Raw genomic sequence first — 56,613 nt, forward strand, 5'->3', positions numbered from 1 at the left:
ATGCTGAGTGTCGCATTTCTAAATGGCTGAAGACGTCGCGCCTCTAATCAGCTTTGACATGTGCAATCTAAGATTGTTCACACTTTCGAGGATGAATCTCGATAGATCCGGCAAGCGACTGCTAATTAATGATAATCTCACAATTTCTTCAGAAACATACACGCTGGAGAGGATTTTGCTTTCATCCTCCTCCCTTCAGTCGCTTAACACGAGGTGGCAGAAGCCAGCGTTGCGGCCGAAAGCCGGGGCCGTCACACGCGATGACGAGGACCTAGGCGGAGGAATAACGAAAATAGTTGATTGCCGCTCTCATCTTTAGTACCGACCTATCACCCTGTTAAAGGATGTCACGTGGCTATACTCCCGATGCAAGATCCGTCTCGAACGGCTGAAACTTTTGTCGCCGAAAATATAGGTCTCTTGATAGAGCGGAACGAAATTCTCTGCGACGTCAGTCTTAAATTTCCGGCAGGAGAAGTTGTCGCGCTGGTCGGCCACAACGGTTCCGGAAAATCCAGTCTTCTCAAAATGTTAGCTCGCCAGCTTGCGCCGAGCACTGGATCGATCTCCTACGGGAACCAGGATCTGAGGGTGTATAGCGAACGCGCCTTTGCGCGTTCGGTTGCATATCTGCCCCAGGATGTCACGACCGGATCGGAAATGACGGTCCGCGAGCTTGTGGGATGTGGTCGTTATCCCTGGCACGGAGCGCTCGGCCGCTTCACTAAGAACGATGAAGAGAAAGTCGAGGACGCCCTTCGAGCCACGCATATCGAAACGTTCGCCAACCGTATCGTGGGAACGCTATCTGGCGGTGAGCGGCAACGTGCCTGGATTGCAATGCTGATCGCTCAGGATGCTCGCTGCCTGTTGCTCGACGAACCGACTGCGGCACTCGACGTTGCGCATCAGATCGAGGTGCTCTCCCTTGTGCGACGCTTGGCGCATGAAGGTGGGAGGAGTGTCGTCATCGTTCTCCACGACATCAACATGGCCGCTCGCTTCTGCGATCGGATCCATGCATTGAAACGCGGTCGCGTGGTTGCCAGCGGAACGCCGAGCGCGATCCTCGCGCCGAACACGCTGCAAGAAATCTATGGGATTGACATGGATGTGATCTCCGCGCCCAACCTGCCCTATCCGCTCGCCTATGTTTGCTGAGGCTGGGCGTTCAATGGAGGTTTCGCGGCGCTCCTTTTTGCAATTCGCGGCGGCCTCGCTCATTCCAGCTCCGCTGTTTGCCCAGTCGATGGACTTAAGGATCGTCAGCCTCGACTATGGTCTTGCGTCCACTCTTTTATCTCTCGGATTGCCTCCGGTCGGGATTTCGGACCTCGCCGATTGGGACAGATGGGTTGTCGAGCCGCCGATGCCAAAATCCGTCGTCGATATCGGCAGTGCGTTCGAGGTCAATTTTGAAATTCTCGTCACGCTGAAGCCCGACATTATCTTGACCACACCCTACCTGGATGAGCTGTTGCCCAAGCTGCAGTCGGTGGCGAAAGTCGTTCGGTTGGAAGTCTTTACGCCGGGCATTGGATCTATACTTCCCGCTGCCATCGCGGCGACGCGTAAATTGGCTGTTGAGCTTGGTCGTGAGAATGAAGCAGAGCAGTTTCTCGCGCGAGCCGACGCCTCCTTTGCGCAATGCCGCAGTCGCCTGGTGGGCAAGAACCTGCCGCCGGTCGCCCTTGTGAATTTTATGGATGCCCGCCATGCCCGCATCTATTCGAGTCCCGGACTGTTCCACAATGTGCTCGAGCGCATCGGTGTCCGGAACGCCTGGACCAGAGAGTCGAATTACTGGGGCTTTGAAACGATCGGGATTGAAGATCTCTCCAAGGTCACCGATCCGAACGCCCGTCTGATCGCCTTTGACCCCATTCCTCCGGACGTTCTTTCGAAACTCGCTCAGAGTCCGCTGTGGAACAGGCTGGCGTTTGCGCGTCCAGGCCATCTGTCGATTCTACCGCCAGCCCTGATGTTTGGCATGGTGAACGAGGCCATGCGTTTCGCAGGCCTTTTGACAGATCTTCTGGAAAAGGAAGCTTGATGGTATCCCGCCGCGACAACATCGGGCCAGCAATTGTCTTCCTCCTCCTGATGTGCGGTGGAGGCGTGGCGTCGTGGTTTCTTGCCGCTCCTGCGCTGTCAGAAATGGCCCGGCCGGATTACGATGTCACGCGAATGGTGTTCTACTATTCGACACTTCCCCGTCTTGCGACGGCGCTGATTGCCGGAGCCGCGCTTGCCTTGTCCGGTGCGCTGTTTCAGCAAGTTTTGAGAAACCCGCTCGCCGATCCTACCACCCTCGGCGTGTCGGCCGGAGCAAACCTGGCGCTGGTGGTAACATCGCTGTTTCTCCCCGACCTGCTTGGCGCCGGCCGCGATCTCGTCGCCCTGATCGGCAGTGCGGCCGCTGCTGTGATCGTCGTCAGCCTGGGGGCGCGACGCGGTTTTTCGCCTTATTCGCTTGTTCTGTCGGGGCTGGTTCTCAGTCTTTGGTGCGGCGGCCTCGCCGCCATCCTGACCTATTTGAACCAGCGCTACCTCTCGAGCCTGTTCATCTGGGGCGCCGGCTCGCTGGCACAGCAAAGCTGGGTCATTCCCTTATCGCTTCTTTGGAAGTTGGCTGTCATCGCCATCGGCTGCGCTTTCGTGATGAGACCCCTTTCGCTGCTCGATCTTGGCGAGAGCAGTTCCACGGCACTCGGCGTCAGATTGGTCCGCCTGCGTTTCATTGTCATCGCCCTTGCCGTCGCGCTTGCTGCATTTGTCACGAGCGCTGTTGGGGTCATTGGTTTCATTGGACTGGTCGCGCCGACAATTGCGCGATTGTCCGGAGCACGGCGTCCCGCGCAGCTCATCCTCTGGTCTCCGCTGATCGGCGCCGGACTGCTGCTTTTCGCCGACTCCATCCTGCAACTCGTCGCCGGCGGACTTGGTGATTTCTTGCCGACGGGGGCGGTAACAGCCATCTTCGGTTCGCCGCTGCTTCTCGCGCTCCTGCCGCGGCTGAAAATCCGTCATAGACTCCAGCAATCGCCGGCGTTCAGACGGCCACGTCGATGGGATGGAACCCGACCGGTCATCATCGCGGCCGCCGGCCTGCTCGTCCTGTTGATGCTCAGCGCTTTTCTCGGACGCGACGTCAATGGCGGCTGGGCTTTTACATCAGGCGAATTTTCGTACGATGTCCTTGCTATCAGGATACCTAAAATCCTCGCCGCCCTGACATCGGGCGCCATGCTTGCGGTCGCGGGCTCGATCCTTCAGCGGCTGACCGGAAACGAAATGGCAAGTCCCGAAGTTCTGGGAATCAGCGCCGGCGCGACCTTCGGTGTTGCAATTGCCCTGTTTGCCGTCGCTCCAGGGTTTTCCGGGCAATTTGCATTTGCCGTGGCCGGTGCGATCAGCGTTCTTTTTGTCATCTTCGTCAGCTCCCGGCGATCGGCGTTCGCGCCTGAACGAGTCCTGCTTGCGGGCATTGCCTTAAGCGCGATGGTCGATGCCGTCGTCGGCGTGTTGAGCTCGACGGGAGATCCGAGAGCAGTTCTGCTGATGCGATGGATGAGCGGGTCCACCTATCTTATCGAGGGTTCGACCGCCGCAATGGAGGTGGCGCTCGGCGCCGTGCTGATTGCCGTCTCCCTCGCCGCTCGCCGCTGGCTTGACATCCTTCCTCTTGGGCCGTCGCCTTCGGCGGCGGTCGGTATACCCTTGGCGAAATCGCGATTTGCGCTTTTTGGCCTCGCAGGATTGTTGACGGCTGCCGCGACGCTCACGGTTGGCCCATTGTCATTCATCGGCCTCATGGGACCTCACCTTGCGCGCGAGGCCGGATTGGCACGCGCGCTGCCGCAAATGGTTGGTGCCGCTCTGATCGGAGGGGGGCTCATGGTCGCGGCTGATTTCGTCGGCCGCACGATCGTATCGCCCTACCAGATTCCGGCCGGCCTTGTTTCCGCACTCATCGGAGCGCCGTTCTTGATGCTGATGATGCGCAAGCGCGGTGTCAGCTGAGGGTTCGCCCATGACGCAGACAATACGAAAGACGAAGCAATCCTGAACGCCCGATGTGGCCTTGCGGAAAGTGTCACCCGTCGGCCAAACCCTGGACTGCGAACGCAATCCTTACCGCGCGATTCACGGCCGCCGCAAGAACGGACATGTGGGTCTCACCGGCATAAAGCTCGAATTGGGTACGCAATCCGTCGGCAGTGCCGTTTAATCGCTCCGCCATTTCCCGCGCCAGGAGGACGGTCCGCTCCATCTTCCTCTTCTCCACACGTGCAGTGGCATCCTCGTTCCGGTACTGGAAGGGTGCCAGCGCATCGCCTTCGTATTCTCCGGCGGACAAATGCAAAAAGGGTGCATTGCCCGGTGCGTTTTGACGCTGCGCCTCATTATTGAGGATTTCACTGTTTTCCCAATAGATGGTTGGGCTGGCCGCAATCCAATTGGCAAACAGGCCCGGACGCTCGAACAGGGCATAGAGAGTAAAGAGGCCGCCGAAGGAATGTCCGAAAAGCGATCGGCGCATCGGATCCAGGATCACCATCTCTGCAATCCGCGGTATAAGCTCGTTCTCGATGAAATCCAGCAGCTTACCGGTCCCTCCGATAACGACCGGGGGACCGCCCTCGACGAACGGCGGATAGGATTTGACCGGCGGAGGCCCCAGGTCCCAGGACCGGCGAAGCGGATCATAGGGCTCGTCGGACGGGTAGCCGATCGCCGCGATCACTCCCCAACCGACATTCGTTCCCGTGGGGTAAGGTGCCTGCGTAACCAAGCTGGCGACCGCGAAGGGGAAAGTGGCGTTACCGTCAGTCATCACGAGAAGCGGCCATCCTCCCGCCGGTGGTCTCTCCGCCGGAATGGAAAGCAATATGCGATAGGGCTCGCCGCCCGCAGCAGGAGCCAGATCGAAAAAGCACGTTCCGGGCATCGAATAGACGCTGATGGGATTGGTCATGAGAAAATTTTCTGATGGTTGGGAGGATAGGGGAAGGGAAATTGATGTCGGCGGTTCACCGGCAGGTTTCGAAGCTTTCCAAGGTCGGTGCAACTATTTGCTGATATCCTGGCTTCCACGAAAGCGCATCATGGCAATCACGGTTCGAACGGTTACAGAGGCTGATCTAACCTCGTTCCGGCATGATTTGAAGACCCGGAGCTATCGACCCGCATTTCGATCCCACAGATTAATTCACACGGGCCTCAATCTGTCATGCGCGTCCATCGCGTTCCGTTCGAGCCTATCATGTGCATCCTCGAAGCAGACAGCCCGTTGGCTGAGTATCGCAAGATCACCGACGAGATCCTGAAACGCATGCTTGACGAGGATCGATATCCGCGACACGGCCAGATAAAGCAACACCGCAAAGAACTCGATCAGATGCTGAAATAGCTCCGCATCTGATCGAATGAATTGGTCAACGCCTTGAACGGATCTGAAGCTATTCAAAGCGCCTGGACGCCAAGGATCTAGGAGTAGGTCCTATAACCTCATGTCGCTTCCTCCGCGCAATGCGGCACTCTTTCTCGCGTGATTTGGAACTAACATTGCAGCTTTGGATCGCGAGTTGCGTGAATTGGCTCGCCCGGTGGGGAATGGCGTATGTAGCGGCCATGAGGTGGACGCCACATACGCCTTTGGATAGGGAACAATCAAGCCTTGATGAACGCCAACAGATCCGGATTGATCATGTCGGCATGCGTGGTCAGCATGCCGTGCGGGAGGCCCTTGTAGATTTTCAGGGTGCTGTTCTTCAGCAGTTTGGCCTGAAGTTCCGCGGCGTCCTTGTAGGGAACGATCTGATCGTCATCGCCCTGCGTGACCAGCACGGGCACGGTGATCGCCTTGAGGTCTTCTGTCTGGTCGGTCTCCGAAAAGGCCTTGATGCCGTCATAATGGGCTTTGGCGCTGCCCATCATGCCCTGGCGCCACCAATTGTCGATCACGCCCTGCGAGACTTTCGCACCTTCTCGGTTGAAGCCGTAGAATGGGCCGGAGGCAACGTCGAGGAAGAACTGGGCGCGATTGGCGGCGAGAGCGTTACGGAAGCCATCGAATACTTCGATAGGCGTGCCGTCAGGATTGCCTGCGGTCTTGACCATCAGCGGCGGAACGGCGCTTACGAGAATGGCGTTGGCGACGCGGCCTTGCGGCTGACCATATTTGACGACGTAACGAGCAACTTCGCCGCCGCCTGTCGAATGGCCGATATGGACAGCGTTGCGCAGGTTGAGGTGCTCGGCGACAGCTGAGGCATCTTCGGCGTAATGATCCATGTCGTGACCGTCGCTCACCTGTGACGATCGACCATGCCCGCGGCGATCATGGGCGACGACGCGATAGCCCTTGCTGACGAAGAACAGCATCTGGGCATCCCAATCGTCGGACGACAAAGGCCAGCCATGGTGAAACACGATCGGCTGCGCGTCCTTCGGACCCCAGTCCTTGTAGAAGATTTCAACGCCGTCCTTTGTGGTCACAAAACTATGGGTCATTGGTTCAATTCCTTGCTGATGAGGGGAGAGTTTCTTTTCAGAAGCCAAAGCCGGAATGGCCAGAGCCAGGGAAATAGTGGTGCCGGTCAGCAGAACCTGCCGGCGGGAAAGGGAAAATTCGCTGGTCATGAGATGTCTCCGAGTTTCGAGCCAACCAAACCGCTATCGGTGGGCATGTCCGTTGACGGGCCGATATGCTTACTCGGCGCCGCGGGTGCTTTCGAACAGGAACCAAGCGCGACGCTCGGCCTCATCGACCCAGTTTTCGATCAGGCTGGCAGTAGCGATATCGCCGTGCTCGTCGCAGAGGTTGTGGGTCTCCTTCATCAGCGAAACCAGCGTGAGGTTATCGTCGCGGAGTTCGGACAGCATGTCGGCCGGGGTCACGAAATCAGCATCGTTGTCGAGCAGGCGCTGAACCTTGGAAATATGACCGATCGAACGTATCGTGGTACCGCCGATCTTGCGAGCCCGCTCGGCGATATCGTCCGCCATCGCAAAAATCTGCTCGCCCTGCTCGTCGAGCATCAGGTGATAATCACGAAAATGCGGCCCGCTCATGTGCCAATGGAAATTCTTGGTCTTGATGTAGAGGGCGAAGACATCGGCCAGAAGCGCCGTCAGTGCGCCGGATATATCGGCAGTCGCGTTTGTGCCAAGCGTTGTCGGTGTTGCAAGCGGCGACTTGCGGTGTTTTTCAGCGAGCGTGCGGTCCATCATGGTCTCCATTGGGTTGAGCGGGCTGCTGGAGACTTTTTAGACCAGGCAGCGAGCCCTCAACATCCAATGCTTGGCTAGTCGAACCCACACCTACGTATAGTTTCTAAGCGCTCCGGCTGAGGTTAGATATCGAATGTCTTCGACCTCCTCCCAAGAAGACATGCTGGGCACCTAGGCCCTGACGGTTCAGGCGTCCCCTCCCCTGAACCAGCGGATGTCGCGATCCGATCGAGGCCATCCCAGCCGCTCTGGGATGGCCTTTCTTTTTTACCGACTATCAGATTGAGTTCACAGGCGAATAGCGGATTTAGAATTGCGTTTTCTCCAACGGAATGGCTTGATGACGCTATCGACATCTAGGTGGGAACCGGCATGCCTTCGCTTGTACTTGTGAACCCGAAACGACGGTTATCGGCACGCTACGAAACCGGCATTCTGTCGTTCGCATTCGCTCTTGCGGTAACCGTCTTCTATCTCGATACGTTCACCGACATTCACAGCGCACTCGCCACGCTCTATGTCATCACGCTCTTACTGTCGGCGGAGACGCTGACGGAGAAGGGAACGCTGCTGCTGACGGCAGTCTGTGTTGGTCTCTCAATACTATCTTATGCAGCTGCCCACGGCACGGACGCCGACCTCGCCGCAATTTTGCGCTTGGCGGTGGCCGTCGCTGCCATATTGATTACCTGTGCGCTGATCATACGGAACCACCGTGCTCGTCATGATTTGTTAAAATCCAATGTCGCCTTGCAGAGTAGCGAGGAACGCTACCGGACAATTTTCGAGCAGAGCCGCGTCGCCCTTTGGGAGCGTGATTATTCTGAGGTGCGCGCGTTGTTGATGAAACTGAAGGCGCAGGGTGTCGTCGATCTGCGTGCTTATGCGCGGGACAATCCGGACTTCATTGCCGATTGCATCGCGCGCATACCGACCGTCGCTGCCAATGCCGCGGCGTTGGAGCTTCTCGGCAACGTCAGTGCACAGAATGCTGGCTCGATGCGCCGCTACATCGCGCAGGACGACGCCACTTTTCTCGAGCTGATGGCGGCAATATTCGAAAACCAAAGCTATTTCGAGGGCAAGGGCACGATCATCACCAGCGATGGCACCACCAAGCTGGTGTTGCTGACGGTCGGCTTTCCAGCGGACGTGGCCAATTTCAACCGCGTCATCGTCGGCATGTTCGATATTACCGAGAGGGAACTGGCCCAGAAGGCGTTGTTCGAGGCCCAGGCCGAACTCGCACTGGCCTCACGCGCGGCCACCGTCGGCGCCCTGTCTGCATCGCTGGCGCACGAACTCAACCAGCCACTCGGCGCAATTGTCGTCAATGCACAAACCCTTCAGCGCTGGCTAGACCGTGACCCGCCGGATCTGGCGGCTGTTTCCCGCTCGGCCGAACGCATCGTGCGCGACAGCCAACGTGCCAGCGACATCATTCAGAGCACCCGGTCGATGTTGAGCGAGCGCACGCCGATCCTCGAAGCGGTCTCACTGGCCGATCTCGTCAGCGAGACACAAGCGTTGATGGAGAGCGAGCTTTCCAGGAATAGGATCACATTCGAAACGAGCGAGGCTCCTGGGATCACCAGCGTCAGTGCTGTCCGCATCGAGCTGCAGCAGGTGCTGATCAATTTGATCACCAACGCCATTCAGGCCATGGCCGCGACGCCGGAAGAGGTTCGACGGATTTCGGTATCAATCAACCCGGCGGATGGCCGGGGCGTCCGGGTCAGTTTCCGTGACAGTGGGCCTGGCCTGAACGCCGACATTCTGGAAAAGTTGTTCAAGCCGTTTTGCACCACAAAGGAAACCGGCCTCGGCATGGGACTTGCCATCTGCCGCAGCATACTCGAAGCCCGTGGTGGCACCCTGACCGCCAGTAATCACACAGAAGGCGGCGCGCTGTTCGAAATGATCGTGCCGATGGAGGCTGTCCATGAATGATGCCAGAAAACCCGCCAAAACCACGAGTAACGATACGCCTGTCGTTTACGTCGTGGATGACGATCCCTCGATCCGAGAGGCGCTTGTCGATCTGTTTTTGTCGGTCCGAACGGAAGCGCAAGTCTTCGAAAGCGCTCAGGACCTCTTGGACAACGCCGATCTCAAGCGGCCCGGCTGCATCCTCCTCGACGTAAGGCTTCCCGGCGCCAATGGCCTGGACTTCCAGATTCATCTGGAAAAACTCGGCAACCAGATGCCGATCATCTTCATGACCGGCCATGGCGACATACCGATGACCGTGCGGGCGATGAAAGCCGGCGCGGTGGATTTTCTGGCAAAACCGTTCCGGGACCAGGATATCCTCGATGCTGTGGCCGTAGCTTTCCAGAAAGACCGGGACCTGCGCCAACAATCTGCGGCCAATGGCGCCGTTTCCGAACTCGCGAAGACGTTGACACGCCGCGAACACGAGGTCATGGCTGCTGTCGTTCAGGGCCTGATGAACAAGCAGATCGCCTTCAACCTCGGCATTAGCGAAATCACGGTTAAACTCCATCGCGGCAATGTCATGCGCAAGATGGAGGCGCGCTCGGTAGCAGATCTGGTCCGCAAAGCCGAGCTGCTTGGCCTGTAGTTGAAAAACCTAGACCCTTGTATGGTACAAGGACCAGTCTCGAAGGCGCATATACCGTGCTGTTGATCTAACACGGCAAGGCCAGAGAAATTGTGCAAAACACCAGTCATAGCCATCGTCGACGATGATCGGTCGATACGCGAAGCGCTTGACGATCTCATTTTGTCCTGCGGCTATAAGAGCCGGCTGTTCACGTCCGCGGAAGAGTATCTTGCTGCGCAGGACCGCGCCGCGATTGACTGCATGCTCGTGGATGTCAAAATGCCCGGTCTCACGGGGCTCGAGCTGCAGGCTGTGCTGAACGAACAAAATACGCTGAAGCCCCCGATGATATTCATGACATCCTATAGCGACAGCAAAACGAAGGCGGCGGCGATGAGCGGGGGCGCTTTTGCCTTTCTCGGCAAGCCCGTGAATTTCAGCCAATTGGTCCAGTGTCTCGAACAGGCGCTGAAGCGCTGATCCACGCCAACGAGGAGTAATTCCATGTCGCACGGCTGCTCTCACACATCGACGATCCGCACGGTTCGGCCCAAAACGCTCGGCTGCGAGGAATGCCTTGAGACCGGACAGGTTTGGTTTCATCTCAGGTTATGCCGCGAGTGTGGCCATGTCGGGTGCTGCGACCAATCCCCCGGTCGTCACGCGACCGCACATTTCCATGCCACGCAGCATCCGATCATAGAAGGTTACGATCCGCCAGAAGGTTGGGGATGGTGTTTTGTCGACGAGACCATGGTCGAACTGCCGGACCAGACCCCGCAGCGTGGCCCCATACCTCGCTATTACTAGACCATCTCGAACCGGCAACGCCATTTTCGTCACGTTTCAAGCCAGGAGAAAAATTGATGGCGGATCTCAGCGCAAGACAGCACCAGATGTTTCCGGAGCTGAGCCCGCGTCAAGTCGAGACGGCCAAACGTTTTGCCAGTGGCGAGCCAAAGCATTTCGAAGCTGGGGAATTTATCTACAAGGTCGGCGATCACGCGGCACCTGCCTGGCTGGTGCTTGAAGGATCGATGGATGTCTTTCGCCATGAAGGCCTGTCGCATGAGGCGCCGATCACCACCCATGGTGCCGGTCAGTTGTCGGGCGAAGTCAATCAACTTTCGGGCCGTCCGACACTGGCCGGTGCACGGGCCGGCTCCGACGGTTGCACCGCGGTTGCGTTCGATGCAGCCCATCTGCGCGCCCTGGTGATCGGCTCGGCGGATGTCGGCGAGATTATCATGCGGGCTTTTATCCTGCGTCGCGTTGGTCTGATCGATTCCGGCGCCGGCTCGGTTCTGATCGGCGCCGCCGGCAATGCCGCGCTGTCACGCCTGCAAGGGTTTCTCTCACGCAACGCCTTTCCCTATATCGTGCTCGATTCTGCCAGCCAAGGCGAAGGCCGTGCTCTGATCGAACGCCTGGGCATCCTCGCATCCGAACTGCCGCTGATGGTCTGCCCCAATGGAACGGTGTTAAAAAACCCGAACGACATGGAAGCCGCCGCTTGCCTTGGCATGACGCCGGAACTCATGCCCGGAAAGCTTTATGACGTTGCCGTCGTTGGCGCCGGGCCTGCTGGCCTCGCCACCGCCGTTTATGCCGCCTCCGAAGGGCTTGAAGTCATTGTCATCGACGAACGTTCGGTAGGAGGACAGGCCGGCGCTTCCTCACGCATCGAAAACTATCTCGGCTTCCCAACCGGCATATCCGGCCAGGCTCTGGCCGGCCGCGCCTATAACCAGGCACTCAAATTCGGCGCGGAAATGGTCTTGCCAGTTGCGGTCAACAGTCTGATCTCGCCCGAGCGCGACGCCGGGGTGCTGACCCTGGAGCTCGCAGGTGGAAAGGCCGTGACGTCGCGAACGGTTGTCATTGCCTCCGGTGCGCACTACCGGCGTCCGAGAATTGCCAGCATCGAGAGCTTTGAGGGCAATGGCATCTCCTATTGGGCTTCTCCAATAGAGGCGAAACTCTGCGCCGGTGAAGAGATAGCGCTGGTTGGCGGCGGCAATTCTGCTGGTCAGGCGATCGTTTTTCTCGCACCTCAGGTCAAGACACTGCATCTCGTCGTCCGGCGCGCGCTCGAAGACACGATGTCGCAATATCTGATTGACCGCATCAAGGCTTTCCCCAATGTCGAACTGCACATGCACTGCGAAGTGGATGCGGTCGAAGGCGCTCCCGCAGGCGGCCTGAAATCTGCCACACTGCGCAATCGGCTGGATAACAGCGAAAAACTGCTGTCGATTCACCACCTTTTCCTTTTCATCGGAGCAGATCCGAATGCCGGCTGGATCAGCGACCGCATCCATACCGATGAGAAGGGCTTCATCATCACCGGACAATCCTTCGATGCGCTGTGCAGTTTCACTCGCCAGCCTCTACCGCTGGAAACCAGCCTGCCAAACGTCTTTGCCATCGGTGATGTCCGGGCCGGATCGACCAAGCGGGTTGCGGCCGCAGTCGGTGAAGGTGCTGCCGTCGTCTCCCAGATCCATGCTGCGCTCAGCCTGATGAAGACCCCGCACTGAAGCATACGGACTTCTTAAAATCAAACGACCCCCCGGCAGATGCCGGCGGGTCGAAAATGTCGTCTTACGAGGGATGTGAGAGATAGCGGGTCGGTGCTTAGATAGCCGACCCACCAAGCTGGCGACCGTAAGCAACGATTTCCCTGCCCACGACGATGCGATCAGCCTCGAACCGCTGCAGGGCGGTGGGAAGGTCGATCGCGGACGCCAGGCAATTGCTCAGCGCCATGACATCGCCGGCTGCTTTCGACACGCCCATCGCGGTGTGCGGCCGCGCGACAAAGGCAGCGTCACCAATCAGGACGATTGACCGGCCGATCATACGGGGTGCCTCGTAGTCGAAAATACCTTGTATCGACGGGCTTGGCTCCGCTTCCACCGCCAGCGCGAATTGCGGCGGAAGCATCTGCCTGGCATCGGCGCGAAAAGTTTCCAGACGGTCGTTCGACAAGCCACCGCGCGGTAGGGAAAACACATGTGCCCGCTTACCGAGATCAGTGAAAGTGCGGGCAAGTTCGCTTGGCGCCACCTTGCGGTACCAGACCCAGTTGTAGCGGCGGCTGCCGACGTTCATTTCACCTTTCGAACCTGGGACAAGATAGCCGAGAGCGTGTACGCCCGGCCGGACATGGAAGGCAAACCGGTCGAGAAGCAGCGCGGCGGCCGCTGGCACGCTCGTTTCCGGAATCAACCCACGCCAGGCGACATAGCCGGAATAGCGATTTTGATTGTCCTTGAGATTGACCGCCCCGCGCACAACGGAACCGAGGCCATCGGCGCCGATCACAAGATCGGCATTCTCCCGCGTGCCGTCACCAAAAATCAGTTCCGCATCGCTATCGCCGTCCAGTACCTCGACGACGTCCCGGCCCAACACATAGCTTCCGGAGGCGATGCGCGATGCGACGGTTTCGAACAGGTAATCCCAAGAAATTTGTGTCTGGGGCATAATGACGGTCTGGGCGATACTGCCATCCTGATTGAGATAGATGCGTTCCTTTGCCAACACGCCAACACGGGCAACATGCTCGCACCCGATCCGCCGGAGAATGTGCAGCAGATCGCTCTGACCGACCAAGCCCGCTCCCCGGCCGGCAAGACCGTTCTTCGATCGCTCGTAGATGCGAACATCATGGCCGGCCTGCTGCAACATGATGCCGGCGAAGAGACCGGCGAGCGAACCGCCGACTATTCTAATACGAAGATTGTTCATAGTCCCGACCTCAGTGTCCGACAACCGTCGGCGAATGCCGGCGGTGATGAAACAGTTTCACCGCAAGGGCTGCTATGCCAAGTGCCGCGCCAAGCAGGCAAACGAGGAGCCAGCCGCCCTCTCCCCATGCCAACGTCGCCAGGGCAGAGCCTGCCGCCCCACCGAGAAACATGCCGGTCATGAACACCGTATTGAGCCGGCTGCGTGCATCCGCATCGAGCGCATAGATGATGTGCTGGTTGGAGATCAACGCACTCTGTATGCCGAAGTCGAGCACGATAACGCCGACAACCAAGGAAGCGATCGATGCCCAGACGCCGAAGATCAGCCAGGCTACGATCGTCAGTACAGCGCCGAGCCAGACCACGAAGTGAGGTCCCCGCTTGTCGGCAACCTGGCCTGCGAGCGGCGCTGCAAAGATGCCGACTGCGCCGACAATTCCGAACAGACCTGCAACGTCCGCTCCAAGCTGGAACTCCGGCCCCGCGAGATGGAGCGCCAGGATTGTCCAGAAGGCCGTGAACGAAGCAAACAGCAATGCCTGGATTATCGTCGCGGCCCGCAATGCCGGATGGCGTTTCCAGAGCTGGCCGAGCGACCGGATGGCTTCATGATAGCGCAAAGTCGACGTCGGTCGGTGATGGGGAAGCACCGTGAACATAAGACCTGCAGCGAGCAGCGCGAGCGGTACCCCGATCCAGAACATCTCACGCCACCCTGCATGCTCGCCGACGAACCCCGACAGGGTGCGGCTGAACAATATGCCCGACAGTACGCCTGCCATGACCGTGCCGATCGTAGCGCCGCGTTTTTCCGGTGCTGCCAACGATGCGGCAAAGGGCACGATCTGCTGGGCGACAGTGGAACACACGCCGACGATGACCGAAGCTGCCACCAGCATCCAAGCGGTCGGTGCCAGTGCGGCAAGCGCGAGAGCGGCTGCCAGCACCAGGAACTGCCCGATGATCATGCGGCGCCGATTAACGAGGTCGCCGAGCGGCAATAGGAGAAAAAGGCCCAGTGCATACCCAAGTTGCGTCGCCGTCGGCACCATGCCGGTGACCGGCTCATGGCTAAAATCCGCCTCGATAAGGCCGAGCATCGGCTGATTGTAATAGATGTTCGCGACCGCAATCCCGCCCGCGACGGCCATGGCCAGCAGCGCTACTTGTCCGATCGCATCATTTCGGGTGGCGCTTGCCGCCCTGCCCTGCATCTGTTCGGTCTTTTCCATAATCCTGCTCCATCGCCAATCTTGATCAGAGCAAGCTATTTCCGATCGCATTGCACGCACATCCAATGGACGTCTACCCGGACCTATACATCCGTCTAGGTTCGCATCGATGGGTTCGATGCTAGATCTGTAGAAACACAGTGAATGGAGACTGCGATGAGCGAGAAGCGGCCGGATGGGATCGAGCGTTACACGGCGCCAGCGGGCGGTTGGGGCGCACTCAAGGCCGTTGCCAAAACCCTTGCTCATCAACAGATCATCGCAGAGGGTGCTGCTACACTGCTGAAGGCAAACCAGCCGGAGGGGTTCGATTGCCCCGGTTGCGCCTGGCCCGATCCTAAGCATACAAGTTCCTTCGAGTTCTGCGAAAATGGCGCCAAAGCGATCACCTGGGAATCGACGGCCAAGCGGGTCGGTCCGGATTTCTTTGCCGCCCATACCGTCACGGACCTCTGGAGTTGGTCCGACCACAGCCTTGAAGACCAAGGCCGGCTGACCCATCCCCTGATCTATGACAAGGCCAGCGATCGTTATATACCGATCGAATGGGAAGCTGCATTCGCCCGCATCGCCGCAGGACTGAACAGCTTGCCCAGCCCTGACATGGCGGAATTCTACACGTCCGGCAGGGCCTCGAACGAGGCGGCATTCCTGTTCCAGCTGTTCGTGCGTGCCTATGGCACCAACAATTTCCCCGATTGTTCCAACATGTGCCATGAGGCCACCAGCGTCGGCCTGCCCCTGTCGATCGGGGTTGGCAAGGGCACGGTGACGCTGGAGGATTTTGATCATGCCGACGCGATCTTCTCGTTCGGACACAATCCCGGTACCAACCATCCGCGCATGATGACCACGCTTCACGACGCGTCACGCCGGGGGGTGCCCATTGTGGTCTTCAATCCGCTCAAGGAGCGCGCACTGGAGCGATTCGCCGCACCGCAGGATCCCATCGAGATGACGACGATGTCGTCGACCAAGATTGCCTCCGCCTATCACCAGGTTCGCACCGGCGGCGATCTCGCCGCGCTCAAAGGCCTGATGAAGCGCATCTTCGAACGCGACGCGGCCGATATCGCCGCAGGGGGTCCGGGCGTGCTCGACCGCGAATTCATCGAGACCCAGACCATTGGCCTGGATGAACTGAAGGCCGATATCGAGCGGACGGAATGGTCTGAAATCGTCGAAAAATCGGGCCTGTCGCTGGAAGCGCTGGATAGCGCCGTCGATGTCTATCTCAAGGCGAAGAACGTCATCCTCTGCTATGGAATGGGGATTACCCAGCATGCCAATGGTACCGCAAATGTTCAGCAACTCGCCAATTTCCTGATGCTGCGCGGCAATATCGGCCGGCCCGGCGCCGGCATATGCCCGTTGCGCGGCCACTCCAATGTCCAGGGCGACCGAACGGTTGGCATTACGGAAATTCCAAATGCCGGCCTCCTCGACGGCCTGGAAAAGGCCTTCGGTTTTCGACCACCTTCGGAAAGGGGCCATAATGCCGTGGAGGCGATCGAAGCGATTAGCGACGGCAGGTCGAAAGCCCTCGTCTGCCTCGGTGGCAATCTCGCCGTCGCCATGTCGGATCCGCAAACGACCTTCGCGGGCATGCGAAAGCTCGATCTGGCCGTCCATCTTGCGACCAAGCTCAATCGTTCGCATCTGCTGTTGGCGAAAACGTCGATCATTCTGCCGGTTCTAGGCCGCACCGATTTGGACATCCAGGCGACAGGCCGCCAATCCGTCACGGTGGAGGATTCCATGTCGATGGTGCATGCGTCGCGCGGTTTCCTCAAACCACCGAGCGACCAGCTGCGCTCGGAACCCTGGATCGTTGCCGGTATGGCCAAAGCAACGCTTGGCGACCGTTACAGCATCGATTGGGACGGGATGGCCGGCAACTATGAACGGATCCGTGACAAGATCGAGATCGTCTTTCCCGATTTCCACGATTTCAACAGACGCGTGAAGACGCCCGGGGGCTTCCGCCTCACGGTCGCGGCGTCGAACCGGGTGTGGAATACGCCGTCCGGCAAGGCCGAATTTCTCGTGGCGCCCGACCTGGACGAGGACGCCCGCTTGCGCGACCCCGATGCCCTCGTTTTGACCACCTTGCGCAGCCACGACCAGTACAACACCACGATATACGGCCTCGACGACCGGTACCGGGGCGTTTTCGGCCGCCGCGATGTCGTCTTCATAAGCCGAAGGGATCTTGAGACGCGCGGTCTGGCAGACGGCGACCTGATCGACGTCGAAGCCATCACAGCCGGTGGTGCCAGAACCGTCAGCGGATTTACCGCCGTTGCCTATGACATCCCCTTTGGCTCGGTGGCCGGATACTATCCCGAGATGAATCAGGTCATTGCGCTAGCTGACTATGACAAGAAATCCGGAACGCCAGCTTATAAGGGCGTTCCAGTGAGGATACGCCGATCCGTGTAACCGATCTCGATCCCATGATCAGGACTCGTGCTATTCTCCGATGGACCGACCGGAGAGCTTTTGGTGGGCGATCAACGCCCGCTTCGGCGTCAGCGGGCTGAAGATGGGGCATCGCGGACGGTGACCGCCTGGATCCGACCTTTCACAGGTCAAGCTCCAGGCCATCCAAGGACTGACATTTCCAGGCATGGCTGATTGTTCAGGTAGTGACCTAGTACTAGCGCTATCCGCGCAGTACCGCGACCTTGTAGAGATGTTCCGCGAGCGCGGCTTCTAAGTCCACCACGGCACCATCAACCGCTGGATTCTTGTCTATGCGCCAATGATCGAGAAGCGACTTCGCAAGGTCCCCGGCCACACCGCGGTTTGGTTCGAATCGATGAGACCTATTTGATCTGGCGAAACGGGCGCGCGTTGCAGTATATTCTAATCCGCTGATCGAAATGAGAAGCAAAGCCAGCAAGGCCGGAGGGAGGCTGCTGTGCAAAGATTTATTCTCAGGCATAACATCGAGCGGTTCCGCGCGCTGCTGATGGAGGAGCGGAACGAGCACGACATGCTCTTCATCATGGCTGCCGAGATGATGATTGGGACGATGTTCATTTCCTGCCCGCCGCAACTCGAAGACTATCTTTGCTAAACTACGCAAAGAGCCAGTCCCCCGCCTCGCCAGAGTTCTTCCTGTGCTTGGCAGCCGGCTCCTGGCCACCGTCCACCGGCTTTAAAAAACGCGCTCGCTGCGGTGTCCGGGCTGCCAAACCACGCCGACATTGCGCTTAGGATCATCTTTTCCGCCTCAATCGGGAAGGCTGCCGCGAATATCAATGTTCGCATTGACTGCCGTCAAAGCAAAAATTCAATTCTTGGTCATGCTTGATGGGCCGTGGGTGCGTTCCGGATCGCGCAATATCCGGACCAGACGATGCCGCAATCAAACGTATGGCGTCTGGCTTGCCCCTAAAGAACTCAGGAAGGAGAGTGAAGATGCAATCATATCCTAAATTCGCGGCGTGTTGGGGCTGTGTCGCCGCTTTCGTCTTTGCGTTCACAGTGGGCAGCGCGGCGGCTGATCGTGTAAACGGCCAGCGGATTGCCGTACGCTGGTGCGCCGAATGTCACATCGTCGAATCCGAGCAAAAGCAAGGCTCTGACCGGGTTCCGACGTTTGCTCAGATTGGCGGGTCGAAACGTTTTGACGAGAAATCACTAGCAGCCTTTCTGATGGCCCCGCATCATTCGCGTATGCCCAACCTTTCACTCACCCGTTCCGAGGTCACCGACCTCCTCGCGTACATCAAAAGCCATGGGCGCTAAAGCGATGCATCGTGATGCCGTGGAATCCCGAGCTCGTCGAGTGTCTGTTTGAGTGACTGGGAGCGGCGGCGTATGCACAGTGGGAGGGAAACATACCTGGTGCACATTTGCGGAGAAGGATTTTGCGGCATTGCAATAGTTGATAACGCACTGCAATATAACTGTTACAAATCTGTGCAGTTGGGGTGCCGTGCGATGAGGATTTGCATCTACAAGTCGGAAAGAGCACCTGAGCTTACCCTCTTGCTGCGAGAGGGCTTGCCTATACCGCTCGATACCAAGGTAGACAAATGGATCAAAATCAAGGTCGTCACCGACAGGGAAATGAGAGCCGACCTTTTGAATCAAATTGGTGGCGCGGGGTACGCGTTAGTTCGGCTTGCCGCGATTAGGCAACATTAGGCAATAGCACTGCCTTATTGCCGCGTTATCACGACACTACCGTCGCATCGCGAGGATTTGTCTGCTGGAAACACGCACGCTGGCGCTCGTGCGCGGACCGGCCGCCACATTGCCCACCTCGGACTGAAAGTTGCCTTGCTGAATTGGTGCTCTTGAAAGGTAACGAACCAGCGACTCACGCATTTCCTGCGCGACAGCCATCCTAAGCTGCTGCGAAATCAAAGCTTTTGAGGCGTAGCTGAATTATGGAACTTTCTTATGCATTTTAATCTGCAGAAGCGAGCGCTCGCAGCGGTGTTCGTAGGCCCTGCGGCCGCTATCCCAACCACGATTTGGCTCAATTCGCCAAAACAATGCCATTGCGTTGCGCTTCCCGAACGACATTTTCCGAGAAGCCTTGTTGAAGAGCATCCTCGACGAATTCGCGCACCAAAAGACCCGCAGCTGGGTGGGAGCAACTGACAGCGATCGTTTGCCTGATAATGAGGAACGGTTCCACTAAAATACGAAAACCGTCATGCTCGCTGATAAAGCGCTCAAGTGCCTGCTTTATGCCGGCAGAAGCCTCATGATTGCCGCTCACAAAAAGATCGAGCGATTCCGCTGGCGTTGAAGCATGAACGACTTTGGCATGAGCCAGACGCCGCGCCAAATGGAGGTCATACGCAGCGTTTCGCGTGACGCAGATTTTCACGCCCTCCGCATCAATATCAGAAAGGGAGCGGTACGGACTTCCCTCCCGGACCACAAGCGTACCTTCTATCAGAGCATAGGCCGGCGAGAACAAAAGCCTGTCTTCGCGTGCCGGGTCGGCGGCGAGGAAAGCGATGTCCCACTCGTCTTGATCGACCCGCTCCAGAATCTTGGCTGCTGATGGGTATGCGACGAATTCGACGCGACAACCGAGGCGCTCCGCAAGCTCTTTGGCGAGTTGTGGGCTGACCCCTTTAACGGACCCTGTCTCTGGATCGTGCTGCACCAAAGCGATATTTGCAAGGTTTACCGCCGCCCGAAGATAGCCTTTTGGGATAAGTGCGCTGAGCGAAGCTGTGATATCGCCAGTCATGTTTCGATCTCCTGCCCGACAACGCAATGTTGCGGTCACGATTGCCTGAATTTCGCTGCCAACGCCTCGGTTCCGCGTGCGAGAAGGCCGGCGTCGATACCGACTGCGGTAAAAGTCGTTCCGAGTTCAATGCAGCGGGCAGCAAAGGCGGCGTCCGGCGTCAGGATGCCGGCCGGCTTACCGAGAGCCGAAAGGCGGCAGATCGCATCCTCCACGGCAGCGACGACTTCGGGATGACCTGGCTCTCCTGGGTGACCAAGGCTGGCGGCAAGATCCGCCGGGCCGATGAAGACACCATCGACGCCATCAACGGCGGCAATAGCCTCAAGTTCACTCAGAGCCGCCTGAGTTTCCAGTTGCACGAGAAGACAAAGTTCTTCTTCTGCCCGCTTGGCATAGCTCGCGATACGCCCAAAACGTGTCGCCCGCGTCAGCCCCGACACGCCGCGGATGCCGGTTGGCGGATAGCGCATGGCAGAAACGGCGGCTTCCGCTTCCTCCCGGTTCTGCACGTAGGGAATGAGCAGCGTCTGCGCGCCGATATCGAGGTACCGCTTGATCAATACCGCGTCATTGCTGGCAGGCCGCACGATCGCCGAGACCTCGTAGGCCGCCACCGCCTGCAATTGCGGCAAGACTGTCAGCACATCACCCGGCGAGTGTTCGGTGTCGAACAGCAGCCAGTCGAAGCCCGAAGGCGCCACGATCTCCGCGGCATAGCTGCCCGGCAGGCTGCACCAGAGACCTATCTGCTGCTTGTTTTCGCGAAGCGCCCGCTTGAAGCGATTTTCCGGAAGATTCATGTTTTCACCTATACAAAAGCGACGCCGATCGCACCGACCGGGCCATAATCGGCGTGGATGACGTCGCCAGCCGCGATGTCCACCGGGCGGGTGAAAGAGCCCGCCAGCACGATCTGCCCCTTCTCCAGTTTGCCGCCAACCGCATGGAGCTTGTTAACGAGCCAGGCGATCCCTGCAGCGGGATGTCCCATGACGGCCGCCGACACGCCAGACTCCTCAATGATCCCATTCTTGGAGAGCGTCGCCCCGATCCACCGGATATCGACGTCCATTGGACCTATCACGCGACCGCCGACGACGATGGCGGCGAAGGCCGCGTTATCCGCTATGGTATCAGTGATCGCGCGCGGAACTTCGGTCCGATAGTCGATGATTTCGAGCGCCGGCACGATGAATTCGGTGGCGCGCATAACGTCGTAGATACGAGTGCTCGGGCCTTCGAGATCCTCACCCATGATGAAGGCAAGTTCCACTTCGAGGCGCGGCTTGATGAAGAGGTCGGCCCTTATCTGGGCACCGTCGTTGAACAGAGCATCATCGAGGATGCGTCCATAGTCCGGCTCCGTCATCTTCGATGCCATCTGCATGGCCCGCGATGTCAGGCCGATCTTGTGGCCCGCGACGCGCGCGCCCTTGGCAATCCTGCCTTCCGCCCAAAGATCCTGGATGCGATAGGCATCCTCGATCTCGATATGCGGATAGGTCTTGCTGAGCTGCGGGATCGGCACCCGGTTTTCCTCGGCGGTCAGCAATGCCTGTGCCGCGGCGCGGCGCTCTTCATCCGTCAACATGGGTGTCGTTCTCCCGTTTGCTTATTTGATTGGCGCGCGCGGCAGAACCGCCTCACCGGGCTCCATCACGTATGTGTATTCCAAGGAAAACCAGGGAACGTTCACATTCGGACCGTCCGGATGCGGTTCGTCATGCTGCACGAAATCGCCGGTCAAGGCCGAGGTCACACCAAACTGCACATCCGAGTCTATATTCGGATCGCTTGGATCGAAAACCTGCGAAATCAGGGTCTTGTATCCTTGCTTGAAGATCAGCGCATGCAGATGCGCCGGGCGATAGGGATGACGCCCTTGCGATTTCAAGAGCCGGCCGACGACGCCGTCCACGGGGATGGGATAGCCCACCATCTTGACCGTGCTGAACCAGAAGCGACCATCTGCGTCCGTCGTGAATTTGCCCCGCAGGTTCATCTCGGCCTGCTCGGGATCCTGGTTTTCATAAAGGCCGACCGGCGACGCATGCCAAACATCCACTTCGGCGCCCGCAATGGGCTCGCCGTGTGTATCCATAACCCTCGCGTGAACGAAGAGCGGAGAACCCGGCGTATCCGACCGGATAATAGTGCCGCCATTTTCAACGCGCGGCGAGTTGAGGCGCCAGAAAGGGCCAAGCAGCGACTGGGACGTTTCCGTCTGACCCTGATCGCCGTTGTTGAGCAGGCAGACGAGCGTTGAAACACCCAGCGAACCCGATATCAGGACGAATTCGTTATGGCTGTCCGTCTGCAATTGGCCGATTTCGTTGAGGACCGCCGTCGCATCGCGAAACTCCGGCTCCGTCAGGCGGACTTCGCGAACAAAGGCGTGCAAATGCTTCACCAGTGCCGTCATGATTTCCCGAAGTCGGTCATCGGCGGTCTGCTCCATAACTTTCAAAACCGCAGCCGTCACATCCTCTTGCGTCCGTATCACCATCTCACACCTCCCTGCGGGCCTGTTTTGATAAATCATCGATTATTTGTCAAGCCAACCACGACATCAACTTGGGCGATTTCGGATAAATGCGCTTCTTGCGTTCAAATTCTTTCCATTTTCTGCTGATTTTATTAGATAAATCGGCACACGGCGGACACCGCAAGAGATCTGGGCAACATTTTGCCAAAACTGTTTGACATAAATAATCGTTTATTATATCGATCGCCGATGATGAAATCCGCCACCAGAAAACGTGGCGAAACCATCTGGGAGGATGTGGATTGCGATCAGGGCCTGGAAGCCTCATTTCTGAAAGCGGCGCGGAGGCGGCAACGCCTGCGCCATCCTTTCCGGATGATGGCAAGAACACGATCGCCAGCCAGTTGGTGTCACGATTGCGCGAAGCGATCATTTCCGGCCAGCTCGAGGCGGGCAGCAAGATCAATCTCGATCGGGCAAAACAGAGTTTTAACGTCAGCCTCAGTCCTTTGCGCGAGGCATTGGCACGTCTGATTTCGGACGGGCTCGTCGAGTTCGAAGACAATCGCGGCTACCGCGTGTCGCCCGTTTCGCTATCGAACCTCGAAGAGATCACCAGTTTGCGCGAGGAATTCGAAACCTATGCGTTGCGGGAATCCATGCGCGTCGGCGATGTCGATTGGGAGGGCAATGTCATGCGCGCGCTGCACCGCCTGAACCGCACGGAGCGGGATGCCTCCAAACCCGAAACGCTTGAGCAATGGGAAGCCGTTCACCGGGAGTTCCATCTCACCCTGATTTCGGGCTGTCGCAAGCCGCTGCTTCTCAGTTTCTGCAAAACCATGCTGAACCTGAACGACCGCTATCGGCGCACATTTCTCACCCGCACATCCGGCGACCGTAATGTCAGCGTCGAGCACAGCGAGATCGCCCAAGGAACAGTGGCGCGGGACATGGACTATGCCTGCGACCGGCTCCGCGAACACATTCATCGCACCGGAACAAATCTTCGAAAGCATCTCGCCGAAAAGGGGATCGCCTGAATGGAGACCCGGGAGGAAACAATACCAGCCAAGACTTCTGCATCACCGCTGGGGGTCGCGCATTTTTCAGCGATTGATGTCGAGCCGGCGAAATTCGTGTCGATGGCGGCCGTAGCCGGCTTTTCGTCGGTTGGCCTGCGCCTTCATCCGGCTTTTCCCGGCGCTCCCTACTATGAGCTGTCGGCGGGAAGCGATGTGGCGCGGGACGTTAAAGCCCGCATGGATGGCGAGGGGATCTCGCTCTATGACATCGAATTCGTCGTCATAGGGCCAGACTTTGATCCCGCCGCTCTGACGTCCATGCTTGAAGCCGCCAGCGCACTCGGCGCGCGACGTCTGAGCGTTTGCGGCGACGACCCTGATCGGGGACGCCTGATTGCCAATTTCGCAGCGCTTTGCGACCTCGCGGCCACTTTCGGCATGGGCGTCGATCTGGAGAACATGGGTTGGCGCACTGTTGCCAGCTTTGATGACAGCCTGTCGATCGTGCAGGGATCGAGCCGGGACAATGCCGGCGTGCTGGTGGATGCTCTGCACTTCTTCCGCAATGGCGGCCAGACGAAGGACGTCTCGTCTGGCCCTGAGGGCATGATCCGAAGCATTCAGCTCTGCGATGCCCGCGGACCTGCGCCGACGACGGCGGATCAAATGGTCAGCGAGGCCAGAACGGGACGCTTTGCCCCAGGATTGGGTGAGCTTCCCGTTGCGAGCCTGATAAAAGTGTTGCCGGCAGGCGCTGCCGTCTCAGTCGAGGTGCCTATCCATTCCAGCCAGACACCGGAGGAGCATTTGCGTCACCTTTACGATGCCACCCGTGCGTTGACCGGCTAAGCACAAGCAACAGCGCAAGAGCTAATACGACACGGAGACAGGCAGAGGAGCCCGTCGACGGGAGAGAGATATTGTCATGAACTACGTGCTGGATTTCAGCGTTGTCTTCGAAAAGATGCCCGATCTGCTGGTGGCGGCGCTGGCGACGATCGGCCTTGCACTGGCCGGCATGTCGCTGGCGCTGATGATCGGCGTGATCGGCGTCGCGGCCCGGACATCGAATATCCGTCCCTTGCGCGCGGCCGTCATCGTCTTCGTGGAGGTGGTCCGCAATACCCCTTTCCTGGTGCAGATCTTCTTCATCTTCTTCGCCCTGCCGATGATGGGCATTCGCCTCAACCCTACGGCCACGGCGATCATCGCGCTGGCCATCAATGGCGGTGCCTATGCGATCGAAATCATTCGTGGCGGTGTCGACAGCATTCACAAGGGTCAGGTCGAAGCCGGCCTCGCACTCGGCCTGCACAAGGCGCAGGTGTTTCGCCTGATCGTGCTGAAACCGGCGCTTCGAGCGATTTACCCCTCGTTGACCAGCCAATTCATCATGCTGACGCTGACGACATCGGTGTGCACGTCGATCGCAGCCTATGAGCTGACTTCCGTCGCACAGATCATCGAGTCCGATTCGTTCCGCAGCTTCGAGGTCTATTTCACCATCACGCTGATGTACCTCGCCATCTCCTGGATGATGATGGGACTGTTCGCGCTGATCTCCCGTCATTTCTTCAGCTATCCGGTACGGTGAGGAGCAGGACAATGGGTGTTATCGGCCAAAATGAAATGCTTTTCCTGCTGCAGGGCCTGAAGTGGACGCTGCTTCTATCTGCGATCGGCTTCATCGGCGGCGGCATATTCGGACTGATGATCGCGCTTGCCCGGACGTCCGGACGATCCGCGCTGCGCAAGACGGCGGCGGGTTATATCTCCGTCTTCCAGGGTACGCCGTTACTGATGCAGTTGTTCGTCGTCTACTACGGCATTGCGCTTCTCGGCGTCAGCATCGAGGCCTGGGTGGCCGTGGCCATCGCCTTCACGCTGCATGCCAGCGCCTTTCTCGGGGAGATCTGGCGCGGCGGCATACAGGCAATACCCAAGGGACAAAGCGAGGCCGCCAATGCGTTGGGCCTCCACTATTTTTCCCGGATGAAGGACGTGATCCTTCCGCAGGCTTTCAAGGTCTCCCTGCCGGCAACCGTCGGATTCCTTGTCCAGCTCATCAAGGGCACGTCGCTTGCCGCCATCGTCGGCTTCATCGAACTTGCCCGGGCCGGGCAGATCGTCTCGAACCAGACCTACAGGCCGCTGTTGGTCTTCGGCATCGTCGGCGCGATCTACTTCATCATTTGCTGGCCCCTGTCTCTCTACGGGGCTCGGCTCGAAAATCGGATGGCGAAGGCCGCCCGGTAAGTTGGCGATCCAACGAACGCACAAGCTCTATCAACCAAGGAGGAGAAAGTAATGATCAGCAGCTTCAAGACCGGCGTGATGCGCCGCGGAATTCTGTTCGCAGCCGCAGCCCTGATGATGGCCCCATGGTTATCGCCCATGTCTGCCCAAGCCGCTACAGTGGAGGAGGTTAAAGCCAAGGGCAAGATCGTCGTCGGGATTCAGGGCGACAACGCCCCCTGGGGCTTCGTCAATTCGAGCGGCGTTCAGGACGGTTTCGACGCCGATATCGCCAAGCTTTTCGCCAAGGAACTGGGCGTTGAGGTCGAATTCGCGCCGCTTGCGGTCGCCAACCGCATCCCGGCTCTCGTCACCGGCAAAGTCGATATTCTGTTTGCCACGATGGCGATGACTGAAGAACGCGCCAAGACGATCCAGTACAGCAAGCCGTATGCCGGCAACACAATCTCGCTTTACGGACCGAAAGACAAGAAGATGGCCGAAATCGGCGATCTTAAAGGCCTGGAAATCGGCGTTCCAAAGTCGAGCTCGCAGGATAAGGCAGTGACCACCGCTGTCGGCGATACGGCGACCGTCCGGCGTTTCGACGATGATGCCGCGTCCATCCAGGCGCTGCTGTCCGGCCAGGTGCAGGCGGTCGGCGGCAACCAGTTCTACCTCGACCGTCTGGAAGCAGCCAGTGCCGGCACATATGAGCGCAAGATCGATTTCCTGACGACATACAACGGCGTCGGAACACGACTTGGCGAGAAGGACTGGAATGAAACCGTCAACGCCTTCCTCGACAAGATCCTGGCGAACGGCGAGCACGCCAAGATCTACGCGAAATGGATGAAAGTGGAGGTTCCGAAGTTCCCCGAGTCCATTCCGAACATCCCCTTCACCATCAACTGATCCAAATTCTGCGCAGGAGATCGCCGTGCCGCACGCCGCTGACACTCAAAGCCCGCTTCTTTCTATGGAGGCCGTGGATAAATGGTACGGCGCGTTCCATGCGTTGAAGAACATCAACCTTACGGTTCGCAAAGGCGAGAAAGTCGTTCTTTGCGGACCGTCCGGATCCGGCAAGTCCACGCTTATCCGGTGCATCAATTCGCTCGAGAAAATCGAGAAAGGCACGATCATGGTCGAGGGGACAAAGCTGGATGACAGCGGCAAGTCGATCGACGCGGTTCGGCGCGAGGTCGGCATGGTGTTCCAGAGCTTTAACCTCTTTCCACATATGACCATCCTTGAAAATTGCTCGCTCGCACCGATGCGGGTTCGGGGCACCAGCAAGGTGGATGCCGAGAAAATCGCCCGCAAATATCTCGAACGCGTCCGTATTCTCGATCAAGCCGACAAGTACCCCGCCCAGCTTTCCGGCGGACAGCAGCAGCGCGTTGCGATTGCACGGGCGCTCTGCATGGAGCCGAAGGCCATGCTGTTCGACGAGCCGACGAGTGCGCTCGATCCCGAGATGGTCAAGGAAGTCCTCGACACGATGATCGGTCTGGCCAGGGACGGCATGACCATGATCTGCGTCACCCATGAAATGGGCTTTGCCCGGCAGGTGGCCGACCGCGTGATCTTCATGTCCTCCGGCGAGATCATAGAAGAGGCGCCGCCGGAAACTTTCTTCCGCAATCCGTCGCATCCGCGCACCCAGGCCTTCCTCGGCGAAATCCTGGCTCATCATTAAGGCGATCCGCATATGACTGTTTCAAACGAAACGACGAAACGCGCGGTGTTGGTGGGACTGATCGGCGCGGATATCCAGTCGAAATCCCCTGCCCTGCACGAGCGCGAAGGCGCACTTCAGGGCCTCGACTATCGCTATGAACTCCTTGACTTTGCGCAGCGCAGCCTTCCGGCCACCGCCTTGCCTGATCTCCTTGCGGAAGAGGAAGCCCGCGGCTTTGCCGGTAGCAACATTACCCACCCCTGCAAGCAGACGGTGATTCCGCATCTGACGGATCTGTCCGAGGACGCCCGCATGCTGGGCGCCGTCAACACGGTCGTGTTTAAGGATGGAAGACGGACCGGTCACAACACGGACTGGTACGGTTTCTATGAAAACTTTCGGCGCGGACTTCCTGACGTCCCGCGGCATCGGGCTGTCCTTTTGGGTGCCGGCGGCGCCGGCGTCGCGGTCGCGCATGCCGCAATGAAACTCGGCATCGAGCGTCTTGCGATTTTCGATCAGGACGTTTCCCGTGCGGACCGTCTGGCCGAAGATTTGAACAGCCGGTTTTCTGCCGAACGGGCTTTTGCGATCACTGATGTGGGCGAAGCGATGCGGAGCGCTGACGGCCTCATCCATGCGACGCCCACTGGAATGAAGAACCATCCCGGGCTGCCGATCGAAGAGAGCTGGCTGGAGCCCCATCATTGGGTCGCCGACATCGTTTACATGCCGCTCAAGACCGAGCTTCTGGCGCTTGCAGCCCGCCTTGGCTGCCGCACCCTGCCGGGTGGCGGGATGACAGTGTTTCAGGCGGCTGCGGCGTTCAAGCTCTTCAGCGGTATCGAACCGGACGCCGAACGCATGAGCAGCCATTTCACCGAACTGTGCCGAGCCTCGTGACCAGGCTGGCTAAGGAAGAACGCTATGCCCCACATCGTAATCGAATATAGCGAGGGTGCCAGCCGACGCATAGACATGCCGGCGCTGGTGAAGGCTGTCCACCGCAGCGTGCGTGACAGCGGCGCGGTCAAGCCGAATGCCGTGCGCACCTTTGCGCGTGAGGCCACGCATTCGCTGGTCGCCGACGAGCATCCTGCCAATCAGTTCGTGCAGATCATCCTGCGTATCGCACCCGGACGCTCTGCGGCCGAAAAACGGGCAATATTGCAGACGGTCTATGACGCAGCCGAAGGCGTCGCACGTCTGGCACTTGACGAGGGGCGCTGCGCCCTGCGTGCCGATCTCATCCAGTCGGATCCCGATTTTGCGATCCACGAGACAGCACTGCCGTGACCATTCCGGCAATTCGAAAGGAAGAAGAATGAGCCTGATCTACGTCCTCAATGGCCCGAACCTCAATCTGCTCGGCAAGCGCCAGCCACATATCTACGGCCACGAGACGCTCGCCGATGTCGAAGCCGATTGCCGCCGGCTCGCCTCTGAACTCGGTCACGACATCCGCTTTCACCAGAGCAACCGTGAATACGAGATCATCGACTGGATCCACGAAGCGCGCGAGGACGGCGCCGGCATCGTCATCAACCCGGCCGCCTTCACCCACACCTCCGTTGCGATTCTCGATGCGCTGAATACCTTCGAGCAGCCGGTCATCGAGGTGCATATTTCCAATGTCCACAAGCGCGAAGCCTTCCGCCATCATTCCTTTGTCTCGCACCGCGCCGATGGCGTGATCGCCGGGCTTGGAACCGAAGGCTATCAGCTTGCGATCCGCCGGGTGGCAAGCCTGATCACGTCTGCCGGGAAGAAGTGACGGCGAGGGGTTTCGACATGGACCGGAAAGTAAAGCTCGCGGTGCTCGGCGCCGGCTTGATCGGCAAGCGACATATCCAGTACGTGCTTGCCGAGCCGCGGGCGGAGCTTCTGGCCGTCGTTGATCCAATGCCGCTCGGGCAGCAGATCGCGCAGGAATACGGTGCCAAATGGTTTCCAAGCTTTGCGGCAATGATCGAGACGGATCGTCCCGACGGCATCATCGTCGCGACGCCCAACCAGATCCACGTCGCCAACGGTCTCGAAGCCGTCGCCGCCGGCGTGCCGGCGCTCATCGAAAAGCCGATTGCCGATAACATCGCGGCCGGTGAAAAATTGATCGGCGCGGCGGAGGCCGCTGGTGTTTCGCTTCTGGTTGGCCACCACCGCCGCCACAATCCGATGATCCAGAAAGCAAAAGAGATCATCGACAGCGGCGAGCTTGGCAGCATCCTTGTGGCCCATGCTATGTTCTGGCTGTTCAAGCCGAACGACTATTTCGACATCGACTGGCGCCGCCAGGCCGGGGCCGGGCCTGTCTTCCTTAACCTGATTCACGACGTCGACAACCTGCGCTACCTGTTCGGCGAGATCGTTGCCGTCCAGGCGCGTGAATCCAGTGCCGTCCGCGGCAATGCTGTCGAGGAAACCTCGGTGATCCTGATGGAGTTCGAAAGCGGCCTTCTTGCAACGGCGTCTGTTTCGGACTCGGTCGTCGCGCCCTGGAGCTGGGAGATGACGACGGGCGAAAACCCGGCTTACCCGAAAACGGAAGAGGCATGCTACCTGATCGGCGGGACTCACGGATCCCTGTCGATCCCGTCACTCGACGTGTGGAAGAACGGGACGAAACGCAGCTGGTGGGAGCCATTTGAAAAGCGCCGCGTCGCCATTCAGGAAGAAGACCCGCTGGCGCTGCAGATCCGGCAGTTCAGCAAGGTGATCCGCGGTGAAGAACCGCCGCTGGTGAGCGGGCGCGAAGGGCTGAACACACTGAAAGTCATTATGGCCATCAAGCAATCGGCGGAAAGCGGCGAACGCGTTGTCCTGGGATAGAAACAAACCAGAAGTACACCTCGCTTCATGTCGAAGGGTTTCTTCAATGCGTTCCGGTCGCGGAAAAAGAGAACATTTGACTGAGAAGTAGTCTGGGTACCACCACGGCAGCTCTTAGTTGCTCAGTTTCCTTCGGCCCACGTCCCAATCAACATTGTCATGAAGCGCTCGGCTGCCGGCGAAAGCGTCCCACCGCGACGGCGCACAATGCCGATCGTTCGCGAGATTTCAGGATTGCGAATAGGTCTCGTGACGAGGAACGGGTGCTCTTCCTGCGGTGTAGCGAGTTTCGGCAGAACCGAAATTCCAAGCCCGGCTTCCACCAAACCAAGCGATGTCGAAAGATGTGTGACTTCATAGGACCAACGCAGTTTCAGGTTCGATTTCGCCAAGGCGGCGTCAAGAAGCGTACGGTTACCGCTGGACCGGTGAACTGTGATCAGTTGATAGGGCGCCAGATCGTCCCATTCGAGTTCGCTCTTGGCTGCCAGCGGATGATCCTTGCGTGCCGCCAGCACGAATGGATCCTCGATGAGCCTCTCGAAGATGAGGTCGGGATCTGAAAAGCCCATGATATTGATGCCGAACTCTACTTCCCCACGGGCGACTGCCTGTAGACCGTCGGTAGCCGGCAGATCGAGAATGCGAAACCGGATATTCGGATACTCGGCGCTGAATTGCTTGATGACGGTCGGCAAAAAATAGAAAGCGGCCGTTGGCAGACATGCGATCGTCACAAGGCCACTACGCTGCGACCCGACATCGCGCACGGCGAACAGCGACGTGTCGAACTCCTCGAGCATGCGCCGTACCAGAGGGATCAGCTCCGCGCCAAGGGCGGTTGTCGAGACATGGCGCGTGGTGCGCTCGAGCAAAGGCGCCCCGATTGCCAGCTCCAGCTTCTGAATTCGACGGCTGAGTGCCGGCTGTGACAGATTGAGCGCTTCGGCAGAGCGGTGGAAGTTTTCCAGCTCGACGACCGATAGAAATGCGCGCAGATCCAGTATCTCACAATTAATGCTCATAACGCATCATTCCCTCTGATATTCGCATTTCACATATCAATCTTTTTGCTGCTTACTGCAACAAAGAAGCTGATTGATCAGTAAATCACATCAGCATGCGAGCACAACCATGAACGACCTGATTTCCATTCCCTGTGTTCTGATGCGAGGCGGCACGTCCAAGGGGCCGTTTTTTCTCGCATCCGATCTTCCGTCGGATGCGCGTCAACGCGATCAAATCCTGCTTTCGGTCATGGGCTCTGGTCACCCATTGCAAATCGATGGAATCGGCGGTGGCAATCCGGTCACCAGCAAGGTCGCCATCGTTGGTCCAGCAACCGTACCGGATGCCGATGTGGATTATCTGTTCGCCCAGGTTCGCATCGATCAGCAGTTCGTCGATACCTCTCCCAATTGCGGAAACATGCTGGCAGCCGTCGGGCCGTTCGCGATCGAGGCCGGACTGGTCAAATCGACTACCGGCGTAACCCGCGTGCGTATCCACAACGTCAATACCGGCAAACTGATCGAAGCCGAGGTTCCGACCCCCGATGGCCGTGTCGCCTATTTGGGAGATGCCTCGATCGACGGCGTGCCCGGCAATGCTGCGCCGATCGCACTGACCTTCATGGACGCGGCCGGGGCACGCACCGGCAAGCTTTTTCCCACTCGCAACCCGCGCGACAGCATCGACGGCATCGACGTTACCTGTATCGACTGTGCCATGCCGATGATGTTGCTGGAGGCCGCCGCCCTCGGCATGACGGGCAACGAATCTGCGGCCGAGCTCAATGCCAACGGGGCAATGCTGCACCGTCTCGAAACGCTACGGCTTGAGGCTGGCCGGCGTATGGGCATGGGTGACGTCAGCAACCAGGTCACGCCCAAACCGGTGTTGATCTCCAGGCCCAACAAGGGCGGAGATCTCGGCGTGCGCTATTTCATGCCGCACCAGTGCCACCCGTCTCTCGCAACGACCGGCGCGGTTGGGATTGCCACGGCCTGCATCAGCGACGGAACCGTCGCTGCGCAACTGATCGGCGACCGCAAGCCGCCGGTCGTCCTCGTTCTGGAACATCCAAGCGGTCGCTTGGAAGTAAAACTGGATACCCGCGACGGCAAGACAGTTGCTGGAATCCTGCGGACGGCCCGGCGCCTCTTCGAAGGCCAGGTTTTTGCAAAACCTATCGCGCAGATGGTTTGCGCGGCATAATCGAAAGTGGTTGCCGGGAGGGCGCCACGCATCAGGGAGGAATACACATGCGTAAACTTATACTCGCCCTTGCGGCAACGGTCGCTTTTGCCGGTTCGGCTTTTGCGGAACCCGTCCGCATCAGCGTCGGGTCCTACAACCTCAACAATCTGCCCTTTCCGGTCGCAGCTGGCCTGGGTCTCTACGAGAAGGAAGGTCTTGAGGTAACCGTCGAAAACTTCGCATCGGGCGGTTCCAAGACGCTACAGGCGCTCGTTGCCGGCTCCACGGATATCGCCGTCGGCTTCTACGACCACACCATCCAGATGCAGTCGCAGAACAAGGCTGTTGTCGCCTTCGTGCAACTGGCCCGCAATTCCGGGCTCGTGCTTGCCGGTGGAAAGAACGCTGCGTTCGATCCTGCCAAACCTGAAACGATCAAGGGCGCGAAAATCGGTATCACAGCGCCGGGCTCGTCTTCAGACTTCTTCGTTCGCTATTATCTGCAGCGCCACAGCCTATCAGCTGATGACGTCTCGTTGATCGGGGTCGGCTCCGGTTCAGCTGCTGTTGCGGCGCTCGAGCAAGGCAAGGTTGATCTATTGGTCAACTACGATCCGGCGGCAACCTTTATCGAAGCCAAGGGTGTCGGCAAGATTTTGATCGACGCCCGTAGCGACGAGGGTGCCACGGAGATCTACGGTGGGATCTACCCGACCTCCGTCCTTTATGCGACGCAGGCCTATCTCGATGAGAACCCGGAAACCATCCAGAAAGTCACGAACGCGACCGTCAAGGCACTGGCATGGATGAACACACATAGCGCCGAAGAGATCGTCGAGAAACTGCCGAAAGAATTCATCTCCGGCGACCGGGACACCTATGTGAAGGCCGTCCAGAATGCCAAGCCGATTTTCTCGGTGGACGGCAAGTTCAGCGAGACCGACGCGCAGACGCCGTTGGCCGTTCTCAAGAGCTTCAACGAAAAGGTTGCTGCCGCAACAATCGATCTTTCCAAAACCTACACGAACGCTTTCGTGGACAAGGTAACGGATAAGACCACCAACTGATCCTAGGAGGAGGCCATGTCTTTGGCTGTCGTAAACCCCATGCCTATCCCGACGGGGCAGCAAAACGCAAAGCCGATGTTATCGATCGACGCCGTGACAATGTCGTTTGGTTCCTATGTCGCGGTGCAGGACGTCAACCTCACGGTTGCCGATGGCGAGTTTCTCGCCATCGTCGGCCCGACCGGTTGCGGAAAGAGCACCATTTTGAACGCGATCGCAGGGCTTTTGAAACCCGCGAGCGGAACGGTGACGATCGACGGCACGCCGGTAAAGGGCGTCCAGAACGACATTGGCTATCTCTTCCAGCAGGACGCGCTGCTCCCGTGGAAGACATCCATCGAGAATGTCGAGCTCGGCCTGATGTTCAGGGGTGTTGGAGCCACTGAGCGCCGCGAGCGTTCGATGAGCTGGCTTGCCAAGGTCGGGCTGAAGGGCTTCGAACATCGCTATCCGCACCAACTCTCCGGCGGCCAGCGTAAACGTGTGCAGATGGCGCAGGCCCTAATCTCCGGCCCCAAAGTCATCCTGATGGACGAGCCCTTTTCGGCCCTCGATATTCACACACGGCACCTCATGCAAAACGAACTCCTGCGACTGTGGCAGGAAGAGCGCAGAGCTGTCGTAATGATCACGCATGACCTCGAAGAAGCAATAGCCCTCGGCGACCGGGTCGCAATTCTTGCAGCCGGCCCTCGTTCACGGGTCATCGAAAGCTTCCCGGTGGAACTCGAGCGCCCCCGCGACGTCGCGGAAATTAAACTCGATCCACGCTTTATGGATCTGTATCGAAATATCTGGGCTTCCCTGCGCGGCGAAGTGGAGAAAAGCTATGAACGTCGTGACTGAACGCATCATCCAGCTCGGGATGCTAATCTTTATCCTCGGCGGCTGGCAGCTTGGCGTGACCGCCGGCTTCATCGATGTCTTCTTCTTTCCAGCCCCGCTCGACATCTTCAACCAGATGATCAGCTGGATTGTAGACCCCAGCTTCTATCGTCATGTGTCAATCACACTGACGGAGACTGTGCTCGGCTACATCATCGGCACGGGCCTTGGCGTCGCAGCCGGCGTATGGCTCGGTCTTAGCCGCAGTGCGGCACGGATTTTGGACCCCTTCATCAAGGGCCTGAACGCGATTCCGCGCGTCGTGCTTGCCCCAATTTTCGTGCTTTGGCTTGGTCTTGGCCTATGGTCGAAGGTAGCGCTCGCAGTAACTCTTGTCTTCTTCATCACCTTCTTCAACGCCATGCAGGGCGTGCGCGAAGTCAATCCGGTCGTCCTCGCAAACGCAAGGATCCTCGGGGCCAGACGTTCCGATCTGTTGCGGCATGTCTATTTTCCGGCGGCGGCCAGCTGGATTTTGTCCTCCCTTCGCACGTCAGTCGGCTTCGCGGTGGTCGGCGCCATCATTGGCGAATATCTCGGCTCCTCTGCGGGCCTCGGTTATCTGATCGCGCAGGCGGAAGGCAACTTCGACGCGGTTGGAGTGTTTGCCGGCATCATCATCCTTGCCGTGTTCGTGCTCATCATCGACCGAATTCTCGATGTTCTGGAAGGCCGGCTGATCAAGTGGAGACCAAACGCCGCAGAAGAAAGAGCGACGTAACTAATCGGATCAGTTGCCATGTGAGTAGAAGTAGAGTTGGGGTGCCGCCATCGGCACTCCGTTCTTTTTGGCCTTGTGTTCGAAAGTGCAGCCAGCTCCCGATTGATATGCTCAATTAAAGTTGAAATCGGGGGCATTTCTAAGGGCCATTGTTTTAATACTTCGCTTGGATTGGCCGGCGCCCCGCCTCTATATCCAAAATCAATGATGGACGCCTTGAAAGGAGTCGAAACGCCGGCGCTACTATCAGATCTTTTATAGCTCTGTAACCCGTGTGCCGCTCACACCTGGGCGGGATAATTCAGGTACTCGATATCACATGCCACCAACTGTGGAGCGCTATGGCAACTATGCGCCAACTGCAGACTTGGACGTCGTCCTGTTTCGGTGTTTCCTCATATCGAAGCAGCTCTCAGGTAAACCTGCTGTTGTATTTTCCTGAAACTTAGAGGATGCTAATATCAAGGGTGGATTAGCATGATTGAGAGCCAATTCCGGCTCCAAAGCCAAATACATTGGGGGGGAACATGAAAGTCACACGTCGCACCGTGTCGATCGGCAGTCTAGGTTTGCTTGCTGCGGCCAGCTCGCTCTCACCAGCACACGCCCTTGACGATCCCCTTCTCGATCCCTTCGAGGGGAAAAGCGACTTCTGGCTGGCGGTCGATGCCTACATCTACGGCTATCCGCTGGTAACGATGGAAATGACGCGGCGGGTGATTACCAACGTTGCCAAGGTCAAGGGCACCAAGGGGCCGATGGGCCAGATCATCAAGGTCCGCGAGTACCCTGATTCGTCATTTACCGACGTTACCGCGCCCAATGCGGATACGCTCTACACGACCGCATTCATTGACGTGGGCAAGGAACCGTGGGTCTTTTCGATCCCTGAAATGAAGGACCGGTACTTCCTGTTCCCGATGCTCGACGGATGGACGACCGTCTTCGAGGTGCCGGGAAAGAGGACCACCGGTGGCGGAGCGCAGACCTACGCGATCACCGGCCCGGGATGGCAAGGCAAACTGCCTGAGGGCGTTACCGAGTACAAGTCGCCGACGAGTATCGTCTGGATTCTCGGGCGCATCTACTGCACCGGCACGCCGGAAGACTACAAGGCGGTTCATGCTGCGCAGGACCAATGCAAGCTCGTGCCGCTCAGCAGCTACGGCAAGGAGTGGACATCGCCGCCCGGCAAGGTCGACCCCGAGATCGACATGAAGACGGCGGTCCGCGAGCAGGTCAACAAAATGGACGCTGTCGAGTATTTCACGCTGCTGAGCAAACTGTTGAAGACCAATCCGCCCACGGCTGCCGATGCAGAGATGGTCGGAAAGATGGCTGAGATCGGCATTGTCCCCGGAAAGGATTTCGACAAGAGCAAACTCGATGCGAATTTCATCAAGCGTATTCCAGAGGTCGCCTTCGCACGCATCATGCTGCACTTCAAGTTGAGCGATGGCGATATTAAGGATATTAACGGCTGGGGCTACACGACTAAAACGGGCATCTATGGCAACAACTATCTGCAGCGGGCGTTGATTACCGCGATCGGGCTTGGGGCCAACCGACCCGAGGATGCCATCTATCCGACATCGACCAAATCCAAGGACGGAGTATTCTCCCGTGCCTATTCGGGGTCCGACGACTATATCCTCACGTTCCCCAAAGGACAGACGCCGCCGGTGAAGGGGTTCTGGTCGATCACGATGTACAACGAAGAGTACTTCTTCGTCGCCAATCCGATCAACCGCTACTCCATCAGCGCTCGGCAGGACCTGAAGCCAAACGCGGACGGATCGATCAACATCTATATCCAGAACAAATCCCCCGGCGTCGACAAGGAATCAAACTGGCTTCCGGCACCGAAAGGCAAGTTCATCCTGATGATGAGGCTCTACTGGCCGGACGGCAGCCCGCCGTCGATCCTGGACGGTTCCTGGGTTATCCCACAGGTGAAAAAGGTCTGAAAGTCGACACCGAAAGTGCTAAGTGCGTATGTCCTTCTTCGTGGTTGATGTGGCTCGCCCTGCACTGGTCTTCCATTTCAAGAGGATACCTCGACACTTAATTCGAGACGCGGCAGTTAGTGCGAGAATGCCGTTTGGAGTTTGGCACATTATTTGAGAGCCGCAGAGATAGTGTGTCGGCCGTCTGAGGCTAATCTCTTTCGAGAAATTGCCGCCATTTCAAAACGTTGCTGATACATTAGCGGTTGGTGGCCGATAATCGCTCCCGCGAATCTCAGATTAAATGCCATAGGCAGCGTGAAACGGCGCGTTCTCACGGCTGCCAAACGAGATGAGCCCCATTCTGCGAACGAGCATGAAGTGGCGCGAACGTTTCAGTGTGCGACGCCTGGTTCCTCGCGTGCCCTCACGATGGCGTCCGCTTCCTTGCCGTATAACTCCTCGAAGTGATCGAAGGTCTTGGAAAAATAACCGATGCCCTGCGTCGCCGAGCGCAGCGCCCGCGCCAGATCGTCAAGTGCGCCGCCCGGAATGAGTGCCCGGAAGATGTCCCATCCCTTGGCGGTTTCATCCCGGTCGAAGCCGAGAACCTGACCCTTGAGAGCGGAGACGATCTGGACGAGGCTGCCGGAATAGATCGACGGAATGTGAATTTCGCTGCGGAAGACCGGTTGCATCAAAACGGCCGACCCTTCGGAAAGCGCCTGTCGCACTCCCATTTTCGACGCAGTCCGGAAGGCGTGTTCCGAACTGTCGACGGCATGGTACTGACCATCGAACAGCGTTACGCCGACATCGATGACCTGGAAGCCGAGCGGCCCTTTCTCCATCGCTTCGCGCGCGCCTGCTTCGACGGCAGGGATGTAGTTGCGCGGAACGACGCCACCCTTGACGGTTTCGCTGAAGGTGAAGCCCCGGCCGCGCTCGTTGGGGCGAATGCTCAGCTTCACATCCGCGAATTGCCCGGCACCGCCGGTCTGTTTGCGATGCCGGTAGTGAACCTCGGACGGCTTCGCGATTGTCTCGCGGTAGATCGGGCTGGGCATTCGATCGGTTACGTCGATGTGGAAGACATCGGACAGGGTTCGGCAGAGATCGCGCAGATGTACCGGGCCCTGGGCGCGGACGAGCTGGGCGCCCGTGCCTTCCTCCTTCAAGACCGTTAGGCCGCGATCCGTCTCGGACAGTCTTGCCAGTGTTTCGGAGAGCTTGTTTTCATCGCGCTCGCTGCCTGGGACCAGGATCCTTTCAAGCATCGGCGTGGGTGGCTCCGTCCATTCAGGCGGGGCGACCACCGCGTCTGATGTCAACAGCGAGGGGACGGGCAAGTGGTCGGACTTGACTGTTGCGAAGACATCCCCCGGTGCAGGCACAACCGCCGAATTGGACCGCCCGTTTGCGAGATGCTGTACGGCGCCGAGACTGGAGCCGCCCAGTGATGCGCCCTGCCGCAGTCCCTCGCCAAGCGCGCGCACGAGCACTGTCTTACCGACATTCTGGCGATGATAGGCATGGAAGCTCACGGCGGTCAGCTTGTTTTCATCGACATTGCCCGCACGAGCCAGGCGCTGTCGAAGAACCCCGAGCGGCGGCGCCTCGTGGCGCAGCGTCTTCATCAGCCTCATCATGCCGTTGCCGTGACTTGCGGCACCGATCAGGACTGGAATAATCCTGTTTTCCCGGAGAACCCGCGATGAAATGGCATAGAGGGCGTCGCTGGGCGGCTCGCGATCTTCGATTAGTTCCTCGAGAAGCCAGTCATCGAATTCGGACAGGTGTTCCAGGAGCTCGCTGCGCGCTTCGTGCTCGCGCTCGGCTTCGCTTTCGGGGATTGCGATCAGCGCCGAAGTCTGGCCTTCCCGGTAGCGCCACGCCCGTTCCGAAATCAGATCGCAACTGCCTATGATCCTGTCTCCCTCGCGGATCGGGATCTGGCGAAGCAAAAGCGTGTGGTTGGCGTAGTCTTGAAGCGCGGCGATCACGTCCCTCAGCCGCCCTCTCGGTTCGTCCATTCGGTTGACGAAGAGGATGCACGGCGTCCCCGAGGCTTCGACTATCCGCAGATAGGGCGCGGCGAGCACAGCCTCCTCGGGTGCCGATGAAACGCACAGGATGCAGGCGTCGCTGGCAAGAAGCGCGTGCTGTGCATGCGCCAACGCTTCGTTGGGTCCTGGCGCATCCAGCGCACACCACGCCTCGTTTCCAAAGGTGAATTCTGTAAGCTTCAATCCATAAGGGGAGCTGGATTTTCTCGGCGCCCCCTCCAGGGAGCCGAGCTTTTCCACGACTGTTGATTTTCCGGTCTGCGAGGGTCCAAGCACGGTAAAGCAGCGCATCGGCATTCCTCCAACTGCCATAAACACAATTTTCAGCCATCATAGGATGCCCCGAACCGCTGCAAGGCGCCAGAGGTGTTGATGGCGGCGCGCTTTCTTTCGACGAGCATGGTCGAAGCATACCTGGCGCGCCGGTTCAGGCGTTCTGCTTCGTGAGTACGAAAGTGATAAACGGCGAGGTCGAGGGCCTGCATTTTCTGCGCGTGGGCATGAAGAACGATCGTATGGAACTCTCCGGCGCCGAATGCCTTCCATGTACCGGTCAGATGAAATCCAGCGAAGGCCCATCGGAGATGGTTTAGCCCCGCGCAAAACGTCGCTGCCTAATGGCTAGGCTCAACAAACTTCACCTTCGCTATTGCAAGCCTAATCTCTTGTGCACGCCATTCCTTGACCAGCTGCCGGCGGCTTCGTGAAGATCGCTCGTCTAAGACCTCCGCAGTTGGACACGAGAAGTACGAACCGTGCCGACGTTGCGAGCATCGAGGTGGCCAGCAGTTGCGCCATGCGAACGTTGGGAGCCGGATGATCCATGGTCCTCCCTAGAATTCAGGCCTGTCTGGCCTCGGTTTCCGGCGGCGGGATTGCGACGCCGTAATAGGGATCGACCCAGACGAGCTGATCCTTGATCGTCGTCACGCCCGGGACATTCTCGACCGCGACATTCGCGGCGAGACGTTCGCGTTCGTCGAAGATGGTGCCGCTGAGCTCGGCAACGCCGTTCGTGACCCGGCAATGGATGAAGCCGTTACGGCTCCAGCTCTGCCGGGCAAGCTCAGCGTCGATCGCTGCCTGGATCTGCGCATCGCTTGCGGAAACGGCGGCGGCCGGCAGCGCTTGCGAGAGTGCGCGCAGCAGGTCGGAGCGGGCAACGATGCCGACGAGCCTACCATCGGCGACGACCGGCAGGCGCTTGATATCCTGACGCTCCATCAGCCTGACGGCGTCGGAGATCGAGGCGGTTGGCGCGATCGCGCTGACCGGTGCGGTCATCACTTCCTCGACCCGTCGCCCATGAGCACGGACATATTCGTCAGCGATCTTGCCCGGGCTGGTCAGCCATTCGAGCAGCCAGGAACGCTTACGCTCGGTGTTCAGTTCACTCCGGCGCAGGAAATCGCCTTCGCTGACGATACCGACGAGCGCTCCGTTTGCATCAACGACCGGCAGGCCGCTGATCTTGTTGTCGAGCATTAACTTCGCGGCTTCGGCAACGGAACAGGATGTCGTTACGGTGATCGGCGGTGAGGTCATGATGGCTTGAACGAGCATTTTCAACTCCTGAAAAAGGCAGGTTTGGGATCATGCTGGTGGCGCTCTGAAGCTTCGAACGCGTCGGCATTTGCCGACGAAACCAGTGGGACGAAGGTAACTGCGACGAAAGCGAAATGCTTTGATCAGCGTCAAAATCAAAAAGGCAAGGAAAACGGCGCGGGCAGATGAACAGGGTATTTGCCCTTGGGAGACGCGCCGCCTGTGTCCCCGCCGCTTCGGCCGGCGGGGACGCTGTGCAGCGGCCGGTTATGCCGCGGACTGCCCCTGAGTTGCGAATGCGCTCGCCTGTCCGGCGATGTCGAGCACCATGCGCCCCTCGATCGTTCCCGCCTTCAGCCCGTCAAAGATGTCGTTGATGTCATCGAGCGGCGCGGTGGCGATCTCGGCCCGGACGCGACCCTCTGCGGCGAAGGCGAGCGCTTCATCGAGGTCACGGCGTGTTCCGACGATCGAACCACGCACGGTGATGCGCTTCAGCACCACGTCGAAGATCGGTGTCGGGAAGCTGCCCGGCGGAAGGCCGACAAGGCTGATGGTGCCTTTGCGGCGTACCATACTGAGTGCCTGCGAGAAGGCGGGCGGCGAGACGGCGGTGACAAGCACGCCATGCGCTCCGCCGCTCGTGACCTTCAGCACTTTCTCGATTGTGTCTTCGGAAAGCGCATTGAGTGCGAGATCGGCGCCAACCTGGCGGGCAAGGTCGAGCTTGGCGGCGGCGACGTCGAGCGCGACCACCTTTAGGCCCATCGCCTTGGCATATTGGATCGCGACGTGGCCCAGCCCGCCGATCCCCGATATCGCCACCCACTCACCTGGACGCGCTTCGGTTTCCTTCAAGCCCTTATACGTCGTGACGCCGGCGCAGAGGATCGGCGCAATCTCGGCGAAGTCGACATTTTTGGGAAGGCGGGCGGCGAAGGCGGCGGAGGCGATGACATATTCGGCAAAGCCGCCGTTGCAGCTGTAGCCGGTATTGTGCTGATGTTCGCAGAGCGTTTCCCAGCCGGTTTCGCAATATTCGCAGCGAAGGCAGGCATCGTGCAACCAGGCGACGCCGACGGCATCGCCTTCCTTGAAATCAGTGACGCCGGGGCCGAGGGCCGCCACGACGCCCGCGGCCTCATGACCAGGAATGAAGGGCGGCCTCGGCTTGACAGGCCAGTCACCTTCGGCTGCGTGCAGATCGGTATGGCAGACGCCGCATGCAACGACCTTCACCAAAATTTCGCCCGACCCGGGCACAGGCACAGGCATGCATTCAATTGCGAGCGGTTTGCCGAATTCGCGCACCACTGCCGCCTTCATCAATTTATCCATCATGACCGTCATCCCTTCGCGATGTTTGTTCGGCGGGATGATGAAGGCGGCGCCCGGCGGCGCATTGATTCATCGCAAACCGATTCTTGACGGCGTTCAAGGCACACTGCGCATGCCGGCTTGATCTCGTCTCTTGCGCATGTCGAGGTGTGCGGGGCGGAAGCATCCTATCTCGTGCAACCGCTCACGAAACCATCGGCGGACGCACGACGGAAGTGGCCGCCGCAAGCGTCACAATGTCCTGAACTCGTCAATCCAGCCTGGCAGTGAAGACGTAACCGACGCCGCGTACGGCCTTGATGAATTGCGGTCTCTTCGGATCTGTTTCGATCTTGCGGCGCAGCCGGACGATCTGGGCATCGATCGTCCGGTCGAAGGCTTCGAGGTTTCGGCCCCGGGTCAGATCCATCAGCACGTCACGGGTTAGCACCCGGCCGGCATGCCGCACGAAGGTTGCCAGCATGTCGAATTCGCCGGTCGTCAACTCGATCTCCGCGCCGTCGGGATCGAGAAGCTGCCGGCGGCTGAGATTGAGCTTCCAATCCTCGAAACCGATGATCTCCTCGCTGACCGGCTCGGCATTGCGTGCCCAAGATTGCCGGCGGCGCAAGATCGACTTCAACCGTGCGTGGACTTCTCTGAGGTGGAAGGGTTTGGCGATGTAATCGTCGGCGCCGACTTCCAGACCGACGATCCGGTCGACGACGTCGTCGCGGCCCGTCAGCATCATGATCGGAACATCGGATTGGGCGCGAATTTCGCGGGCAAGATCAAGCCCGTCCGTGCCTCCGGGAAGGACAAGGTCAAGCAGGATGGCATCGAACCTCTGCTGGCGCAGGCGTACCCGCATCTCGATGCCGTCAGAAGCGGAAGAGACGGTGTAACCCTCGCCCTCGAAATAGCGCTTCAGCATCTGACGAATGCGCGGATCGTCGTCAACGACGAGAAGATGCGCGTCATGCTGAAGTGTTGCCATCGCCCATCCGTCAAGCCGCTGATTGTTACAGACTGTTACCCAATGGCACCGTCTTTAACACGCGTGGCATCAGCGTGTCACCAGCGGCGGGTTAGTTGTCCTCATCGACAGCACAGAGGGAACGGTCATGCTGCAGACAACCAATTTTCATCACGCGCTGGAAATCGCCAATGCGGTGCTTCTCGGCTCCGAGCCGAACTGCCTGCAGGCGCTTTTCAACAAGCAGCCGGTCGAACGTCTGACAGCCGGGGAATCGCTGTTCTTCGAGGGCGACGCCGCCAAACACCTCTTCGAAGTGGTGGAGGGAAACCTGCGCATCTTCAGGATCATCTCCGATGGCCGCCGGGTCATCACCGGCTTTCTGCAAGCTGGCGACATCGTCGGCGTGTCTTTGAAGAACCACTATCTCTACAGCGCCGAAGCCATCACCGACACCAGGGTCCGCCGCCTCTCGCGCAGGGTTTTCGAGGCCGAGGTCGGCAACTCGCCGGCGCTGCGGCCAGAGGTCTTTGCCCGCCTTCGCGACGAGATGGCCGCCGCCCAGGACCAGATGGTGTTGCTGTCCTGCAAGAACGCCGAGGAGCGGGTCTGCAGCTTCCTGCTGAAGCAGCTTCATCGTGACCCGGGCCATAGCCGCTCCAATGCCATTGTCGAGCTGCCGATGACCCGGCTCGACATTGCCGACTATCTCGGCCTGACGATCGAAACCGTGTCGCGAATGATGACGAAGCTGGCAAACAAGGGCATTCTCGTATCGGCCGGCCGTCATTGCGTTCGCATCGTGAAATATGGAATGCTGGTGCAACTCTCCGGCGACGATGACGAATATGATGGCGACGAACGCGGCTTGCTCGCTTACGCTGGAAGGCAACGCCAATGATCCTGAAATGACGAAAGTGCCGGCATGAAAGTTCCGGAATGCCTAGCGGCGCGGCGCAAATTTATGCAGCGCGCTCTGACGACGCGGCGTCCGGCGGCATCAAGCGAGGTGCAGTCCGTATCCCCGCCATTTCGGACGATTGCCACGCGCGGCGCCATCTGCGAACGTCATTTGCAGTGATCATGACCACGTCACCGCCCGCCTCCTTTGAACCGAGGCCGCTCGCTGCGATTTCGCAGAACGCGTCGAGATATTGAAGGAAACGGACTTCGGTTGCGCGAGGTGGCGAGGCTACGGAGAGCAGCGCGCGCCTGGAGACTATGACGGTTTTCATGTCTGCGCCGAAACGCACATCGATACGCCCGGACTTATCTCGCGCATTCAGGCTTGCTTTGACGACATCGTGCGGCACTTTCATCTCCGTTGCGCCGGCATCTCCGTTGAGCAGGAGTCTGCGTTGCATGAACGCTGCCGGCCAGTGGTGTTCCCTCTCTCCAAGGTACGAAATCAGCACAAAGACACTTTGATCTCGGTCAACTCCACATCATTTGCCGTGTGGCAACTCATGGAACTTGGGGGTTCATGACGGCGTGTGCCGGAACGCGCTCGCCCGCGAGCGGATGGATCAGCGGGCTGACTTTGACGCCGAGCCGAGATGGACGACGATTTCACCAGTTTGACCTAGAACAAAGAAGATCGTGCGCTTCGACGTCATAAACCATTCTGTTTTTGTCAAGGGATGCGACAATGTCCGACTGTCTGGTCGCCAAGTATGGCGACGCGCGGTTCCCGCGCTACACGAGCTATCCAACGGCGCCAGCCTTTTCAGCCACGGTGGGGCCGGATGAATATGCGAGGGGACTCGCCAACATCGCAAAAGCCGGACCCGTCTCCGTCTATCTCCACGTCCCGTTCTGCCGCTCAATGTGCTGGTACTGCGGTTGTCACACGAGCATCACCCGGCAGGATGGTCCGGTTCGCGAATACCTGGATGTCCTGAGCCAGGAGATCGAGCTTGTATCCTTTGCTGCCGAAAACGACGTCCCCGTCAAGAACGTTCATTTCGGTGGCGGCACTCCTACGATCATGAAGCCGCAGGAGTTTGCCGCAATCATGGCAAAGCTGCGGAGCGCGTTCAGGTTTGAGGCAGATGCGAGCATCGCGGCTGAAATCGATCCACGCACATTGGCCGTTCCGATGATCGAAGCGCTCGGCGAAAGCGGTGTCGATCGCGCAAGCCTCGGCGTTCAGAGCTTTGATCCAATCGTGCAAGCCGCGATCAACCGAACACAATCCTTCGAGCAGACGGAGATTGCGGTCAGCGGGCTACGCTCCGTGGGTATCTCCAGCATCAATTTCGATCTGATATACGGCCTTCCGAACCAGACCGTGCAATCCTGCATCGACACCGTCAGACTGGCCGCGCAGCTGCGTCCGGAGCGTTTCGCCGTTTTCGGTTATGCGCACATACCGGCCTTCAAGAAGCACCAGCGCCTCATAGATGAAGCGTTGCTTCCGGATGCAAAACAGCGAAACGAGCAGGCCGAAGCCATCGCGGAAGAGCTTGTAAAGGCCGGATATGCGCGCATCGGGCTCGATCATTTTGCGCTGCCGGACGATCAACTCGCGATCGCTGCGCGCAACGGCACGATGAGAAGGAATTTCCAAGGTTACACGACGGATGATTGCGATACGCTGATCGGCCTCGGTGCTTCGGCGATCGGGCGGCTGCCGATCGGCTATGTCCAGAACCATGTGCCATTGGGGCTATATCAGGAGCGGGTTGCTTCCGGCATCCTGCCGACAGCCAAGGGATATCTTTTCACCGAGGAGGATAAGCTCCGGGCCAAAATAATCGAACGGCTTATGTGTGATTTCGAAGTCGATCTCGCAGGATTGAGCAAAGCGTCGGGTTTTGACATCGACTTCCTCATCGACCGAAACGATCGGCTCGGTGAGCTTGTTGCCGATGGCGTCGCGGCGATTTGCGGAGATCGGATTGTTGTGTCTCAAGGCGCACGGTTCATGGTCCGCGCTGTTGCGGCGGCATTCGACGCCTATTTCGGTTCGCACGGGCGCACGCACAGCAAGGCCGCTTGAGCGAGAAACCAGCCCTCGTTCGGCGCCCTGCCATGGTCCGCCAGCTTGTTGCTGCAGAGGTAATAGGATGAAGAACCCAATCCCGGATGGTTTCGGAGAACTCGAGAGCTGCTATGAGCAGCTTATGTCGTGGTGCGACGTGTTGCAGGCAATTGCCGACTTTCTGCCTTGCCATATCGATGAAAGCCTCTGCCGCCGTCTTTCACGCGGTCTGATCCCGCTGTTGCTGACGACGCACCGGCTCGAAGAGCACTTGGTCTCGTCGGCGCTCGGACTGATCATGGAGGTCGAGGAGCTGTCCGATGCGAGGGAACGCCGGCAAGCCGGTCGCCTATTCGATCATGATGCGGCTCAGCACCTCGTCTTCACGCTGGACACCCTGAGCGAGGGGCGCTGCCGGCTCTCCTGGGAAGCCGTAGGATATCAGCTGCGTTCGTTCTTCTGTTCGATGCGCCGGCATATCAAGTCGGAGCGGGAGATCGTCAGGTTGCTTCAACGGGCAATGAAGGACGAACCGCCGTCGCGTCCGCCCGATGCAGATGCGCAAACGGAGGCGGCCTGAGCAATGCGACGCGGCCGCGAGCTGCCGTGCCGATAATCGCGAAGCCGCACGCGCTGAACGTGACGGTGCGGACGGCGCGCAAGCGTGCCGTCCGCACCTGTCGGTCAATCACTGGGTGATCTGAGCAGGGGTGATCTGCGCGAGGTCGGCATCCAGCCTCTTACGCGCCATGTTCGGCACCTTGGCGATCTTGATCGCGTCAAGATTGGCCGGGCTGTCGCCGACCTGGATCAATACAACCATGCCCATGCCCACATGCGGCGTGCACTTCAAGACATATGCGCCCGGAATGTCGAACTTCGCCTGATACTGCTCGCTCGGCCTGGATTTGAACTCAGGAACGCCATCGGGAATGAGACCCTTGAACGTCTCGACGTTGTGGCTCTTGTCCGTTGGAATGAACGTGACAGTCTCGCCCGGAGCAATCTTCAGGAAGCCGGGCTCAAACACCATCGCGCCGTCTGCGCCTTTGTTCAGCATCTGAACCTGGTGGTCAGCAGCCATCAACGGTGCAGCCGAAGCGATCAAGGCTGCCGTTGCAGCGATCAGACCGAATTTCAAACGCATTTGCATATCTCCTGTTCTCCGAGGTCCAAAGCGGCCTCTCAAACATCTTTAAAGACATGCTGGACCGGGCTCTTTGACGCCGGTCAAAGGGGTCACAACAAGAAACTGTCCTAAAGTCCGCTAAGGTCGAACGGACCCTGAACTTTCGCCATGGACGAGCATCGCCGTCTGCCGGCTGGTCGCGAACGTCCTAGCGACGGTCGAAACGCTCATTCCTTTGGGCTATTTCCTTGCGCACTTGCTGCTTCCATCCATCGTTGAGGGGGCGGCCGACGGCCCTGCCTCCTATATCCAGGAATTGTTCTAGCCTTGCTCGCATGGCATCCGATTAAAAACAGCTCGCCCAGTCACCCTGTGTAACCTCGGCGTAACTGAGCGTTGATCGGGTTAAAAGCGTATCACCATTCCGAGAATCGGGTCTTGCTGCAGCACGTCGAATACGAAGCCGTCCTTGCTATAGTCGACACCCAAGGCACGGTAACCGACGACCGCCGAAATGGTGTCGTTGAAACGGTAGCCGATCGCGGCGGCAATGTCCCAATCGAGGTCGGCTTGGCCGGCACCGATAAGCCCCCATCCGGTCAGATAGATCTCAGGCGTGATCACGTAATTTCCACGAAATCCGGCCATCGCATCCACCCATGTCGCGCCGTCGTTTCGCGACACACCATCAAGAATGCCGCCGCTGAACGAGAGATCGGTATCGACAGACCACACCCTTGCCCCGCCGACGACATCAAGGCGAGCGGAATTGTCGTCGATGATCGAGTAGCCAACGCCGAGCAAACCGGCAAACGTTTCCGTTGTGACCTCGACGCTGGAGGCGACGATCCCTCTGGGTGTGCCGGCGGAGCCCGATATATACATGACGTCGCCGAAGATACTGTAACGGTCGTACCTAGCCTCGCCGATCGCCATGGCGCCGAAGTCGAGACGGTCAAGGATATCGCTGAAATTCGCATCCACTTCAATTGTGGGTAGCCCAAATTGCGCGACGTTGCCGGAAAGTCCTGCCGCCCAGAAATAGGGGGCAAATGCGAACGTCCACCCTTCTTCGGTTTCGGCTTACTGAAGCTTCGGTGTCATCGGCGAATAGGCGTCAGCAGCCATGACGCCACCCGTAACAGAAAACTCCCAATGAACGTCAGAGTAAGCGCGGCTCTAAGTTTCATCTTTCCCCCTCCAGCAAACTCTAGGCGTTTGGGTCAGCTCTAAAAGGCGCCAGGTTTAATCACGACTGATTACGTTATTTCGCAAGTAAAAGTTTCTCACGTTGTGTCTTATTTGCTAGGATGCAAGTGTAGGCGCATACACCCTGTCTGCTGTGAGAATATCACGCCAGTAAGATATTAACAAACAGTTGACTGCTAAGCGTATTGACGCGGTTGCCACATTAGCGACGGCAGTCAAGGAACATTCGAAGGTAGACCGGAGATCCGGTCATTGATGCAAATCAACAAATAGTCCGCGCGGATGGGGTAAGTATGGCTGCTGCAAAAAAGGGGGGACCGATGAACAAGACATCTGCCAAATTGATTATTGCGGGGCTCGTAAGCCTGGGCTCTGCCTTGCCCGCAGCCACACAGGAGACCACCGATATCGGCACTCTGGACAGCGCGAAGGCCGGGAAGGCGTTTTCCAGCAAACCCGTCTACTCGCCCTATGCGGGGCGCAATTTTCCGACCCGACCGCTATTCGGGGACACGCATCTCCACACCGGAGCCTCCTTCGATGCCGGCGCTTTCGGGGCACGGTTGACGCCTCGCGACGCTTACCGCTTCGCCCGCGGCGAGGAGATCACGGCGTCGAGCGGCCAGCCTGCCAAGCTGTCACGGCCGCTCGACTTTCTGGTGGTGGCCGACCACTCCGACAACATGGGCATGTTCCCGGACCTCTTTGCCGGCAAGCCGGATGTCATCGCCGATCCGCAGGCCAAGACCTGGTACGACATGATCAAGTCGGGTCAGGGCGCCACGGCGGCGCTCGAAATCATCTTCAGCTTCGGCAAGGGAACGCTGCCAAAGAGCATGATCTACGGGCCGGATACGCGTCCCTACAAAAACGCGTGGCAGGACACGATAAAGGCCGCCGAGGAATATAACGATCCGGGACGGTTCACGGCCTTCATCGGCTACGAATGGACCTCGAACACGGGAGGCAACAATCTGCATCGCAATGTCATCTTCCGCGACAATGCCGATAAGGCCGACCAGGTCGTGCCCTATACGACGCTTAAGCCGTTGGGCAGCGACAATCCGCGCGATCTATGGAAGTGGATGCAGGCCTATGAGGACAAGACCGGCGGCAACGTGCTGGCGATTGCGCACAACGGCAATCTGTCCAACGGCCGCATGTTCCCGTTGATCGAATCCTTCACCGGCAAGCCAGTCGACAAAGAATATGTTGAGCAGCGCTCCAGGTGGGAACGCCTCTACGAGACGACGCAGACGAAGGGCACGGGCGAGGCGCATCCGGCGCTCTCGCCCAATGACGAGTTTGCGGATTTCGAGATCTGGGACTTCGGCAATCTCGACGCCAGCGTGCCGAAGACGCCTGACATGCTCGAGTTCGAATATGCACGGTCCGCGCTGAAGAACGGCCTCAAGCTCGAAGCTGAACTCGGCACGAACCCCTACAAGTTCGGGCTGGTCGGCAGCTCCGACGCGCATACGGGCCTTGCGGCCATGGAAGAGGAAAACTTCTTCGGAAAGACCACGCCGCAGGAGCCGAGCCCGGAGCGCCTGACGGCAACTTTTGTCAAGGATGCCAAGACGGGCATCACCGTGATGGACTGGGAGGTCGGCGCGTCGGGCTACGCGGCTGTATGGGCGGCGGAAAACACGCGCGAGTCGATCTGGGACGCCATGCAGCGCAAGGAAACCTATGCCACAACCGGACCGCGCATGGCCGTGCGCTTCTTCGGCGGGTGGGATTTCGAGCCGGCCGATGCCGAGAGCCGCAACCCCGGCGCGATCGGCTACAGCAAGGGCGTTCCCATGGGCGGCGATCTGACAGCAGCGCCAGAAGGCAAGGCGCCGTCATTTCTCGTCGCCGCGCTGCGAGATCCGATTGGAGCCAATCTCGACCGTTACCAGATCGTCAAGGGCTGGCTCGACGACAAGGGCGAGACACATGAGCAGGTGTATGACGTCACCTCGGGCGGGGACCGCAAACCGGGCGCCGACGGCAAGGTGCCATCGGTCGGCAGCACCGTCGACATCGAGAACGCGACATGGACCAACACCATCGGTGCGCCGGAACTGATCGCTGTGTGGAAGGACCCCAGCTTCGATCCGAAGCAGAAAGCCTTCTACTACGGACGCGTCATCGAGATACCGACGCCGCGGTGGACCGCCTATGATGCCAAACGCTTTGGAACGAAGCCGCTTGAGGGTACGCGGATGACTGTCACCGAACGCGCCTATACCTCGCCGATCTGGTACACGCCGTGACTGCGATGCCGGCGGTTGAACCGGCCGCCGGATCGTCGTCCGGCCCAGCATACGGCAAAGTGAAGGCGATCCTGTTGAAACGTGTGTTGAGGGAGCCGCTGGCCCACTTCTTGGCTCTCGCGCTGCTGATCTTTGCGGGTTACGGGCTCTTGGGCGCCGAGGAAGACAAGCCGGACAGCATTGTCGTCACGGCGCCGAAGATCGAGCAGATGGCAACCGTGTTCACAAAGACCTGGCAGCGCTCGCCAACAGCCGAGGACCTGAAGGGCCTGATCGACGATCATGTGAAGGAGGAAATTCTGGTACGCCAAGCGCTGGAGCTCGGGCTCGACAGGGACGACACAGTGGTTCGTCGCCGCCTGCGCCAGAAGATGGAATTCCTGAACGCCGCCGACGCAGAAGCGCTGGCACCGACCGATGCGGAGCTGGACGCCTATCTGATAGCCAATGCAGCCGTGTTCGAAACCGGTTCGATGCTGGCCTTCCAGCAGGTGTACTTCAACCCTCAGCGGCGCGGCGACACGATCGCACAGGACGCAGCTTCCGTCCTCGAAGCGCTGCTGACCGATTCGGCCACGGATCGCACCCAATTTGGCGACCCCACGCTGCTTCCGCCCGACCTGCCGCTTTCGAGCAAGATATCGATCGACCAAACCTTCGGCGCCGATTTCGCGGAAAAACTAGACAAGGCTCCGCTGGGTCAATGGATGGGTCCCGTCGATTCCGGCTTCGGGCTGCACCTGATCCGCGTGACGAAGCGTGTGCCCGGCCGGGTGCCGGCGCTCGAGGAGGTGCGCGACGCCGTTTCGCGGGAGTGGACGAACGCCAAGCGCAAGGAACTCGAGGACCAACGCTTCGCCGAACTCTTCAAGCGCTATGTGGTCAGCATCGAAAGCCCCACCGGCGCGGCCATCCACCCATGACGCGGCTTGCGGAACTGCTCGCCGTGCTAATGCCGGTGTTCCTGGCCACGTCCGGCATGGCCCATGAGATCAGGCCGGCCTATCTCGACATGCGCGAAACCGCTCCGGACGAGTTCGCCGTGGTGTGGAAGGTGCCGGCGCAGGGCGACATGCGTCTCGGGCTATATGCAAGTCTGCCGAAGCCGTGCATCGAGAAAGCCGAATCGGTGAGGTTGATCGTGAACGGAGCTTATCTGGAGCGAAGGACCGTCGCCTGTGCAGGGGGATTGAGGGGCGGCGAGATCGGCATCAACGGCCTCAAGTCGACCATGACCGAAGCACTCGTCCGCATCGAATACGAGAACGGCGACACGGAGGTCGTGCGCCTGATGCCGGACGCGCCCTCCTTCACCGCAGCCGGCGCACAAACCAGCCTCGAGGTCGCCCGGACTTATTTCCTGCTGGGCGTCGACCACATACTCTCGGGTCTCGATCACCTGCTCTTCGTACTGGCGCTCATGTTACTCATTCGAGACCGCTGGATGCTGGTCAAGACGATCACGGCCTTTACGATCGCGCACAGCATCACGCTGGCTGGAGCGTCGCTCGGATATTTCAGTTTGCCGCAGAAACCGGTGGAAGCGACGATCGCCCTCAGCATTGCATTCGTCGCAAGCGAACTGATCAAGATCAAACCGGGCGAAAGGCGGTTATCCGAGAGCTACCCCTGGGTCGTGGCCTTCGTGTTCGGGCTGTTGCACGGTTTCGGTTTTGCCGGCGCCCTGAGGGAAATCGGCTTGCCGCAATCCGATGTGCCGCTGAGCCTGCTGACATTCAACCTGGGTGTCGAAGCGGGTCAGTTGATCTTCGTCACCGCGATGCTGGTCGTGCTTCGGGCAGCAGGCTCGCTGAGCACGATACAGCCCGCACCGGCGCGTCAGTTCGGCGCCTACATAATCGGGACCGCCGCGATGCTGTGGCTGGTTTCGCGGATCGCCGGGTTGGCGGCGTGAGCTGAGCAAAATGCGCCTCAGCTCAGAAGGGTCACCCTGGAGTCAATTCGCGTCGAGAAGTTCGCGGATCCTCAACGCCAGCTCCTTGGCGGTATAGGGTTTGCGCAGCCACCGGGCGCCCGGAACAGTATCATTGCCTGCGAGACCCGGTTCGGAATATCCCGATGTGAAGAGCACGGCAATGTCGGGCCGTAAAATACGCACCTCTCTTGCGAGCTCGTCACCCGTCATCCCGCCCGGCATCACGATGTCGGTAAAAAGCAGTGCAATGTCAGTGTTTTTCCTCAGGAGATCGAGCGCGCGGTGACCGTTTTCGGCTTCGCGCACTGTATAGCCCATCGAGGCGAGCCTTGCGACGGCTACGCGGCGAACACGGGCGTCATCTTCGACGACGAGCACGACTTCGTCCCCTTGCGGCAGTTGGCTCTCACCCGCGCCATGGTCCAGTGCCGCCTCCTGAGGCTTCCCGCCATTGGTGGCGGGGAGATATATCCGAACTGTCGTGCCGCGCCCCACCTCACTGTAAATCTGCAGATGCCCACCCGATTGCTTGACGAAGCCATAGACCATGCTCAGTCCGAGACCTGTGCCCGAGCCGACTTCCTTTGTCGTGAAAAATGGCTCTATCGCATGCTTCCTGACCTCCTCCGTCATGCCGGAACCGGTATCCGTCATCGTGACGAGCACGAAATTGCCGCTGCGTAGCTCCGGATACATTTTCGCATAGTCGGCATCGAGATAGACGCGCGAGATCGTCGTCGTCAGACTGCCGCCCTTGGGCATGGCGTCCCTTGCGTTCAAAGCGATGTTCAGAATGGCGTTCTGGAGCTGCGAGCTGTCCACAAGGACATTCAGGCCAGATCCATCGATGACGGTCGACAACCTGATATTTTCGCCGAGCGTTCGACGGAGCAGATCCGAGAAGCCGCTCACAACTTGACCAAGATCGGCGTGCTTCGGATTCAACGGCTGTCGCCGACCGAAAGCGAGCAGTTGAGCCGTGAGAACAGCTCCGTCCTCCGCCGCGGCCTGAGCCTCTCCCAGCATTTCACGAAGGTTGCCGGGCGGCAGCTTGTCCTCGATCATTTCGAGATTGCCGCTGATGACGGTGAGCAGGTTGTTGAAGTCGTGCGCGATGCCTCCGGTCAACTGCCCGACAGCTTCCATCTTCTGTGACTGGCGAAGATCTTCCTCGATTTTGTAACGGCTGGTGAGGTCGCGGATAAAACCGGTGAATATCCGCTCTCCGTTTGCCGTCGCTTCGCCGACGTGGAGTTCCATCGGAAATTGCGAACCGTCGGCCCGCTGACCGGTGACGACACGCCCGTAGCCGATGATGCGTTTCTCGCCCGTATCGATATAGTGATCGATGTAACCGTCGTGAGCATCGCGATAGGGGTTCGGCATAAGGTTGCTCACGTTGCGGCCGCAAATTTGATCGGAAGACATTCCAAACAGCTTCTCGGCAGCCTTGCTGAACGAAAGCACCATTCCCTTGTCATCGATCACCACCATGGCGTCCGGCACGGTGTCCAGGATCGAGCTCAGATGTGCCTCGCGGGATTTGACCACCTCTTGCGCTCGCTTCAACGCGCTGACGTCGCTGTTTGTCTGGATGACGGCAAGATCGCCATCCGGCGAATTGACCAGCACGCAACGAGAGGCAACATGAATGTCGTGCCCGCTCTTGTGACGATGAATGATTTCACCCTGCCAGAAGCCGCGCGACTTCAGTTGGTTGCGGATGTTTTCCACCGGTTCCGGGAACTGCGTCGCCAGCAATTCGTGCACCTTCTCCCCGACCGCTTCCTCTCTTGCCCAGCCATACATATTCTCGCAGCCAATGGACCAATGCGTGACAGTTCCATCAAAACGGTGGATCAGGATGTCGGCTCCGTCCAGCATGTGCACCATGGCATCTAGTTCCTGGGACGATACGGTTCTCGGTGATATGAGGCGGTGAGGCATGAAGGTCGGTCCTGCGGCTTCGTTACGTCAGTGCAGGCTGACCCTATGACAGGATTTCTCGAAAAAATCATCAGCGTCGCCGGACAACTGCGTAAGAACGGCGAGATTGACGATTCGCAAGTCATGCCTGCCCTCTGGAGCGACGACGTTTCGCGATGCAAGTTTGGTGAGGGTGCGAGACACGGTTTCAATGGTCAAGCCGAGATGGTCTGCAATGTCCTGCCGGTTCATGGGGACGCGCAGAAGGCTCTGCCGCGCCTGGGGATTGCGGCGGGATGCCAGCTTCGCGATGAAACTGCACAGGCGCTCTTCTGCATTCTTCTTCGAGAGCAGTACCATCTGTTCGTGTGCGGCAGCCGTCTCCTGGCAGAGCAGGGAAATATATGCGGTGTGAAGAGCATCCGACCGCGCGACTTCATCGTGGAAGCTTTTCCGGGATACGCGGCGAATCCTGCATTCGGTAACGGCTTCCGCGGTGAAGAGGAAATCGCTTTGCAGCGATGCGCCGATCAGGTCGCCGGCGAAGCAAAACGCGGTTATCACACGGCGGCCCTCGCCGACGATGCGATAGAGACGAACAACCCCCTCCACGACCTGGAAGAGATGGTTTGCCTCGTCGCCCTCCCAGCAGATGGCTCTCCCGGCGGAGACGGGCTCCATTGCGGAGGCGAGGAAGAGCGCAGACAAAGATCGACCGGCATAGATCGTTTCGTTCGTCATTTCGGCATGTTCGAACGCTTGGTTTTTCTGCATCAGCATCGTCGTGTCCCCATTGTCAGGACATGTACTAGAACGCCCCTGCGTCACACCGGAATGAGTGGACGGTGCCAAAGGGTGAAAGTTTGTAACAGTTTGTAACTGCGGCGGTCTGCGCCCGTCTTACCGTCTGCTCGTTGATGTAGATCAAGGAGCAATTCGCAGCTTCGTGACAGTCCTGCCGAGAAAGCCGGCCGCGACGCGGTCGTTTGTGCACTGGGGACGACATCATGAATTACACAACGGAAACGATGGTGATCACGGTCGCGGCGTTTCTAGCGTTGCTAGGAGCCGCATTCGCCCATGATCATCTCTTTGCGATCCATATGGGCATACTTTCCCTCTGCCTCGTCATCGGCGCTTTGCTGCTGGTCAGGAACGTTGACTTTTCACCGGCAGGCCAGCAGCGCAAAGTCGACACATCCGGTTATTTCGACGAAGTGGTGCGTTATGGCTTGATCGCCACGGTGTTCTGGGGCGTGGTCGGCTTCCTGGTCGGCGTGATCGTCGCGCTGCAACTGGCCTTTCCCGACCTCAACATCGCGCCTTATCTCAATTTCGGAAGGCTGCGGCCCGTTCACACGTCGGCGGTTATCTTCGCCTTCGGTGGCAACGCCCTCATCATGACGTCGTTCTATGTCGTGCAGCGCACCTGTCGCGCCCGTCTTTTCGGCGGGAACCTCGCCTGGTTCGTATTCTGGGGTTACCAGCTTTTTATCGTGATGGCTGCGACCGGATATGTCCTCGGAATCACCCAAGCCCGCGAATATGCCGAACCTGAGTGGTACGTCGACCTCTGGCTGACCATCGTTTGGGTCGCCTATCTCGCTGTGTATCTTGGGACGATCCTCAAGCGCAAAGAGCCGCACATCTACGTGGCAAACTGGTTCTATCTCGGCTTCATCGTCACCATCGCGATGCTGCATGTGGTCAACAACCTGGCCGTTCCGGCCTCGTTTCTTGGCTCTAAAAGCTATTCCGCCTTCTCGGGCGTACAGGACGCGCTGACCCAATGGTGGTACGGCCACAACGCTGTCGGCTTCTTCCTCACCGCCGGCTTCCTGGGCATGATGTACTACTTCGTGCCGAAGCAGGCCAACCGACCCGTCTATTCATACCGGCTTTCGATCATCCACTTCTGGGCACTGATCTTCATGTACATCTGGGCCGGGCCCCATCATCTGCATTACACGGCACTGCCCGACTGGGCCCAGACACTCGGCATGGTCTTCTCGGTAATGCTCTGGATGCCCTCCTGGGGCGGCATGATCAACGGTCTCATGACCCTTTCGGGTGCCTGGGACAAAATCCGCACCGACCCGATCATCCGTATGATGATCGTCGCCATCGCCTTTTACGGGATGTCGACCTTCGAAGGTCCGATGATGTCGGTGAA

General features: G+C 58.9%; 53 protein-coding genes and 2 pseudogenes (1 of these 55 only partly in view). 35 read left to right on the plus strand and 20 right to left on the minus strand.

The annotated features are described in order from the left end of the window. Positions 1-366 precede the first annotated feature (366 nt). From G9X64_RS19750 to fhuB, 3 genes are read left to right on the plus strand one after another with little or no spacing between them, the layout of a single operon-like run. Positions 367-1,161: an ABC transporter ATP-binding protein gene (locus G9X64_RS19750; protein WP_171377282.1), complete on the plus strand. Its 795-nt coding sequence runs from the start codon at positions 367-369 to the stop codon at positions 1,159-1,161. A gap of 13 nt (positions 1,162-1,174) precedes the next feature. Further along, a complete protein-coding gene (locus G9X64_RS19755) occupies positions 1,175-2,053 on the plus strand; it encodes an iron-siderophore ABC transporter substrate-binding protein (protein ID WP_171377248.1) in 879 nt (292 codons plus the stop codon). After that, complete coding sequence (gene fhuB, locus G9X64_RS19760; protein WP_171377249.1) at positions 2,053-4,023, plus strand: Fe(3+)-hydroxamate ABC transporter permease FhuB; 1,971 nt, start codon at positions 2,053-2,055, stop codon at positions 4,021-4,023. The genes G9X64_RS19755 and fhuB overlap by 1 nt, the downstream gene beginning before the upstream one ends. Before the next feature lie 73 nt (positions 4,024-4,096). On the opposite strand, the gene G9X64_RS19765 is transcribed toward fhuB, so the two are convergent. Next, positions 4,097-4,978, minus strand: coding sequence for an alpha/beta hydrolase (locus tag G9X64_RS19765; RefSeq protein ID WP_171377250.1), 882 nt, complete (start codon positions 4,976-4,978; stop codon positions 4,097-4,099). A 288-nt stretch (positions 4,979-5,266) separates the two neighbouring features. Here G9X64_RS19765 and G9X64_RS19770 point away from each other — a divergent pair, with 288 nt between their 5' ends. Next, positions 5,267-5,413 carry a hypothetical protein gene (locus G9X64_RS19770; RefSeq protein WP_168316362.1) on the plus strand — a complete coding sequence of 49 codons (147 nt, stop codon included), beginning with the start codon at positions 5,267-5,269 and terminating at the stop codon, positions 5,411-5,413. Between the two features lie 260 nt (positions 5,414-5,673). Here G9X64_RS19770 and G9X64_RS19775 read toward each other — a convergent pair whose 3' ends face one another. Both G9X64_RS19775 and G9X64_RS19780 read right to left on the minus strand, forming a co-directional pair. After that, the gene (locus G9X64_RS19775; protein WP_171377251.1) at positions 5,674-6,645 is read right to left on the minus strand and encodes an alpha/beta fold hydrolase; all 972 of its coding nucleotides are present in this window, start codon (positions 6,643-6,645) and stop codon (positions 5,674-5,676) included. 69 nt (positions 6,646-6,714) lie between these two features. After that, on the minus strand, positions 6,715-7,233 hold the full coding sequence (locus G9X64_RS19780; protein ID WP_168316522.1) for a Dps family protein: 519 nt from the start codon (positions 7,231-7,233) through the stop codon (positions 6,715-6,717). Positions 7,234-7,608: 375 nt separating this feature from the next. Here G9X64_RS19780 and G9X64_RS19785 point away from each other — a divergent pair, with 375 nt between their 5' ends. From G9X64_RS19785 to G9X64_RS19805, 5 genes are all read left to right on the plus strand, one after another. Continuing rightward, complete coding sequence (locus G9X64_RS19785) at positions 7,609-9,186, plus strand: ATP-binding protein (RefSeq protein WP_171377283.1); 1,578 nt, start codon at positions 7,609-7,611, stop codon at positions 9,184-9,186. Further along, positions 9,179-9,820, plus strand: coding sequence for a response regulator transcription factor (locus G9X64_RS19790; protein ID WP_168309549.1), 642 nt, complete (start codon positions 9,179-9,181; stop codon positions 9,818-9,820). The genes G9X64_RS19785 and G9X64_RS19790 overlap by 8 nt, the downstream gene beginning before the upstream one ends. A 90-nt stretch (positions 9,821-9,910) precedes the next feature. Beyond that, positions 9,911-10,282 carry a response regulator transcription factor gene (locus G9X64_RS19795; RefSeq protein ID WP_168316364.1) on the plus strand — a complete coding sequence of 124 codons (372 nt, stop codon included), beginning with the start codon at positions 9,911-9,913 and terminating at the stop codon, positions 10,280-10,282. A 24-nt stretch (positions 10,283-10,306) separates the two neighbouring features. Continuing rightward, positions 10,307-10,612, plus strand: coding sequence for a UBP-type zinc finger domain-containing protein (locus G9X64_RS19800; protein ID WP_168309547.1), 306 nt, complete (start codon positions 10,307-10,309; stop codon positions 10,610-10,612). A 56-nt stretch (positions 10,613-10,668) separates the two neighbouring features. Then, a complete protein-coding gene (locus G9X64_RS19805) occupies positions 10,669-12,342 on the plus strand; it encodes an FAD-dependent oxidoreductase (RefSeq protein WP_168316524.1) in 1,674 nt (557 codons plus the stop codon). A gap of 97 nt (positions 12,343-12,439) precedes the next feature. Here the strand turns inward: G9X64_RS19805 and G9X64_RS19810 are convergent, their stop codons facing one another. Both G9X64_RS19810 and G9X64_RS19815 read right to left on the minus strand, forming a co-directional pair. Continuing rightward, the gene (locus G9X64_RS19810) at positions 12,440-13,555 is read right to left on the minus strand and encodes an FAD binding domain-containing protein (protein WP_168316365.1); all 1,116 of its coding nucleotides are present in this window, start codon (positions 13,553-13,555) and stop codon (positions 12,440-12,442) included. 10 nt (positions 13,556-13,565) lie between these two features. Continuing rightward, positions 13,566-14,789 (minus strand): MFS transporter, encoded by a 1,224-nt coding sequence (locus tag G9X64_RS19815; protein ID WP_168309544.1) that lies wholly within the window; start codon positions 14,787-14,789, stop codon positions 13,566-13,568. Positions 14,790-14,945: 156 nt separating this feature from the next. Here G9X64_RS19815 and G9X64_RS19820 point away from each other — a divergent pair, with 156 nt between their 5' ends. The 4 genes and pseudogenes from G9X64_RS19820 (at position 14,946) to G9X64_RS19835 (ending at position 18,545) form a co-directional block, all read left to right on the plus strand. Then, positions 14,946-17,231, plus strand: coding sequence for an FdhF/YdeP family oxidoreductase (locus G9X64_RS19820; RefSeq protein WP_168316366.1), 2,286 nt, complete (start codon positions 14,946-14,948; stop codon positions 17,229-17,231). A 179-nt stretch (positions 17,232-17,410) separates the two neighbouring features. After that, a pseudogene (locus tag G9X64_RS19825) lies at positions 17,411-17,624 on the plus strand (transposase domain-containing protein); the annotation flags it as partial. Positions 17,625-17,712: 88 nt separating this feature from the next. Beyond that, entirely contained in the window at positions 17,713-17,871 is a 159-nt protein-coding gene (locus tag G9X64_RS19830; RefSeq protein WP_171377252.1) for a hypothetical protein, read from the plus strand. Between the two features lie 344 nt (positions 17,872-18,215). After that, on the plus strand, positions 18,216-18,545 hold the full coding sequence (locus tag G9X64_RS19835; RefSeq protein WP_246270995.1) for a c-type cytochrome: 330 nt from the start codon (positions 18,216-18,218) through the stop codon (positions 18,543-18,545). Between the two features lie 739 nt (positions 18,546-19,284). On the opposite strand, the gene G9X64_RS19840 is transcribed toward G9X64_RS19835, so the two are convergent. The 4 genes from G9X64_RS19840 to G9X64_RS19855 are packed head-to-tail and all read right to left on the minus strand — an operon-like array spanning position 19,285 to position 22,522. Continuing rightward, positions 19,285-20,013 (minus strand): transporter substrate-binding domain-containing protein, encoded by a 729-nt coding sequence (locus G9X64_RS19840; protein WP_171377253.1) that lies wholly within the window; start codon positions 20,011-20,013, stop codon positions 19,285-19,287. A gap of 35 nt (positions 20,014-20,048) precedes the next feature. Then, a complete protein-coding gene (hpaI, locus tag G9X64_RS19845) occupies positions 20,049-20,816 on the minus strand; it encodes a 4-hydroxy-2-oxoheptanedioate aldolase (protein WP_171377254.1) in 768 nt (255 codons plus the stop codon). 8 nt (positions 20,817-20,824) lie between these two features. After that, on the minus strand, positions 20,825-21,607 hold the full coding sequence (gene hpaH, locus G9X64_RS19850) for a 2-oxo-hept-4-ene-1,7-dioate hydratase (protein WP_171377255.1): 783 nt from the start codon (positions 21,605-21,607) through the stop codon (positions 20,825-20,827). 21 nt (positions 21,608-21,628) lie between these two features. Continuing rightward, positions 21,629-22,522 (minus strand): dioxygenase family protein, encoded by an 894-nt coding sequence (locus tag G9X64_RS19855; protein WP_171377284.1) that lies wholly within the window; start codon positions 22,520-22,522, stop codon positions 21,629-21,631. A 305-nt stretch (positions 22,523-22,827) separates the two neighbouring features. Between G9X64_RS19855 and G9X64_RS19860 the strand changes: the two genes are divergently transcribed. From G9X64_RS19860 to G9X64_RS19905, 10 genes are all read left to right on the plus strand, one after another. Further along, on the plus strand, positions 22,828-23,544 hold the full coding sequence (locus G9X64_RS19860) for a GntR family transcriptional regulator (RefSeq protein WP_168309685.1): 717 nt from the start codon (positions 22,828-22,830) through the stop codon (positions 23,542-23,544). Then, positions 23,545-24,375, plus strand: coding sequence for a sugar phosphate isomerase/epimerase family protein (locus G9X64_RS19865; protein ID WP_171377257.1), 831 nt, complete (start codon positions 23,545-23,547; stop codon positions 24,373-24,375). It begins immediately after the preceding gene. Positions 24,376-24,451: 76 nt separating this feature from the next. Further along, entirely contained in the window at positions 24,452-25,120 is a 669-nt protein-coding gene (locus G9X64_RS19870) for an amino acid ABC transporter permease (protein WP_168309523.1), read from the plus strand. Positions 25,121-25,131: 11 nt separating this feature from the next. Then, entirely contained in the window at positions 25,132-25,782 is a 651-nt protein-coding gene (locus G9X64_RS19875; RefSeq protein ID WP_171377258.1) for an amino acid ABC transporter permease, read from the plus strand. Between the two features lie 51 nt (positions 25,783-25,833). Continuing rightward, positions 25,834-26,676, plus strand: coding sequence for a transporter substrate-binding domain-containing protein (locus G9X64_RS19880; protein WP_168309521.1), 843 nt, complete (start codon positions 25,834-25,836; stop codon positions 26,674-26,676). A gap of 64 nt (positions 26,677-26,740) precedes the next feature. After that, positions 26,741-27,463, plus strand: a complete 723-nt coding sequence (locus G9X64_RS19885) for an amino acid ABC transporter ATP-binding protein (protein ID WP_171377285.1) — start codon at positions 26,741-26,743, stop codon at positions 27,461-27,463. A gap of 12 nt (positions 27,464-27,475) precedes the next feature. Next, positions 27,476-28,348 (plus strand): shikimate dehydrogenase, encoded by an 873-nt coding sequence (locus tag G9X64_RS19890; RefSeq protein WP_171377259.1) that lies wholly within the window; start codon positions 27,476-27,478, stop codon positions 28,346-28,348. Positions 28,349-28,372: 24 nt separating this feature from the next. Beyond that, on the plus strand, positions 28,373-28,741 hold the full coding sequence (locus tag G9X64_RS19895) for a 5-carboxymethyl-2-hydroxymuconate Delta-isomerase (protein ID WP_168309519.1): 369 nt from the start codon (positions 28,373-28,375) through the stop codon (positions 28,739-28,741). A 28-nt stretch (positions 28,742-28,769) separates the two neighbouring features. Further along, on the plus strand, positions 28,770-29,219 hold the full coding sequence (gene aroQ, locus G9X64_RS19900) for a type II 3-dehydroquinate dehydratase (RefSeq protein WP_168309518.1): 450 nt from the start codon (positions 28,770-28,772) through the stop codon (positions 29,217-29,219). 17 nt (positions 29,220-29,236) lie between these two features. Further along, positions 29,237-30,274 carry a Gfo/Idh/MocA family protein gene (locus G9X64_RS19905; protein ID WP_171377260.1) on the plus strand — a complete coding sequence of 346 codons (1,038 nt, stop codon included), beginning with the start codon at positions 29,237-29,239 and terminating at the stop codon, positions 30,272-30,274. A 122-nt stretch (positions 30,275-30,396) separates the two neighbouring features. Here the strand turns inward: G9X64_RS19905 and G9X64_RS19910 are convergent, their stop codons facing one another. After that, entirely contained in the window at positions 30,397-31,299 is a 903-nt protein-coding gene (locus G9X64_RS19910) for a LysR family transcriptional regulator (RefSeq protein WP_125847715.1), read from the minus strand. Positions 31,300-31,408: 109 nt separating this feature from the next. Between G9X64_RS19910 and G9X64_RS19915 the strand changes: the two genes are divergently transcribed. The 5 genes from G9X64_RS19915 (at position 31,409) to G9X64_RS19935 (ending at position 37,113) form a co-directional block, all read left to right on the plus strand. Beyond that, the gene (locus G9X64_RS19915; RefSeq protein WP_168309515.1) at positions 31,409-32,491 is read left to right on the plus strand and encodes a 4-oxalomesaconate tautomerase; all 1,083 of its coding nucleotides are present in this window, start codon (positions 31,409-31,411) and stop codon (positions 32,489-32,491) included. Between the two features lie 47 nt (positions 32,492-32,538). After that, complete coding sequence (locus G9X64_RS19920; RefSeq protein ID WP_168309514.1) at positions 32,539-33,540, plus strand: ABC transporter substrate-binding protein; 1,002 nt, start codon at positions 32,539-32,541, stop codon at positions 33,538-33,540. Positions 33,541-33,555: 15 nt separating this feature from the next. Continuing rightward, the gene (locus G9X64_RS19925) at positions 33,556-34,386 is read left to right on the plus strand and encodes an ABC transporter ATP-binding protein (RefSeq protein ID WP_376766404.1); all 831 of its coding nucleotides are present in this window, start codon (positions 33,556-33,558) and stop codon (positions 34,384-34,386) included. Next, entirely contained in the window at positions 34,370-35,146 is a 777-nt protein-coding gene (locus G9X64_RS19930) for an ABC transporter permease (protein WP_072378904.1), read from the plus strand. Before G9X64_RS19925 ends, G9X64_RS19930 begins: the two co-directional genes overlap by 17 nt. A 527-nt stretch (positions 35,147-35,673) precedes the next feature. Continuing rightward, positions 35,674-37,113: a DUF1254 domain-containing protein gene (locus tag G9X64_RS19935; RefSeq protein WP_171377261.1), complete on the plus strand. Its 1,440-nt coding sequence runs from the start codon at positions 35,674-35,676 to the stop codon at positions 37,111-37,113. Positions 37,114-37,487: 374 nt separating this feature from the next. Here G9X64_RS19935 and G9X64_RS19940 read toward each other — a convergent pair whose 3' ends face one another. The 5 genes from G9X64_RS19940 to G9X64_RS19960 form a co-directional block, all read right to left on the minus strand. Further along, positions 37,488-39,449 carry an elongation factor G gene (locus G9X64_RS19940; protein ID WP_171377262.1) on the minus strand — a complete coding sequence of 654 codons (1,962 nt, stop codon included), beginning with the start codon at positions 39,447-39,449 and terminating at the stop codon, positions 37,488-37,490. 32 nt (positions 39,450-39,481) lie between these two features. Then, the gene (locus G9X64_RS19945) at positions 39,482-39,643 is read right to left on the minus strand and encodes a hypothetical protein (protein WP_171377263.1); all 162 of its coding nucleotides are present in this window, start codon (positions 39,641-39,643) and stop codon (positions 39,482-39,484) included. Positions 39,644-39,998: 355 nt separating this feature from the next. Beyond that, positions 39,999-40,721, minus strand: a complete 723-nt coding sequence (locus tag G9X64_RS19950; RefSeq protein WP_171377264.1) for a CBS domain-containing protein — start codon at positions 40,719-40,721, stop codon at positions 39,999-40,001. A gap of 249 nt (positions 40,722-40,970) precedes the next feature. Then, a complete protein-coding gene (gene adhP / locus G9X64_RS19955; RefSeq protein ID WP_171377265.1) occupies positions 40,971-42,044 on the minus strand; it encodes an alcohol dehydrogenase AdhP in 1,074 nt (357 codons plus the stop codon). Between the two features lie 247 nt (positions 42,045-42,291). Next, entirely contained in the window at positions 42,292-43,017 is a 726-nt protein-coding gene (locus G9X64_RS19960) for a response regulator (RefSeq protein WP_171377266.1), read from the minus strand. A gap of 127 nt (positions 43,018-43,144) precedes the next feature. Between G9X64_RS19960 and G9X64_RS19965 the strand changes: the two genes are divergently transcribed. Further along, positions 43,145-43,897: a Crp/Fnr family transcriptional regulator gene (locus G9X64_RS19965; RefSeq protein WP_171377267.1), complete on the plus strand. Its 753-nt coding sequence runs from the start codon at positions 43,145-43,147 to the stop codon at positions 43,895-43,897. A gap of 61 nt (positions 43,898-43,958) precedes the next feature. Here the strand turns inward: G9X64_RS19965 and G9X64_RS19970 are convergent, their stop codons facing one another. Then, entirely contained in the window at positions 43,959-44,315 is a 357-nt protein-coding gene (locus tag G9X64_RS19970; RefSeq protein WP_376766405.1) for a hypothetical protein, read from the minus strand. Between the two features lie 329 nt (positions 44,316-44,644). Between G9X64_RS19970 and hemN the strand changes: the two genes are divergently transcribed. Continuing rightward, on the plus strand, positions 44,645-45,997 hold the full coding sequence (gene hemN / locus G9X64_RS19975) for an oxygen-independent coproporphyrinogen III oxidase (protein WP_171377268.1): 1,353 nt from the start codon (positions 44,645-44,647) through the stop codon (positions 45,995-45,997). A gap of 67 nt (positions 45,998-46,064) precedes the next feature. Continuing rightward, complete coding sequence (locus tag G9X64_RS19980) at positions 46,065-46,559, plus strand: hypothetical protein (RefSeq protein ID WP_171377269.1); 495 nt, start codon at positions 46,065-46,067, stop codon at positions 46,557-46,559. 108 nt (positions 46,560-46,667) lie between these two features. Here the strand turns inward: G9X64_RS19980 and G9X64_RS19985 are convergent, their stop codons facing one another. Together G9X64_RS19985 and G9X64_RS19990 are read right to left on the minus strand one after the other, a co-directional pair. Further along, the gene (locus G9X64_RS19985; RefSeq protein WP_168309504.1) at positions 46,668-47,126 is read right to left on the minus strand and encodes a pseudoazurin; all 459 of its coding nucleotides are present in this window, start codon (positions 47,124-47,126) and stop codon (positions 46,668-46,670) included. 387 nt (positions 47,127-47,513) lie between these two features. Beyond that, positions 47,514-48,298 (minus strand): annotated as a pseudogene (locus G9X64_RS19990) (hypothetical protein). 339 nt (positions 48,299-48,637) lie between these two features. On the opposite strand from G9X64_RS19990, the gene G9X64_RS19995 reads away from it, so the two are divergent. The 3 genes from G9X64_RS19995 to G9X64_RS20005 are packed head-to-tail and all read left to right on the plus strand — an operon-like array spanning position 48,638 to position 52,493. Further along, entirely contained in the window at positions 48,638-50,578 is a 1,941-nt protein-coding gene (locus tag G9X64_RS19995; protein WP_171377270.1) for a DUF3604 domain-containing protein, read from the plus strand. 5 nt (positions 50,579-50,583) lie between these two features. Continuing rightward, positions 50,584-51,501 carry a peptidylprolyl isomerase gene (locus tag G9X64_RS20000; RefSeq protein ID WP_210259701.1) on the plus strand — a complete coding sequence of 306 codons (918 nt, stop codon included), beginning with the start codon at positions 50,584-50,586 and terminating at the stop codon, positions 51,499-51,501. Then, entirely contained in the window at positions 51,498-52,493 is a 996-nt protein-coding gene (locus tag G9X64_RS20005; RefSeq protein ID WP_171377271.1) for a HupE/UreJ family protein, read from the plus strand. The genes G9X64_RS20000 and G9X64_RS20005 overlap by 4 nt, the downstream gene beginning before the upstream one ends. Before the next feature lie 42 nt (positions 52,494-52,535). Here G9X64_RS20005 and G9X64_RS20010 read toward each other — a convergent pair whose 3' ends face one another. Both G9X64_RS20010 and G9X64_RS20015 read right to left on the minus strand, forming a co-directional pair. Next, a complete protein-coding gene (locus tag G9X64_RS20010) occupies positions 52,536-54,461 on the minus strand; it encodes a PAS domain S-box protein (RefSeq protein ID WP_171377272.1) in 1,926 nt (641 codons plus the stop codon). A gap of 27 nt (positions 54,462-54,488) precedes the next feature. Next, positions 54,489-55,220: a Crp/Fnr family transcriptional regulator gene (locus G9X64_RS20015; RefSeq protein WP_171377273.1), complete on the minus strand. Its 732-nt coding sequence runs from the start codon at positions 55,218-55,220 to the stop codon at positions 54,489-54,491. A 227-nt stretch (positions 55,221-55,447) separates the two neighbouring features. On the opposite strand from G9X64_RS20015, the gene ccoN reads away from it, so the two are divergent. Next, positions 55,448-56,613, plus strand: the 5' portion of a protein-coding gene (gene ccoN, locus G9X64_RS20020; RefSeq protein ID WP_171377274.1) for a cytochrome-c oxidase, cbb3-type subunit I. Its footprint extends 460 nt past the window's final position; the window shows 1,166 of its 1,626 coding nt (coding positions 1-1,166); its start codon is at positions 55,448-55,450; the stop codon falls past the right edge of the window.

This window comes from Rhizobium sophorae (assembly GCF_013087515.1).
GTDB classification, from domain to species: Bacteria; Pseudomonadota; Alphaproteobacteria; order Rhizobiales; family Rhizobiaceae; genus Rhizobium; species Rhizobium sophorae.

Coding starts and splice junctions, on each gene's coding strand:
- G9X64_RS19750 (WP_171377282.1), top strand. CDS start 367: ATGCAAGATCCGTCTCGAACGGCTGAAACTTTTGTCGCCGAAAATATA.
- G9X64_RS19755 (WP_171377248.1), top strand. CDS start 1,175: ATGGAGGTTTCGCGGCGCTCCTTTTTGCAATTCGCGGCGGCCTCGCTC.
- fhuB (WP_171377249.1), top strand. CDS start 2,053: ATGGTATCCCGCCGCGACAACATCGGGCCAGCAATTGTCTTCCTCCTC.
- G9X64_RS19765 (WP_171377250.1), bottom strand. CDS start 4,978: ATGACCAATCCCATCAGCGTCTATTCGATGCCCGGAACGTGCTTTTTC.
- G9X64_RS19770 (WP_168316362.1), top strand. CDS start 5,267: ATGTGCATCCTCGAAGCAGACAGCCCGTTGGCTGAGTATCGCAAGATC.
- G9X64_RS19775 (WP_171377251.1), bottom strand. CDS start 6,645: ATGACCAGCGAATTTTCCCTTTCCCGCCGGCAGGTTCTGCTGACCGGC.
- G9X64_RS19780 (WP_168316522.1), bottom strand. CDS start 7,233: ATGGACCGCACGCTCGCTGAAAAACACCGCAAGTCGCCGCTTGCAACA.
- G9X64_RS19785 (WP_171377283.1), top strand. CDS start 7,609: ATGCCTTCGCTTGTACTTGTGAACCCGAAACGACGGTTATCGGCACGC.
- G9X64_RS19790 (WP_168309549.1), top strand. CDS start 9,179: ATGAATGATGCCAGAAAACCCGCCAAAACCACGAGTAACGATACGCCT.
- G9X64_RS19800 (WP_168309547.1), top strand. CDS start 10,307: ATGTCGCACGGCTGCTCTCACACATCGACGATCCGCACGGTTCGGCCC.
- G9X64_RS19805 (WP_168316524.1), top strand. CDS start 10,669: ATGGCGGATCTCAGCGCAAGACAGCACCAGATGTTTCCGGAGCTGAGC.
- G9X64_RS19810 (WP_168316365.1), bottom strand. CDS start 13,555: ATGAACAATCTTCGTATTAGAATAGTCGGCGGTTCGCTCGCCGGTCTC.
- G9X64_RS19815 (WP_168309544.1), bottom strand. CDS start 14,789: ATGGAAAAGACCGAACAGATGCAGGGCAGGGCGGCAAGCGCCACCCGA.
- G9X64_RS19820 (WP_168316366.1), top strand. CDS start 14,946: ATGAGCGAGAAGCGGCCGGATGGGATCGAGCGTTACACGGCGCCAGCG.
- G9X64_RS19835 (WP_246270995.1), top strand. CDS start 18,216: ATGCAATCATATCCTAAATTCGCGGCGTGTTGGGGCTGTGTCGCCGCT.
- G9X64_RS19840 (WP_171377253.1), bottom strand. CDS start 20,013: ATGACTGGCGATATCACAGCTTCGCTCAGCGCACTTATCCCAAAAGGC.
- hpaI (WP_171377254.1), bottom strand. CDS start 20,816: ATGAATCTTCCGGAAAATCGCTTCAAGCGGGCGCTTCGCGAAAACAAG.
- hpaH (WP_171377255.1), bottom strand. CDS start 21,607: ATGTTGACGGATGAAGAGCGCCGCGCCGCGGCACAGGCATTGCTGACC.
- G9X64_RS19855 (WP_171377284.1), bottom strand. CDS start 22,522: ATGGTGATACGGACGCAAGAGGATGTGACGGCTGCGGTTTTGAAAGTT.
- G9X64_RS19865 (WP_171377257.1), top strand. CDS start 23,545: ATGGAGACCCGGGAGGAAACAATACCAGCCAAGACTTCTGCATCACCG.
- G9X64_RS19870 (WP_168309523.1), top strand. CDS start 24,452: ATGAACTACGTGCTGGATTTCAGCGTTGTCTTCGAAAAGATGCCCGAT.
- G9X64_RS19875 (WP_171377258.1), top strand. CDS start 25,132: ATGGGTGTTATCGGCCAAAATGAAATGCTTTTCCTGCTGCAGGGCCTG.
- G9X64_RS19880 (WP_168309521.1), top strand. CDS start 25,834: ATGATCAGCAGCTTCAAGACCGGCGTGATGCGCCGCGGAATTCTGTTC.
- G9X64_RS19885 (WP_171377285.1), top strand. CDS start 26,741: ATGGAGGCCGTGGATAAATGGTACGGCGCGTTCCATGCGTTGAAGAAC.
- G9X64_RS19890 (WP_171377259.1), top strand. CDS start 27,476: ATGACTGTTTCAAACGAAACGACGAAACGCGCGGTGTTGGTGGGACTG.
- G9X64_RS19895 (WP_168309519.1), top strand. CDS start 28,373: ATGCCCCACATCGTAATCGAATATAGCGAGGGTGCCAGCCGACGCATA.
- aroQ (WP_168309518.1), top strand. CDS start 28,770: ATGAGCCTGATCTACGTCCTCAATGGCCCGAACCTCAATCTGCTCGGC.
- G9X64_RS19905 (WP_171377260.1), top strand. CDS start 29,237: ATGGACCGGAAAGTAAAGCTCGCGGTGCTCGGCGCCGGCTTGATCGGC.
- G9X64_RS19910 (WP_125847715.1), bottom strand. CDS start 31,299: ATGAGCATTAATTGTGAGATACTGGATCTGCGCGCATTTCTATCGGTC.
- G9X64_RS19915 (WP_168309515.1), top strand. CDS start 31,409: ATGAACGACCTGATTTCCATTCCCTGTGTTCTGATGCGAGGCGGCACG.
- G9X64_RS19920 (WP_168309514.1), top strand. CDS start 32,539: ATGCGTAAACTTATACTCGCCCTTGCGGCAACGGTCGCTTTTGCCGGT.
- G9X64_RS19925 (WP_376766404.1), top strand. CDS start 33,556: ATGTCTTTGGCTGTCGTAAACCCCATGCCTATCCCGACGGGGCAGCAA.
- G9X64_RS19930 (WP_072378904.1), top strand. CDS start 34,370: ATGAACGTCGTGACTGAACGCATCATCCAGCTCGGGATGCTAATCTTT.
- G9X64_RS19935 (WP_171377261.1), top strand. CDS start 35,674: ATGAAAGTCACACGTCGCACCGTGTCGATCGGCAGTCTAGGTTTGCTT.
- G9X64_RS19940 (WP_171377262.1), bottom strand. CDS start 39,449: ATGCGCTGCTTTACCGTGCTTGGACCCTCGCAGACCGGAAAATCAACA.
- G9X64_RS19945 (WP_171377263.1), bottom strand. CDS start 39,643: ATGCAGGCCCTCGACCTCGCCGTTTATCACTTTCGTACTCACGAAGCA.
- G9X64_RS19950 (WP_171377264.1), bottom strand. CDS start 40,721: ATGCTCGTTCAAGCCATCATGACCTCACCGCCGATCACCGTAACGACA.
- adhP (WP_171377265.1), bottom strand. CDS start 42,044: ATGATGGATAAATTGATGAAGGCGGCAGTGGTGCGCGAATTCGGCAAA.
- G9X64_RS19960 (WP_171377266.1), bottom strand. CDS start 43,017: ATGGCAACACTTCAGCATGACGCGCATCTTCTCGTCGTTGACGACGAT.
- G9X64_RS19965 (WP_171377267.1), top strand. CDS start 43,145: ATGCTGCAGACAACCAATTTTCATCACGCGCTGGAAATCGCCAATGCG.
- G9X64_RS19970 (WP_376766405.1), bottom strand. CDS start 44,315: ATGAAAGTGCCGCACGATGTCGTCAAAGCAAGCCTGAATGCGCGAGAT.
- hemN (WP_171377268.1), top strand. CDS start 44,645: ATGTCCGACTGTCTGGTCGCCAAGTATGGCGACGCGCGGTTCCCGCGC.
- G9X64_RS19980 (WP_171377269.1), top strand. CDS start 46,065: ATGAAGAACCCAATCCCGGATGGTTTCGGAGAACTCGAGAGCTGCTAT.
- G9X64_RS19985 (WP_168309504.1), bottom strand. CDS start 47,126: ATGCGTTTGAAATTCGGTCTGATCGCTGCAACGGCAGCCTTGATCGCT.
- G9X64_RS19995 (WP_171377270.1), top strand. CDS start 48,638: ATGAACAAGACATCTGCCAAATTGATTATTGCGGGGCTCGTAAGCCTG.
- G9X64_RS20000 (WP_210259701.1), top strand. CDS start 50,584: ATGCCGGCGGTTGAACCGGCCGCCGGATCGTCGTCCGGCCCAGCATAC.
- G9X64_RS20005 (WP_171377271.1), top strand. CDS start 51,498: ATGACGCGGCTTGCGGAACTGCTCGCCGTGCTAATGCCGGTGTTCCTG.
- G9X64_RS20010 (WP_171377272.1), bottom strand. CDS start 54,461: ATGCCTCACCGCCTCATATCACCGAGAACCGTATCGTCCCAGGAACTA.
- G9X64_RS20015 (WP_171377273.1), bottom strand. CDS start 55,220: ATGCTGATGCAGAAAAACCAAGCGTTCGAACATGCCGAAATGACGAAC.